Raw genomic sequence first — 57671 nt, forward strand, 5'->3', positions numbered from 1 at the left:
CTACAGCCAGAGCGGCAATCGCAAGCTGAAGCCGGAAGAAGCTCGCTCCTTTACCTATGGCGTGGTGTGGGCACCGTCGTCGAACATCGACTTCTCGGTCGATTATTACCATATCGCCATCACCGACGAGGTCACGAACCTCAGCACGGATCAGCTGCTGCGTACGGACGCGGACTGCCTTGAAGGCCAGACGCTGGCCGGCGCAGCGATCGATCCGCAATCGTCGCTGTGCCGTGACGCGCTCGCGCGAGTGCACAGGAATGCGCCGAATGCCCTGGTGAACCCCAACCAGGTGACGATCGTGGACGTCAATCCGATCAATGCCGCCAACGAGCATACGAGTGGCGTGGATGTGTCGGCGAATATTCGCTGGGGCGAACGCTTCGGTCGCTTCGCACTCAAGCTGGACTCCACGACGGTCCTCACCCACAAGTACAAGCAGTTCGCGACCGATCCCGGTCAGGACGACCTGAGCCTGAGCTACCAGAACGAATGGCGCAGCAAGGTCAGCGGTGCGCTGAACTGGCACCTGGACGACTGGTCGGCCACGATCAGTGGTATCCGCTACGGTCGGATTCCGCAGCAGGACCGAGGGGCGTACTGGCACTCCTATACGCTATTCAATACCAGCGTCGCCTACCAGGTGAACAAGCAGACCTCGGTATCCCTGATCGTCAATAACCTCACCAATCGCTTCCCGGTGGATCGTTCGCAAGGATGGCCGAACTATCCGTCCAGCACGTACGACATCTACGGGCGTCAGTGGTGGGTGGAGCTGGATTACCACTTCGGGCAGAAGTCGTAAGTCCGAACGAACGGGAGAGTCGGTCACCGACTCTCTCGTTCGTTCCGTGTTGGGTCACAGCCGGAAGGTGGAGACGACGTCGTCCAGCGTGTGAGCCTGATCCTCCATGGCCTTGGCCGCCGCGGCGGCTTCCTCGACCAGGGCGGCGTTCTGCTGGGTCATGTCGTCGAGCTGGGTCACGGTGCGGCTGACCTGGTCGATGCCCTGGCTCTGTTCCTGGCTGGCTGCCATGATCTCTTCCATATAGGACGCCACGCTGCCTACCTGGGTGGTGAGCTGGGTGATGGTGGTACCTGCACGGCCAACCAGTTCGGCGCCACGCGCCACGTCGTCCGTCGCACCAGCGATCAGCTGCTTGATGTCACGCGCGGCCCGCGCGGAACTCTGCGCCAGGTTGCGGACCTCGCCGGCGACGACGGCGAAGCCGCGACCTTGTTCGCCGGCACGCGCGGCTTCCACCGAGGCGTTCAGGGCAAGCAGGTTGGTCTGGAACGCGATGCCGTCGATGACGCTGACGATGTCGGTGATGCGGGCGGACGAATGGCTGATGGCGTCCATGGTCTGGATCACCTCGCTCACTTGTTCGCCACCGCGCTGGGCGGCGTGCGCGGCGGTGCGTGCCAGCTCGTTGGCCTGGCGGGCGTTGTCGGCGTTCTGGCGCACGGTGGCGGTCAGCTCTTCCATGGACGCGGCGGTCTCTTCCAGCGAGCTGGCCTGTTCCTCGGTGCGCTGCGACAGGTCGAGGTTGCCGCTGGCGATCTGCGTGGCGGCGGAGGAGATGGCGGTGGAGCTGGCCTGCACCTTGCGCAGCAGGTTCTGCAGGTGGGTCACGAAGGCATTGAAACTGTCGACCACGGCGTTGTATTCGCTGCCGCTACCCGGAGGCAGGCGGCGGGTCAGGTCGGCCTCGCCCGAGTTCAGCACGTCGATGTTCGTCTTCAGCGTGGCGAGCTGCTTCATGAGCATGCGCAGGCCCACAAGCAACGCGACGATAAGCAGCAAGGCCAGCGGAAGCTGCACAAGGGCCAGCTTGCCCAGGATGCGCGTGCTCTGCTGGGTGATCAGCGCCGTGGGCAGGCTGGTGGCGAGCACCCAGGGCGTGCCCTCGATACGCTTGAGGAACAGCGTGCGCCCTTCGCCGTCCGCATAGTCTTGCTCGACCGGGCCATCCTTCAAGTGGGGCATCGCGGCCACGATCTGGGCGACCATCGGCGAGGTGCCGGACAGCTCGGCGAGCTTCTTCAGCACGATGTCGTCCTTGATGTAGCTGCTGTTGCTGACGATGGTGCCGTTCGGCTCGACGATGAGGATCTGGCCGCCCACCTTCTTTTCCATATCGGCGACCAGGCGATTGAAGAAGCCCAGCGTCACGTCGATGGTCGAAACACCGAAGGCCTCGTTGCCCTTGTAGATGGTCATCGCGCAATTTGTGCGCGGCTGGGCGCTGGCGGCGTCCTTGTACGCATCCGCCCAGAAGCATTGGCCGCGTGGAGCCTTCAGGCCGTTCTGGAACCAGGGTTGCTCCCAGTATTTCAGGGCGGTGGGTTCGTTCCAGTGCGTGTTCACCACGAGCGCGTTGGAGGCATCGCGGGCGAAGAAGGTGCTGTCGCGCTCCTTGGCGGCATCGCGCTTGAAGGGCAGGGGCCAGATGCCGCCGCCGAACACGTCCGGGTCACCGTACTGGTCGACCAGGCCGGGTTGCAGGCGGTCGATGGACGGGCTGTCCATGAGTGCCACGGTTTGCGTGATGCTGCGCTGCTGCGCCTCCACGCGGTGCAGCTTCTCCAGGATCACCTGGGCGATCCCGTCGACATCGTGGGTCACCAGTTGCGCCTCGGAACGACGCAGGTCGGGCGTGATGAACAGCCGGATCACCACGACGGTGACGGCCACGAGCAAGGCGACGTAGGCGACCAGCAGGGCGGTCGAGCGGGATTGGGTAGACTTGAACACGCCGGAAGGCCTGGAAGGATGACGATACGTTATCGGCTGTTTCGGAGGCTTCTGTAGGCGCTATGCGTCGCCTAAAAACGAAGTGATATCAATGGTATAGGTGGTCAAGAACGACTTTTCAGTCTCAGCCAACGGAGATACTCCATGGAATTGCCGATCGCACCCGTCATCGCGGCCGCCTGGATCGTCTTCGGCCTGTACTGGTGGTGGGGTTGGTTGCGGGTCAAGCGAGCCGCGCGCAGCGAACCCTTGCTGCCTCGTCTTCTCAAGTACTGGCTGCCCCTGGCCATCGCCGTGGCATTCATCGGTCCCGAACGCTGGTTCCATGGAAGCTGGCTCGGGGAGCGCATGTATCCGGCCAGCACGATCATCGCCGTCGTGGGCGTGCTGCTGACCGTATCGGGCGTCGCCTTCGCCTGTTGGGCCAGATACGTCCTGGGGCGCAACTGGAGTTCGGTCGTGCAGGTCAAGCAGGACCACGAGTTGATCCAGTCGGGCCCCTACCGCTGGGTGCGCCATCCGATCTATACCGGCCTGCTGCTTGCCTTTCTCGGTACCGCCGTGGCCATTGGCGAATGGCGTGGCCCCCTTTGCGTTGTCATCGTCGCGGTGTCGTTCTGGTTCAAGCTCCGGTTGGAAGAGCGATGGATGCGCGACAACTTCGGCGCCACGTACGAGCAATACATGCGTCGAACGAAGGCATTGATTCCCGGCCTGCTGTAGTGCATGTTTTTGTATTCAGCGTTGGGGGCATCGATGAACAGGCGAGATTTTGCGAAGGCATTGGCGCTCGCGGGTGCCGTGGGTGGTGGGCTATGGCCGATGAAGCATGCCTTCGCCCAGGCGCCGACGCTGCACAAGGGCGTCGCGGTAGACCCGGCGAAGCTGCGTGACCTGCAGCAGGCCTTCCTCGACCTTCGCTTCGGCATGTTCATCCACCTCAACATGGCGACCTTCGAGGAGCGCGAGTGGGGCGATCCGACGTTGTCGCCAATGCTGTTCAATCCCCGGCACCTGGACCCCACGCAATGGGCGAAGGCGGCGAAGTCCGCAGGCATGGGGTATGCCTGCCTGACCACGAAGCATCACGACGGTTTCTGCCTCTGGCCGACGAAGACCGGCAGCGCGAACGTCATGCAGTCGTCGTACCCGCACGACGTGGTGCGCGCCTATGTCGACGCCTTCCGGAAGGCAGGGCTCAAGGTCTGTTTGTATTTTTCGATCCTCGACCTGCGCCAGGACATTCGCGCGCGCACGGTCACGCTGGAGAAGGTAGCGCTGATCAAGGCGCAGATTACCGAATTGCTGACGAGCTACGGCCCGTTGACCGCGCTCATCCTCGATGGCTGGAATGCCTCGTGGTCGCGGATCTCCTACGCTGAACTGCCTTATCGTGAAATCTACGACGTGGTGAAGTCGTTGCAGCCGGATTGCCTGTTGACCGACCACAATGCGGGAAGCTATCCCGGTCCGGCGCTGTACTACACGGACATCAAGCAGTACGAGCAGCACGCGGGCCAGAAGATCCCTCCCGGCAGCCCCGTGCCCTCGCAATCGGGCACCACGCTGCAAAGCGACTGGTTCTGGAAGACCTCCTACCCGACATCGGAGCTGGCTTCCGCGAGCACCATCGTCGAGGACTGGCTGAAGCCTTTCAACCAGAATCACTGCAACCTCATTCTCAACGTCGCGCCCAATCGCGATGGTCGTTTCGACGACAACGCCGTGGCCCGGCTGGCAGAGATCGGTCGCCTGTGGAAGCCGGAGGGCAGCGTGGCGACCATCGATCGCCAGGTGACCATCACCACGCCGAACCTCGCGGCAGGTCGCCCCGCATGGGCCAGCGCGAGCGACGAGGCCGTCGGCCCGGATCTGGCCTTTGACGACAATCCGCGCACGTTCTGGCTGGCCGACCGTGGCAAGGACGAGGCCTGGGTCGAAGTGCGTTTCGATGCGCCCGTGGTGTTCAACACGGTGTCCGTGGTGGAGCCGTTGCATGAGGATGGCTACGGCGACACGAGCCGCATCGCGGCATACAAGGTGCAGGCGTGGCGCGACGGTGCCTGGACGGATATCGCCAGCGGTGGCACGCCATCCGCTTACCAGTTCCACGAGTTGCCCCCGACCCGCGCCCAGCGCGTGCGTATCTGGATGCGGGGCCGCCAGCCGGGTCTGAGCGAGCTTGGTCTCTATGACGAGCCGCGATCGGGCTCCCCGATCGCGCATGCCTGACGAAAGGCCGGCGCCTCGTCTATTGGGGTGATATCGCGAAAACCTGAACTGTAGGAGCGCGCTTGCGCGCGATCCTACAACCCATAGCGGGACTATTGGACGAAAATAGCGGGCTCTTTCCGTTTGTGCGCGATTTGATACAATTTTCCGCGTACGATGGGTTTGTATGACAAATGCCACGCGCCGAGATGCAAGGATTCGACGGTCCCGTTGCCGGGTGGGTACCCAAAGGAAACCGAGCGGATGGTGAAATTCGCAGTCGTCCGTAATCTGCACCGCCAGGTCGTACAGGAGCTGGGGCGACGGATCATCAGCGGGGAATGGGGCGCGGGCCAGTATCTTCCCCGTGAAGACGCGCTTGCCGAAAGCATGAACGTCAGCCGCACGGCCCTCCGTGAAGCCATGAAGGTGCTCTCCGCCAAGGGCCTGATCGAATCACGACAGCGCTCCGGCACACGCGTGCGCGAGGAAATCCACTGGAACCAGCTGGATTCCGACGTGCTGGCGTGGCGATGCGAGTCCATGCCCACGGAAAGCTTCATCGAGAAGCTCGTGGAGATGCGCGAGGTGATCGAGCCGTCCGCGGCCGCCGCTGCCGCGCGTCGTCGCAGCGACGAGCAACTGCTCGCCATCGAGGCCGCCTACGAGGGCATGGCCGCCGCCGACGACCTGGATGCCTGGGCGGAAGCCGATCTCGCGTTCCACCATGCGGTGCTGGCCGCCACCAACAACGAGCTGATGGCGTCGCTGTTCTCGGTGATCGAGACCGCACTCGGCACATACTTCGTGCTGTCGGCGCGCAATGCCGGCAACTTCAAGAACGCGCTTCCGCAGCACTACAAGGTCTATGAGGCCATACGTCGACGCCACCCCGAGGTGGCGCGGGAGGCCATGAGCAAGATGGTGTCCGATTCGCGCAACAACATCCGCAAGCAGCGGGCAGTCGGCAAGCGCTGAGCTGCGCCGGGATTTCCATGCGTTAAAAAGGGGGAGGGCGACCTCCCCCTTTTTCGTGTCACCCAATCACTGGCTGATGCGATACATCACGGTGGCATGCGGTTCAAGCTTCGTCTTGATCGAGCCGTCGCCCTTGGTGTCCGTATGGGTCCACAGGTCGCGCAGGGTGTAGCTGCCGCCGGTCTTCAGGCCGATTTCCTTCGGTGTGACGGTGACGTCCTTCGCCGCGTTGCCTTCGTTGAAGACCGCCACGGCGTGACCACCGTCCTTGAGCGGCTTGACGATGACATGGATGCCGCCTGCATCGCGCACCTGCTTGCCCTGGACGCCCAGCGGATCCTGGTCGATCGCGATGACGTCCTTATTCAGCAGGATCTGCAGGGCTTCCGGCTTGATCGTGCGCAGGTCGGTGCCGATAAGCAGCGGCGAGGCCATGATCGCCCACAGGCTGAAGTGGCTGCGGTACTCGACATCGGTCATGCCGCCGTTACCCACCTCAAGCATGTCGGGGTCATTCCAGTGCCCGAGGCTGGCGTAGCGATCCAGCACCACGTTCTGCTTGAAGATCTTCAGCATGGACGCGTAGGTATCGGTGATGTCTCCCGTGGTGCGCCAGGACTGCGCGTCCACCGGCGCCTTGCCGGCCCACAGCCAGGGCTTGTTCTCGCCCCATTCGCAGACGCTGAAGAAGATCGGGCGTCCTGTGGCACGCAACGCGTCGGCCATGTCCTTGTAGCGCTTCTTCGCGTCGATCTTCTGGTTGTTGCAGTTGTCGTACTTCAGGTAGTCGACATGCCAGGAGGCGAACGTGGCGGCGTCGTCCTTCTCGTGCCCCAGGCCACCGGGAAATCCGCGGTTTTCCTGCAACGGCTCGCAGGTCGACGTACCGGCGCTGGAGTAGAGGCCGAACTTCAGTCCGCGCTGGTGAATGTAGTCGGCCAGCGCGGCGATGCCGCTGGGGAAGCGCTTGGGGTTGGGCGTCAGGTGGCCGTCCTTGTCGCGCTGCCAGTTGGCCCAGCAGTCATCCACGTTGACGTACTGGTAGCCCGCGTCCTTCAGGCCCAGGCTGATGAACTTATCGGCGATGCCGCGGATCATGCCTTCATCGAACTCGTCGCGGCAGTGCGTGGAGTTCCAGTTGTTGAAGCCCATCTGGGGCAACTGGGGCGTGGCCTCGTCGGCCTGGACCGGCGTGGTGGCAATGGCCAGGGCACACATGAGCGTGCCGAAACCCGTGGCGCGCAGGAGGCTTGCAATGGAACCGTTCATCGATGATCCCCGATTCGGTGGAAGAGGGTACATAGTGCCGTCGTCGTCATGGTGCTTCCCATCAGAAGGTGCCGCGGACGCCGACGGTATACACGGTGCCGTCCGCTTCGGCATACAGGAAGCGGTTGCGATACACCGAGTAGTCGTACAGGTGCTCGTGGGTCAGGTTGGTGCCCGATACGAACAGCGACAGGTGCTTGTTGAAGGCGTAGCTGGCGCTCAGGTCGACCTGGCCGTACGAGGTACGGGTGGCCGGCTGCGCACCCGCGCCATAGGAGATGTTTTCCAGGTAGGAGCCTCGCCAGTTGTAGGCCACGCGGACCTGCACGGGGCCCTTCTCGTAGTACGCGCTCAGGTTGGCCGAGTTGCCGATGCCGGGCACGGCGAACTTGCCGGACGTGGCGATCACGCCGGGGCTGAGCGACGTGCTGCTGGACACATGCGTGTAGTTGAACGCCATGCCGAGGCCATCGAACGGATCCGGCAGGACATTCTTGAACTGGTAGTTGAAGGTCAGTTCTTCGCCGTAGATGTTCGACGAGTTCAGGTTGACGGGCTGGGTGAGCGTCCAGATGAACGGCTTGCCGGTGTTCTGGTCGGTCAGGAACGGGAAGGGCGTGCTGACCAGGGTGCTGAAGTTGCTGACTTTCTTGTAGAAGCCTTCGAGGGCGAGGTAGCTGGCGTCGTCGATGTACCACTCCAGGCCCATATCGAAGTTGCGCGACGTGTACGGCTGAAGGTTCGGGTTGCCCTGCGAGATGGTCAGCGAGTTCGGGCGCGTGCCGAAGCCCTTGTTGTAGTAAAGGTTGCTCAGCTCGGGCGGGGTCAGCGACTTCGACACCGAGGCGCGGTACACCAGGTTGTCTAGCAGGTTCAGCTTGAAGTTCACCGACGGTAGCCACTTGTGGTATCCGCCGTTGGCCGACTGCGGCGCCAGCGGGCCATACGTTACCTGGCCGTTACTGGTGTCGCTCGGATCGACGTAGTAACTGACGGGCGGCTGGTTGATCGCCGTGGAGGTGGAGGTCACGTTGAGGTAGCGGACGCCGATGTCCAGCGCCCAGGGCTTGTCCCACATCGTGCCTTCGAGCATCGCCTTGGCGAAGAACGACTTCTCCTTCTCGCCCACCTTGTTGTAGCTGCCGGGATTGGGCGCGGCGTCGAGCGTGCCGCCGTTGCCGGCCAGGCCCGCGAGCAGGGCGTTGCGCTTGTCCGCGGGCAGCTGGTTATAGGCGGCCGGTGATGCGAGCCAGGCGAGATAGGCGCGCGGATCGTACTGGATCCACTGCGACGGCAGGCCGGGCGAGGAAACGCCCGAGATCTTCTTCGGCGCGTTGTAGATGTATGCGCCGACGGCATCCGGCGGCACGGTGATGTTGTAGCCGCAATAGGCGTTGCAGAGGATGCCGTTCGGCGTGCCCCAGCTGACCGACTTGACCGACTGGTCGTTGTACTGGCCGCCGAATTCCAGTCGGGTGAGGGTGCCGTCGTGGAAGCTCTTGTCGAACTTGATCTGATACTGGTTGACCTTGTTGGTCACGTTGTTGCCCGAACCGGCGTTGCAGCAATGCGCCTTCAGGTTGTTCGGGTCGGTCGACGACAGGATGTTGCTGTAGCTTGGCGGCTGGTTGTCGCCACCGTTGGTCCAGGTGGGGTTGGTGCCGAAGTTCTTGGCGCCGATCACGAGGAAGTAGCCGTTGGGGCTTTGCTTGTTCCAGGCCTTGGAGCTGGAGATATCCAGGCTGATCTTGGTGTCCGGGTCGACGTCGAAGCCGAGGTTCAGGCCGTTCTGGTAGCTCTTCTCGTAGCTGGGAATGAACGACATGACATAGTCATTCGCCATGACGTTCGGGCCGGACCCATTGCGCGTGAAGCTGAGCGCGGTGTTGTTGGCGTCCGTGGTGATCGAGTTGATGTCGGCGGTGTTGCCGTACTGGCCGAACTCATGCTCCAGCGAATCGACCTTGTAGCTGGAGAACAAGGTATCGAACTGCACCGTCAGCTGGTCGATGGGCTTCCAGTCGACCGCGCCGCTGAAGCCCTTGCGGGTGCGGGTTTCGTCGAGGACGTTGCTGGCCAGGGTCTCCGGCACCGCCACGTTCGTGTAGTTAGGGTTGCTCAGGTTGGACAGCTTGGAGATGTCCTGGTTGGCGTACCAGGAGTTCGCCTGCGTGTTGAGCTGGGTGTCCTTGCGCTTGTAGTAGGTGGCCGAGGCCATCCAGCCGAAGGTATGGTCGGCATTGGTCCAGCCGAGCAGGCCGGAGGCTTTCGGCGTGGTCTTGCCTTGCCAGTCGCCGGTGAGGTTGCTGTTGACGCCCGCGGCGCTCCACGCGCCATGGTAGCCACTGAAATCCAGCGGGCGAGCCGTCTGGATGTCGACGACGCCACCAATGTCGACCTCGGTGATGTCCGCCGACGAGGTCTTGTGGACCTGGGCGACACTGATGATTTCCGACGGGAGCACGTCGAAGTTGAAGGCGCGCGAGCCGGAGGCCGTCGCCATCTTGCGACCGTTGACGGTCACGGCGACGAACTCCGGACCAAAGCCGCGCACGGCGATCTGGCTGGATTCACCGCCGCTACGGTTCACCGATACGCCCGGTACGCGCTGTAGCGCGTCGGCCACGTTGGGATCGGGGAACTTGCCAGCTTCCTCGGCGGAAATCGAGTCGACGACGTTGACCGAGTCCTGCTTGATCGCCTGGGCACGCTGAAGCGCGGCGAGCTGGCCGGTGACGGCGACGCCCCCCAGCTCGGTGACCTTCTTTTCGTCCGTCTGGTCCGTCGCACCCTTCTTTTTCGGATCGGGAGAGGTGGTCTTGCCCGCGGGCGTGGCGGACTGCGCGTCGTTTGTCGGCGCAGGCGTGGCGGCTTGCGCATAGGCGTGCGCGCCATAGCCGGCCGTGCAGGCCATACCCATCGTCATCAAAGCCTTGCGCAGCGCCAAGGCCATTTTCGTTTGTTGCATGACTACCTTCCCATCTCGGTGGAATACGCGTCAGACATGCATACGGCCCTACCGTCCAGTACTCACCGTCGATCGTTACGTCTGTAACGATCGACGGTGTCGACATCGATGTCGCCCCTTGTCCCCGACGGAAACTGCCGTCTGCCCCATTTGTAGTATTTTAAGATAATACCCAGGAGGCGCACTCTCACAAGCTGCGATGCAGCATGGGCGCGGCGGCGGGTGCGCGTCGGTCAGGCGACGCCTTTACCGGCATATGGATGGCCCATTAAACTGTCGGCACGGAGATGGCATGCCTCCGCGAACCGCCCTCGGGCTGATGATGCCTACGTATCCTGGAGCTTCCGGGGCGTAGGCTTTTGCGCCATGCGTACCGGTTTCCAGGTGTTTCCACGACACAACCTGGATAGTCGCATGCAACGTTTTCGTTCCCTTGAGCAATGGGAGCTGCTTCCCTACATGGGCAAGTGGCTGCTCATCGCGTCGGTCGCCGCCACGCTTGCCGGCACCGCTTCCGCACTCTTCCTCATGGCACTGGAGTGGGCCACGGCCACCCGCGAGGCAAGCTCATGGCTGATAGTCCTCCTTCCCCTGGCGGGCTTCGCGGTGGGCTGGGTCTACCACCGCACGGGCAAGCCGGTGGAGGGTGGCAACAACCTCATCATCGACGAGATACACGACCCGCGTAAGGTCATTCCACGGCGCATGCTGCCGTTGGTGTTCGTCGGCACGGTCGTTTCCCATCTTTTTGGCGCGTCGGTCGGACGCGAGGGCACGGCGGTGCAGATGGGCGCGGCGCTGGCGGATCGCCTGACGCCCTTGTTCCGGCTTCGTCCGGAGGATCGCCGGATGCTCCTGATGGTGGGCATGAGCGGCGGTTTTGCGGCGGTGTTCGGCACGCCGCTGGCGGGGGCCTTGTTCGGACTCGAGGTGCTGGCCATCGGACGGATGCGTTACGACGCGTTGTTTCCCTGTGTCATCGCCGCGATCGTGGCGGACCGGGTCTGCGCCGCGTGGGGTGTGCATCACACAGCCTATGTCGTCGACCGGGTGTCTGTGCTGACGATGACGTCCGCGCTCTGCGTCATGCTGGCAGGCATCGTGTTCGGCCTGGCCGGCCTGATCTTCGCGACCGCCACACACTGGCTCGGCGCGAGGATGAAACGGTGGATTCCCTATGCGCCCTTGCGTCCGTTAGTGGGCGGCGCGGTCATCGCACTGTCGGTCTTCGTGCTGCATACCTATCGTTATATAGGCCTCGGCATCCCGACCATCGTCGAGGCGTTCGCCCATCCCCTGGCACCCTGGGATTTCGCCGGCAAGTTCGCCTACACGGTCGCGTCGCTGGCGTCTGGCTTCAAGGGAGGCGAGGTCACGCCGCTGTTCTATATCGGGGCGACGCTGGGTAATGCATTGGCGCCATGGCTACACCTGCCGGTGGCGATGCTCGCCGGGCTGGGATTCGTGGCGGTGTTCGCGGGGGCGGCCAACGTGCCCCTGGCCTGTACGGTCATGGCCATCGAGCTGTTCGGGCCCGCCATCGCGCCATTCGCTGCCATCGCCTGCGTGGTCAGCTACATGTGTTCCGGCCATGCCGGCATCTACCACGCCCAGCGGCTGGGGCGCGCGAAGCATGTCAGGCACCTTCCCGAAGATCTCCGACTGGGCGAGATGCGGGCGTATCGTAAGGAGGGCGACAAAAGAAATGTGAACGGCCAGGCAGCGGACTAGGCATCCGCAAGGACTTTCATGGAGCCAATATGGAGGTTCGGTGGAGGTTGTGTCGAGCGCTCGACATCGCAAAAACATGTGATAAAACGGCCACTTCGTATTGTCGGGTACGTAGTGGATGAGCAGGGTCCGTAGCGAGCGTGTCGTACTGATCGCGGAGGATCAGCCTGAGATAGCGGACATCCTCAAATCGTACCTGGAGCGGGAAGGGTACCGGGTGATCGTGGCGAGCGACGGTTTCCAGGCTATCGACCTGCATGGTCGCTTCAAGCCCGATCTGATCCTCCTCGATGTGCTCATGCCCAACATGAGTGGCTGGGAGGTGCTGACCGAGATCCGGCGCCGTGGCGATACGCCGGTGATCATGGTGACCGCCCGTGACGACAATTCCGACAAGATATCGGCCTTGCGCATCGGTGCGGACGACTACGTCACCAAGCCGTTCGATCCCGGCGAGGCCGTGGCCCGCGTGGGCGCGGTGCTTCGCCGCGCGCATCCGGAGGCGGGTCAGGCCACCGTTTTACGCATCGGTGGCGTGGAGATCGACGAGGACCAGCACGCGATCTACGTGCTCGATGGCGAGTCGCGGCAGTTCATCGTGACCACCGCGACCGAGTTCCGCCTGCTTGCACGCATGGCACGATCGCCCATGCGCGTCTTCACCCGTTCCGAATTGCTGGCGTCCTGCCTGCCGGAAGGCGACGCGATGGAGCGCACGGTGGACAGCCACCTGAGCAAGCTGCGCAAGAAGCTGGAGGACGCGGGCGTGCAGGGCGTGCCACATAGCGTACGAGGCGTGGGCTACCGCATCGCGGCGATGCCCTGATGCGGAGGAAGACGCTCGCGCGGCAGATGATGCTTTACGCGATCGTTCTCGTGGTGATCACCGTCATCATGACCTTCGTGGTCACCTATGTCGTCTATGTTTACCTGATCGACCCCAACCAGATTCCCGACGACGACGATGCCTTCATTACCAGTGCCGACCTGATCTGGATGGGGCTGGCGATCCTCGTGGGTATCGTCGTGGCCACGCCGACGGCGCTCGGGCTGGCCCGGCGCATCGTCCGTCCGCTGGATACCCTCGCCACCGCCATCCGCGCGGCGGCAAGGGGCGACCTGGGTGCGCGCGCGGCGGTGGAATCGGATGCCTTCGGCGAGACCTATGGCCTGCTTGAGGACTACAACCACCTGATCGCGCGCCTGCAAAAGACCTCCGCCGAGAAGGTCGAATGGAACGCCGCCATCGCGCATGAGCTGCGTACGCCCGTGGCGATCCTGCGTGGCCGACTCAAGGGCCTGGCGGAAGGCGTGTTCGTTCCGTCGGAAGACCTGTTCCACAACCTGCTGCACCACGTGGAAGGCCTATCGCGCCTGATCGAGGATCTTCGCGCGCTGAGCCTCTCCGAGAGCGGACACCTGCACTTGCAGAAGACGGATGTCCGGCTCGATATCGAGTTGCGTAAGGTACTGCGCTTCATCGAGCCCAGCCAGAAGAACCACCGGCTCGTACTCAACATGGCGCCTGTGGTGGCGCATTGCGATCCGATGCGTATTCGCCAGGCCGTGCTCGCCATCCTCGACAATGCGAGTCGATATGCCGTGCACGGCGTGATCCGCGTGGTGCTTGCCGATACGGCATCGGGTGTGACGGTATGTATTGAGGATACCGGCCCGGGTATTCCGCCGGAATTTCGAAACCAGGTCTTCGATGCGTTCAGCCGTCGCGAGGCCTCGCGTTCACGCAGCAGCGGTGGCAGCGGCCTGGGGCTCGCGGTCGTCAAAACGATCGCCGTCGCCCACCAGGGTACGGTCGCCTGCGAACCCAGCGAACTGGGTGGCACGCGTTTCCGCATCGTGCTTCCCGCCAGGCAAGCCTGAACGTCGCGCTCCATCTTCGCTCCATGCGCGTTCCACCGTCCCTTGAAGTTGCCCTTCTAGCATCGACTCGTTCGGCGCCTGTCACGTTGGCGTCATAACGAACGGTCCGTCCGAACGCTTTTACCGATCGGCAGCGCATGCGTCGTCGCCGGGGGCATTGTCATTATTTAAAGGGGAGTAGCATGGCAGTAGGTATGAGGTCGCGGGGAGCGACTCGCATTTCCCGTTCCCTGCTTCACATGGCCGTGGCGACGGCGTTGGGCCTTCCTTCCACCGCGGTGTTCGCGCAGGCGACCACCGGCACCATCTTCGGCCAGGCGCCGGGCATGGCCGGCGCGACCATCCGCTTGCAGAACGCCAACGGCCTGTCGCGCGACATTGCAGTCGATGCGCAGGGGCGTTATGCCGCGGTCCAGTTGCCGGTGGGTCAATACAGCGTGTCGCTGATTCGCGACGGCAAGGTGGTGGATACGCGCGACAACATCGGCGTGGTCGTGGGACGAGGCGTGGACGTATCGTTTGCCACTGCGGGTGCGTCGGCCACCGCCGCGCAGAATCTCGATAGCGTGACGGTCTCCGCGAGCGCGTTGCCGGCGATCGACGTCAGCAGTGTCGACGCACGCACGGTCGTCACCGCGCAGGAACTGGCCAAGTATCCGCTGGGCCGCACGGCGGAAGCGGTGGCGATGCTCGCCCCCGGCGTCGTGCTCGGCTCGGGATTCTTCCAGGGGCCGACCCGCGCCTCGCTGGTGTCGTTCAGTGGTTCGGCGGTGACCGAGAACGCCTATTACATCAACGGCTTCAATACCACCGACCCGGTGTCCGGCTTCGGCGGCATCACGCTGCCCTACAACACGATCGACCAGCAGGAAGTGCTGACCGGTGGCTACAGTGCGGCCTTCGGCCGTTCCGACGGCGGCGTGCTGAACCAGGTCGGCAAGCGTGGCGGCAACGAATGGCATTTTGGCGCGCAGCAATTGTGGACGCCGCGGTCGCTGAAGGGCGACCAGCAGAACACCTACTTCCGCTATGGTCCCGACGCAGGAAAGATCTACCGCAACCTCGAAGACAGCAAGTCGTGGACCACCACGACCAGCGCCTACGTGTCCGGTCCGCTGGTCAAGGACAGGTTGTTCTTCTTCGCGGCCGGTGAGTACGAGCGCACCGAGGGCAACAGCCTCGGTCCGGTGAATCTCGCCTACAACACCAAGACGCGCTACAAGGACCCCCGCTTCTACGGCAAGATCGACTGGAACATCGCCGACAACCATTCCCTGGAAGCCACGTACGCATCCAGTTCGGACAGCTACGCCGGCAACCAGTACGTGTACGACTACCGCACGGGTTATACGGGCGGCTACAACAGCGGCGATACATCGAAGAAGAACACCGGCCGCCTGGGCGTGCTGAAGTACACGGGCTACATCACCGACAACCTTACGGTGACGGCGCTCTACGGCAAGCTGTGGTCGACGTACTACACCGCCATTCCAGGCTACGACCCGAGCTTGCCGTACATCTATCAGCCCGAGCAGCAGAATCCCGCGTTCGGTGGCAACATCTCCAATCGCCAGACGACCGACCGCATTCCCGATGCCGGTCACAAGTCGCATAACAACAACCTTCGCCTGGACGTGTCGTACCGTCTTGGCGATCACACCATCACGGCCGGTATCGACAACCAGAACGTCCGCGACCTCAACGACGGCGAGACCACGGCGGGCCCAGGTTACGCATGGCGCTATGAGCAGGTGAATCCAGGCAAGCCCATCCTCGACAACGGCACCGCCTTCGTCGACGCGCCGGGCGGGTATGCCAATGGCGCGGGTGGCTACATCGTGTCGCGGCGCATCTATCGCACGGCGGCGTCGGTACGCGTCAAGCAGCGTGCGCAGTACATCGAGGATGCGTGGCAGGTCAACGATCGCCTGCTGTTGAAGATCGGCCTTCGCAACGATCAGTTCACCAACTACAACCCCGAAGGCGTGGCCTATCTGCGACTCACCAAGCCGCAATGGGCACCGCGACTCGGCGCAAGCTGGGACGTCTTTGGCGATTCGTCGACCAAGATCTTCGCGAATGTCGGCCGCTACTACCTCGCGATGCCCGCCAGCGTGGCCCTGCGTTCTGCGGGTGCCTCGTTGTTCACCGACGAATACTTCACCTATTCGGGCATTGATGCCCAAGGCATTCCGCAGGGCTTGAAGCCCATACGCTCGTCCACGGGCGGCGCGGTATCCGGCAACCTCGAATACGGCCAGGCCCGCGATCCGAACACCGCCGCGCCGAAGAACCTGAAGTCGCAGTTCCAGGACGAAGCGATCCTCGGCTTCCAGCAGCAGTTGGGCCCGGAATGGGTGCTGGGTGCGAAGCTGACGTGGCGCAAGCTGCGCAACGCCATCGACGACGTGTCCGATTCCGATGCGATCTACCGGAAGGCGATCGCGTTGGGCTATCCGGTGGTCAAGTCCAACGTGAAGGGCAGCTACCTGTTCAATCCGGGACGCAGCAATACGTTCCGGATCTCCGACGGGGCAGGCGGTTACTACGACGTGCCGGTGACCAATGCGGACTTCGGCTTCCCCAGGCTCAAGCGCAAGTACTACGGGCTGGACCTGAGCCTGGAGCATCCGTTCGACGGCAAGTGGCAGGCCAAGGTGCTGTATACCTTCAGCCGCAGCTACGGTAATACCGAAGGCCAGGTGAAGTCCGATATCGGTCAGTCGGATGTTTCGGCGACCCAGGACTGGGATTACGCCTCGCTGATGAGCTACTCGAACGGCGCGCAGTCAAACGATCGCAAGCACGTGCTCAAGGCCTTCGGCTCATACCAGATCACGCCGGAGTTCATGGTCGGCGCCAACATCGTGCTGGCCTCGGGCGCGCCGCGTAGCTGCCTGGGCTACTACGGTCCGGGCGAGACCTCACCAGCCTATTCGAGCCCCGCGTATCACTGGTGCGGTGGCGAGCCCTCGCCGCCGGGAACGTATCGTTATCCGTGGCAGAAGACGGTCAGCATCAACGCCGAGTATCGCCCGGCGTTCGCGGATCACAAGCTGGCGTTCAATGCCACGGTCTACAACGTGTTCAACGATACGCCGGTGACGTCGGCCTATCCGTATTACGGGGCAAAGGCGAATCCGCGTCCGCGCTACAATACGCCGCTTTACCGGGCCACGCCGCGATATGTGCGCCTGGGCGTGTCGTACGACTTCTGAGGTTTCCCTTCGAAAAAAGCGATGCAACGACATCGCCCATCACGGCGTTTCGCTTCATGTGCCGATCGCCAGTCTCTCCGCCCGAGTCCTCCCACTCGGGCGTTTTTTTGCTTCTTGTAGGAGCGCGCTTGCGCGCGATGGGTGCTTGCGTCATCCCCCATCGCGCGCAAGCGCGCTCCTACAACCTCAGTGTGCTGCGGGTTTGAAGGCGGCGAGTGGCTTGACGTACGGGCCGTCCCAATCCGCATCGAAGATGCGTCCCAGCGTGCGGGACTGCGGACCGTGGATGAAAATCGACGCGTCCACCGTGCTCTCGAAGTAGCTCCAGCTCCAGTTACCCGTGCCCACGAAGCCCGACTCGTCGTCGACGAGCGCGTACTTGGCGTGTTCCACACGTGCGTACGGGATGGGGCCGGACGACGCCTGCGGCACGACGGAGTAGCGCACTTCGATGCCCGGCAGGGCGGCGAGGCTTTGCAGGTAGGCGAGGTCGTGCCCGCGCAACGCCCAATCCGCCACGATGATCTGTACCTTGACGTCGCGTGCGGAGGCGTTGCGGATGGCGAGGTCGAGGGTGCCCCAGTAGCCCTTGGGACCGAAATCCTTGAAGGCGGACATCGTCATCACCTGGATGCGGATCCGCGTCTTCGCCTGGTCGAGCAAATGGGCGAGGGTGGGCGCTTCCGGTGTCAGCCAGGCGGGCTGCATGGCGGCGGGGCTGAACGCCGGGAAGAAGGTGGAGGCCTCGCCATCCTTGCCGGCGATGGTCACGGGCGACAGCGCGGTCACCGGGTCGAAGGACGGCGGTGGCACGAGCGGCGAGGTCATGCGCGCATCGGCCGGCGTCTCGGCCAGGTGCCACAGGTGGTCGAACTCGGCACGGAAGGTCTTGCCGATGCGCGTATCGACGATGCGCACACCCACCTCGTGGATATGCTGGATCGCACGCCAGTCCCAGTTCTGGCTGCCTACGAAGACATCGCCGTCGTCGACTTCCATGAACTTCACGTGCAGCACGCCGCCCGTGATGTCCTTGACCGGCATCTGGCGGATCGTGATGCCGGGCAGCCCGGTGAGCGCGTCGATCCAGGGCTGGCTTTCGTGCATGAAGCTGCTGTCCACCAGCAGGTTCACCTTGACGCCTTTCTTCGCCTGCGCCACCAGCGCATCCACGATGGGCGACAGCGCATGACCCGGCGGATTGGTTATGTAGAAGGCCGCGATGTCGATGTGATCCTTCGCGCCGCGAATCATCGACAGCCAGGTCGGCGCGGTGCGCGCCGTGTCGGGCAGGCCGTAGCTGGTTTCTTCGGGAACGCTCTCGACCCACTCGAACCGGCTTTGCGAAGCGGCCTGGGCCAGCGTTGGAAGCAGCCCGAGGACCGCGGTGGCGAGGAGAGCGAGCGGGTAGGACGCGATGGAGCGCATTCGCAGAAGACCAGTGGGGAGGTGTTATAGGGTAACACCCGTAGGAGCGCGCTTGCGCGCGATCGCGCGCAAGCGCGCTCCTACGACAGCCATCCCGCAAGATCTTTCACGGGGATGCCTTGTCGTGCATTGAACGTAGCCTCCTTGTCCCACGCCACCCCGGTGTCGCGCGCAAAGGCGAGGTGATACCGGCGCATCTTGTCCTCCGGATGCGTCGTCACGGCCTTGCGCAGCTCATCGATGGGCCACAGGACGCGCTCCACCTTGCGGTCGAGGCGGGCCTCTACGTAGTCCGCCAGCCGGGCGTACGAGAAGGTATCGCCGGCGACGAAGACCACCTGGTCGTCGATGCGTGGCACATGGGCCAGGATCACGGCCGTCAGCCGGCCAATGTCCTCCGGCGTGGTGACGGTCAGGCGATGGCCCCAGTCACCCAGCGCATGCACCCGGGCGTGTTCCAGATCCACCACCCCGAAGGCCGGTTCGAAGAGAAAGCTGGTGAACATCCCCGTGGAGACGATCACCCAGTGGGTACGCGACTGGGCCCGCAGCATCTCGCGAACGTCGATCTGTTCGTCGAAGATGCCCTGGTCGCTACCGCGCCCGATCACGTCGTAGTCGACGCCGAACTGCCAGGGAACATACCGATCCACGCCGGCTTCCAGCACCGCGGCGGTGATTCTGCGTTGCGTGCCGGGGCCGCCAACAAAGCCCGTGCAGCAGATGACGGTCGCGTAGCCGGAGAACAGCCGGGCGAGATCCGCGACGGAATGGTGGGCGAGATCGGCACGCACGACACCGACACCCATCGGCTGAAACACGCCGGGTCGCGGATCGGGCGCCTGCGTGTCGAGGGGGCGGAGCAGGACATCGATTTTGCCCGACGTCGTGGTCCGCCGGTCGACCAATGCGTGGAGCATGGCGATGCCCAGCTCCCCTGCACCGATGACGAGGGTGGCGTCGTTTCTGGATTCGTTATGCTGCATATGCGTCGGCTCGTGAGTGGAAACCTGGCATAAGCTGAGGCGTCGCATCCATGCGGACAAGAAGGCACACCAGTGATACCGGACGAGATTCCTTTCGAAGAGGTCATGGCGCGATCGCAGGCTGCCTGCGATGCGTTGAGCGACGAGGACGACGGCTTGAAGCGCGAAGTGCTCGCGCATGCCGGCAACCGCTGGTCGCTGGGCATCGTGCACGAGCTGGGCGTGGCGGGCACATTGCGCCACGCGGAACTCGCGCGACGTCTCGACGGCGTGACCCAGCGGATGCTCACGCGATCGCTGCGCCAACTGGAGCGCGATGGGCTGATCATGCGACACGACCATAAGGAGGTGCCGCCGCGCGTCGATTACACGCTGACCGCGCTGGGCCGTGGATTGCTGGTCGGGATGCTGCCGTTGTGGACGTGGGTGATCGACAACGCGGAAGAGTTCCGGGTGGCACGCCGTCGCTTCGACGAAGGTGGCGCGCCCTGATCAGTCCGTCTTCGACAGGCTCCTGAACGCCGTCGCGAGTGTCTTCAGCGCTTGCCGCGAGCGGCCATCGTGCAAGGCGGAGTAAAGCACGGCCTGTTGCGCGGGAAGTGCGGGCAACGACAGCGATTCGCCGATATCGACGGTACCCGACGGGGCGGCGCGCTTCGCCAGCACGGCCACCGCCAGTCCGACGGCGGCCGCAGCGCCAACGATGGCGGCTCCCTTGCCGATGAAGACCTCCGTCCAGGAGATCCCCGCGTCGTTCAGCGCACGCACGGCGGCGGCGCGGATGCTGCACGTCTCGCCTTGCGTGGACAACGGAATGGGGTGACCCGGGCGAGGCTCCCAGTGGGCGGCGGCGATCCAGGCGAATGATTCCTGGAACAGCACCTCGCCGTTGTGCTTGCGGTCCGCCGGTTGCAGGACGAGGGCGGCGTCGAGCACGCCATCCTCGTAGGCTTTCAGCACCTCGACCGACCCCGCCGAGCGAAGCTCGATGACGAGGTTGGGATCGTGCTCGTTCATCCAGCGCAGCAACCCGGGCAGTTCCGCGCCGACCAGCTGATGGCTGATGCCGATCACCAGTCGCCGTCGTTTCGTGTCGAACGCGCTGACCGCCCGTTTGTGCGCACCGACCAGTTCGCGCGCCGCTTCGATGAACGCGGCGCCTTCGGCTGAAAGGCGGACCTGGCGCGGGGTACGTTCGAGGAGTCGTTTGCCCAGTTGATCTTCGAGGCGACGCAGCTTGAGGCTGATCGCCGACTGGGTGCTGTCCAGGGCTTCCGCAGCGCGCGTGAAGCTCTGGAACTGCACGATGAGCACGAAGGCCTTCACGGCGTCGAGGTCGAGGGATTTCATGGCCCTATCATTTCAAATGTAAATGGCTGAAATAAGCATCTACGCGTATTCGAAATCTATGTTAGCGCGCTAGCCTTCGTCACGAATCGACCGCGTTGCCCACCCCCCTTGCTGGCGAGGATGTCCCATGAATCGTTTTCCCTGGATCCGCGTGATGTGCGGTCTGGCGCTGCCTTTTGGCTCCATCTGTGTCGCGATGGCCGGTTCGACGTTCGATCGTGCCGTGGAACGTGCGGATCGCGTGGCCGGAATGACACCGGATATGAAACCGCCGACCTATGTCACTGCCGCCGTCAGCGATGGCGCGCGACCAGCGACGGACAGCCAGCGCGATACCGACCGTAAGCCGGCGGCGTTGCTTGCCTTTGCCGGGGTGAAGCCGGGCGACAAGGTCGCCGATGTCATGCCGGGAGGCGGTTACTTCACCTGGCTTTTCAGCAAGGTCGTGGGTGCGCAAGGTCACGTCTACGCCATCGTGCCCGAGAGTATCGCGAAGGCACGGCCGCAGGCCCTGGACGCGCTCAAGGCGATCGCCGCCGATCCTTCCTTCGCCAACGTGGGCGTCGAAACCGCTCCCTACGACATGATCGCCGCGCCGTCGTCGCTCGACGTGGTGTGGACCTCGCAGAACTACCATGACGTGTATGGCGCGGTGAGCGTGTTCGCGGTGAGCGGCCATACCGGTGTCGAGGAGGCGGCCGCGCTCGATTCGGCTGCGTTCAAGGCGCTCAAGCCGGGTGGTGCCTACGTGGTGGTGGATCACGTGGCCAAGGCCGGCGCGACGGCACAGGACGCCAGTACGCTGCATCGGATCGATCCGGCGACGGTAATAGCCCAGGCGCAGGCTGCCGGGTTCGTGCTGGAGGCGCGCAGCGATGTGCTGGCAAACCCCCAGGATCCGCACGACAAGTCCGTTTTCGCCCCGGAGATCAAGGGGCATACGGACAAGTTCGCCCTGCGCTTCCGCAAGCCGCGCTGATCGCCATGGGTACCGCGCGAACCCGGTTCGTCGTCGTCACCATCGTCCTCGGCCTGGTAGCGCTCGCGGCGTATGCGGTGGGCGGTTCGCCTGCATCGCCTCCGTCGAGCGGGCATGTCGTCGATGACGCCGTGCCCGTACATGTCGCACTGACCACGCGGGGAGATATCGACCTATCGTTGAGCGTGGTCGCACGTACGGAACCGTGGTCCACGGTATCCGTACGTGCACGCAGTTCGGGGCAGCTGGAATCGCTGGACTTCGAGCCCGGGGCGCGAGTGAAGAAGGGGGACCTGCTTGCCCGACTCGATCCGTTGCCCTTGCAGGCGCAACTCGATCAGGCCCGCGGTAACGTCGCCAGTGCCCGAGCCCAGTTGGACAAGGCCCAGGCGGACCTGACCCGGTTTCGCCAGGTGCTCGACAAGGGCTTCATCTCCCGGGCCAGTTACGACACGTACCGGACCACCGTGGAAGTGGCGCGCGCGACCTTGCAGACGAGCCTGGCAGCCGAAGCGGGCGCCAGGCTGCAATGGAGCTACACGCGGATCGTCGCGCCCTTCGATGGCGTGACGGGTACGCCATTGGCGTGGCCGGGCGCCCAGGTCACGGCCAACGATACGGCAATCGTCGTGCTGAACCAGGTGCAGCCGATCCGGGTGAGTTTCAGCATTCCCGAAACCAGCCTGGATGCCGTGAAGGCGGCGCAGGTGCGGGGTCCGGTCGTCGTCCAGGCTCTGGTGCCTGGCGACAAGGGCGCGCCACTGAGCGGGCGGCTCGAGTTCATCGACAACACCGTGGATGTCACCACGAGCACCATCGTGCTGAAGGGGCGCTTCGAGAACAGGGATGGCCGCCTCACGCCGGGACAATTCCTCCAGGTCAGCTTGCCCACCGCGCACCTCGCCAACGTGGTGAGCATGCCGGCCGAAGCCTTGCAGAGTTCGGACAAGGGTGACTTCGTCTTCGTGGTCGGAAGCGATGGCAAGGCGCATCAACGCTTTGTCGGCATCGGGGTCACCTCGGCCGGGCGTATCGTCGTCGACCATGGCCTGGAGGGTGGCGAGCGCATCGTCGTCGATGGTCAGCTGCTGCTGGGCGAAGGCCGTGCCGTGCGTTTCGCGGACAAGGCCTGAGTCGTCACCATGAACCTCCCTGCGCTGTGCATTCGTCGCCCCGTGATGACCACGTTGCTGAGCCTCGCGGTCCTTGTCGCGGGGATCGCGGCCTATCCGAAGCTGGCGGTCAACGAACTGCCGAGTGTCGACTATCCGACCATCCGTGTTTTCGCGGCCCTGCCGGGCGCGTCGCCCGACGTCATGGCGACGGCGGTGGCAGCGCCACTGGAGGCGCAGCTGACCACCATCCCGGGCATCGATTCGATCAACTCGTCGAGTTCGCCGGGCGGCACCAGCATCGTGCTGAGCTTCGCCCTCGACCGGAACATCGATGCCGCGGCGCAGGACGTGCAGACGGCGATCGCCGCCGCCCAGCGCCAGTTGCCTGTCGACATGCCGTCACCGCCGATCCTGCGTAAGATCAATCCGGCCGATGCGCCCGTGCTGCTGCTGGCCATGACCTCGCCGACCTTGCCGGTGTCGCAGCTGGACGAGTATGCGGAAACGCAGCTGGCGCAACGCCTCTCCACGGTGGAAGGCGTGGCCCAGGTCTATGCGTACGGGGCGACGAAGTACGCCGTGCGGATCAGCCTGGACCCGGATCGGATGGCGGTCGCTGGCATCGGCATCGACCAGGTGCAGAAGGCGGTGACCGAGGCCAACGTCAACCAGGCCACGGGCACCCTGTATGGGGCGTCGCAGCAGTTCCAGGTGCGTAATCAGGGGCAGTTGCTGCGTGCGGCGCCCTACAACGACATCGTGGTGGCCTGGCGCAATGGCGCGCCCGTGCGGCTGGGCGATGTGGGCATGGCTTCCGATAGCGTGCAGAACGACCAGCTCGCCAGTTGGTACGGACACGATCGCTCGGTGATCCTCGCGATTCAGCGGCAACCGGGCACCAATACCATGGCGTTGATCGATCGCATCAAGACGATCCTTCCCGGTTTCGTCGCTGGGTTGCCTCCCTCCGTGAAGCTCGACGTGCTGTACGACCGTTCGCCATCGATCCGAGCGTCGGTGGCGGATGTGCAGTTCTCGCTGCTGCTCGCAGGCGTACTGGTGGTGGCGGTGGTCTACCTGTTCCTCGGCAACCTCTCGGCCACCCTGATTCCGGCCGTGGCGTTGCCCTTGTCCATCACGGGTACGTTCGGCGCGATGTATCTGCTGGATTACGGCCTGGATAACCTCTCGTTGCTGGCACTCACGCTAGCGGTCGGCTTCGTGGTGGACGATGCCATCGTGATGCTGGAGAACATCCTTCGACATGTCGAGCGCGGACTCGATCCGCGGGAAGCATCCCTTCGCGGCGCAGGCGAGGTGGGGTTCACCATCCTGTCGATGACGATATCGCTGGTCGCGGTGTTCATCCCCGTGTTGTTCATGGGCGGCATCGTCGGCAGGTTGTTCCACGAGTTCGCGGTGACGCTGTGCATCGCCATCCTGGTGTCGGGCATCGTGTCGATCATCCTTACGCCGATGCTGTGCAGCCGTTTTATCCGTGCGCAGGGCGAGACGCGACGTCATCGTGTCGTGCGGGTGTTCGACCAGGGCTTTACGTATGTGCATGGGGCCTATACGCGGAGCCTTCGCTGGTGCATGGACCGGCCGCGCTGGGTGTTCACCGCGTTCCTGCTCAGCCTGGTCGCCACCGGAGGCTTGTTCTACACGACGCCGAGGGATTTCATTCCCGCCGGCGATAGCGGGCGGTTGCAGGTGATCACGGAGGGTCCGCAGGATGTCTCGTATGGCGGCATGGTGGCGAAGCAGCAGCAGCTTGCGGAGATCGTCGCGAACGATCCCAACATCGAGGCATGGATGTCATCGATCGAAGCCGGAGGCTCGACGATCAACGACGGCGAGATGCTGCTCAGGCTCAAGCCCGCCGACCAGCGTCGCCTTGACGTGGGGGAGGTCGCGCAGGAGTTGCGGCGAAAGTTCGCCAGCGTGGTCGGCATGAAGGCCTATGTACGCAACCCGCCACTGATCCAGATCGGGGGACTACGCTCGAAGGCGCAGTATCAGTTCACCCTTCAGTCGCTCGACACGAATGCGCTGTACGACTGGGCGGGCAGGGTGACGCAGGCGTTCGCCGCGCTGCCGGGCTTCCAGGACGTGACCAACGACCTGAGCCTGGACAGCCCATCCATCGTGGTGGAGGTGGACAGACGCAAGCTGGCTCCGCTGGGGTTGAGCATGGCCCAGGTGCAATCGGCGCTGGGCGCGTCGTTCGGACAGAACCAGCTATCCACCATTTACGGCACGGCGACGCAGTACTGGGTGGTGATGGAGGTGAGGCGCAAGCTGCAGCAGGATCCGGCGGTATTGTCCAAGCTGTATGTGACCTCGGATTCGGGAAAACTCGTGCCGCTGGATACGGTAGCCAGCTTCGTGCGCCGTCCGCAGGTGTTGACGGTGAATCACCAGGGGCAGTTGCCGGCGGTCACCGTGTCCTTCGGGTTGGCACCGGGCGTGGGGTTGGGTGACGCGTTGTCGGCCATCCACGGAGCGCTGGCGAAGATCGGCCTGCCGGCGACCATCAGCGGCGGGTTGCAGGGTACGGCGCAGGCGTTCCAGGCATCCATGCAGGGCATCGGCATGCTGCTGTTGCTGGCGGTACTGGTGATCTATGTCGTGCTGGGCGTGCTTTACGAGAGCTTCATCCACCCCCTGACGATCCTGTCCGGCTTGCCGGCCGCCGCCGTCGGCGCGCTGGTGACCTTGCGGTTGTGCCAGGTGCCACTGGACCTGTTTGGTTTCGTGGGCATCGTGATGCTGATCGGCATCGTGAAGAAGAACGCGATCATGATGATCGACTTCGCCCTCGTTCGGCAGCGCGAGTACGGGATGCCGCCCGCGGAGGCGATCCTCGAGGCCTGCGAGGTCAGGTTCCGCCCGATCATGATGACCACCATGGCCGCGCTCGCAGGCGCCTTGCCGGTGGCGTTCGGCGCGGGTGCCGGGGCGGAGGTGCGTCGCCCCCTCGGACTTACCGTCGTGGGCGGGCTGCTCGTCTCGCAGCTGCTTACGCTGTATCTGACGCCGGTGATCTACGTGTGGCTGGATCGATGGGGCGCGAGGTTCGCCGGTCGTCGGTTTGCAACAGGATACGGGCGAGGGGAAAGGCTAGAATCCGGGGTTTGATCGATGTCCGGAGCTACCGTGAGCCATGTGCCTTCCCATGACACCCCCGAGGACGCCGCCTTCCTGGCCCAGGTCATGCGGACCTGCGACGCGGGCAAGGGCGACGCGTTGCGCGACGCCGAGGGGCTCACCGTGGCCGGCCAGTGGTTGGTCCAGGCGCTGAAGGGGCAGGCGGCGATGAATCGCGCCGCCCACGATACGGAGTTGGCGGCGGACGAGCTGCGCAAGTTCCAGAAATTCGTCCGGCCCGGCCAGCCGAGCGCGCATATCGTCCAGTTGCGGCAGAAGCAGGCTCTGGCACGCCAGGCATCCGCGCGTTCGCGACAGGCCTTCGTGAAGGCCGCCATGGAATTCGCCCGGACGCTGCCCCTGGACGTGCCCCCGCGCGCGTCGCCGGAAACCGTCGTCACGACATGGATCGCGGCACACCTGGTGGATTGAGCCTCAGCCGTGTCGCCCTCGTTGCTCGTACCAGGCCTGGAACGTCAGCACCGGCCACAGGTTCGCATGCCATTGCTGCTTGCCTTCCAGGAAGGCCTCCCAGATCGGCAGGATCTCGTCGGCATCGAAGATGCCTTGCTGCTGGAGTCGGCGGCGATTGAGCAGGTCACCGGCCCATTCGCGCAAGGGGCCGCGTAGCCAGGCCGCGATGGGCGCGCCGGTGGGAGGCAGATGGGATTGGAGCAGCTTCTCCGGCAGGTAGCGCTCCGCCAGCTTTCCGAGGATCAGCTTCCGCGTCTTGTGCGCCTGGGGCACCTGCCAGGAAAAGCGTACGACAGACTCATCCAGCAGAGGGAAACAGGGCGTAAGGCCGTGGGCGAGGCAGGCCCGGTCGACCATGGGGAGCTGCCCTTCGCCCAATCGCATGTGTTGATCGAGGTATTGAAGCCGCTCGCCAGGTGTTCCTCCCTCCAGCCATCGGTCGGGGTTGGAAAAGATTGTCGAGTATTCGCGTCCACCTGGTACGGCTTGCGCAGGGTGTTGCCACAGGGAAATCGTGTCCAGGTAGTGCTCTTCGACACAGTTCGCGTTGAGTCGCACGAGATGGTCGTGCGTGCTGCCGATCCAGGCATGGGCCCGACGTACGACGGGCAGGGTGCCTAGTTTCTGCCTTGCCCAGCGAGGGATCGGCAGCATCCAGCGGGCATGTCGCATGGCTTTTCGATACGCGGCGTGGCCGAAGAACAGTTCGTCAGCGCCGTCGCCCAGCAGCAACCGCTTGTGCGATGCGCTGGCGGCATCCGCCACCGCGAGCAACGGAATGAAGGACGGTGTGGCGACCGGTTCGCCGCACGTGGCCGCCGCCCGCTCCGCCCAGGTGAGGACATCGCGGTTGGCCACTCTCACCTGGTCGAAGTGACAGCCCAGGTAACTTGCGATGCGGTCCGGGCGATCGATATCCGCTGCGTCACCGTCATAGCGGATGCCGAACGCCTGTACAGGTGCACTTTGCTTCGCCTGCAGCAGCGCGGTGATGACGCTGGACTCCGCATCGCCAGTCAACAACGTGGCGGCACGGCCGCCGTGGCGTAGATCGATCGATGTCATCAACAGGTCGTGCAGGACATCCGCCGTGCCACGCCATCCCTCGGGCCGGCGCTCGTCGATGCCAGCTTTTGCCACGTCGCGCAGGTCCCAATAGCGCTCGATCGGCGGCATCGCCGAGGACGTGCCGGCATCGCCATGCAGGTGGATACGCAGGAGACAACCGGGTGGAAGCTTATAGACCCCCTTGTAGATCGCATGCGGCGCGGGAATGTAACCATGCCGGAGCAGGGTGCCGACGGCGTCGAGATCGATGGACAGCGGGCCTGTCATGCTGACGATCGCATCGAGTTCGGAGGCGAACAGCAGGCCATCGGGTGCGGGCGCGACGTAGAGCGACTTCTCGCCCATCTTGTCGCGGGAGAGGGTCAGCGTACCTTCCACGGTATCGAGCGCCGCGACGCACACGGCGCCTCGCGTATGCGCCAGGGCACGCTCGATGCCCAGCGACTGGATGCGGCGCAGCAGGCGCTCGACCGGCGTGTCCACATCGAGCATGGACGCTCGCGGTGCCGGTTCGTAGAACTCGCCCGCGACGGCGATGATGTGCCGGCCATCGCTCGAACGCGCCATGTGTGCGGAGATCGGGCCGTTGGCGGGACGACATGCCGCGATGGCCGCCTGGGTGGGCGGATGCGCGGCGACATGACGCACGCTGCCTCGATGGGACAACGACGCCAGCATGTGTTCGGAAAGGGATTCCAGGGATTCCCTGGACATCGGGCGATGGGGTCGCCACAGGCCAGCCAGGCCGGACATATCGAGTACCTGTACGTAAGGGGATGGAGCGGTCCGGGCTACTTGCGTCGCGCGTCCGTGGCTTGGCGGAACCTGGCGTGGAGGGGTGGTGCCGCGACGGACGCGAGGATGCCGGCGACGGCGAGCGATATGCAGAGAATGGCGAGCGAGCTGGAGATGCTGTTCGCGACGGACACGGCGATGGTGGATGGATACGGTTCGTGTGGACTGACCTTGTCCAACAGCGTCATCGCGTCGGCCAGGCGCAGCGGCCGACCCGGCTGGAGAGTGTCGGACGGGTCGGACACCAGCGTGCCGATGTAGATCTGGTTCATCAGGGAGAACGCGCCGACCAGGCCGAAGGTGCCGCCAAGAAACGATGCGGCGAGACCGAGCCGCAGCGGATTGCGGAACATGGCATGGGGGCCGAGATTCGCCAGCCTCATCATGGCGTAGGTGATGGCGCCGCCCAGCCCGGCACCGGCGCTGATCGAAAACGCCACCCAGGCGGGTTGCGAGGCCGTGAGGTACAGGCCGAAGCACGATCCCGATGCCAGGGTCAGCATCATGGGCATGAAGGTGGAGCGCAGGAAGCGTGGCGCATAGGCCCAGAGCAGCGGGCCGGCCACGAGGGCGCTCACGACGAAGAGGCCGAGACGAACCTCCGGTTTTGCCGAGCCGGGCTCATCGATGGCCGGGTTGCCCAACGAGACGATAGTGATCACGGCAAGCGCAGCGGCGCAGGACACCAGCAGCGACAGGAGGCAGCGGCGCAATGGCGTGGACGACAGCGCGAGCGGGGAAAGGCGGATGCCCCGGGTGGCGTTGAGGCGGGCGAGATAGAGGCCGGCGAAGACCAGGCCGTCGATGACGAGCATCACGGAGGACATCACGTTCTTCCGATGATCCACGTTGCGTACGAAGGCCAGGCACAGCGAGATCAGCGACACGGTGGCGAGCAGGGCCAGCCACGGATCGATCCGCAGCGCGGACGGCTGCGAGCGGTGCGTACGGGTCGCCAGGCATATCAGCAGCGCTAGAGCGGAGGTGACCATGCCGACAAGGAAACCGCCATCGGGTGCGCTGATGGATTCGAACCAGGGAAGGATGTCGGCGGCGAGCAGGTACATGGCGACCGCGGGAATCATGTGGACGGCGGCGCGTACCGGCGCGCGTGGCGCGGCGAACAGGCGGGACGCATTACGGGCCAGCCAGGTCATGTGCAAGCCGATGCCCGCGCCGTAGAGAAAGCTCGCGGCAAGCAGGAACCAGACGTTGATGGCGGCATAGAGCATCGCCGACGCCATGGCGGTCAGCGTCAGGCCGGCAACCAGGCCTTCCCGGCTTCCCGGTGCCGGCGACTCCGAGCGCAGCGACAGGAAGATCACGGAGGCGCCCATGGGCAGCATCGCGAGCACCCATTCGCCTTGCTCCCAGCTGACGCCCCGGTCCCACAGGTAGTCGGACGTCCAGGCGCCGAAGGCCGCCATGGGCATGATCAGCAGGATGATGACCAGGCAGGCGATGCCTCGGTCTGCCAACCAGCCGGATCGTTTGGTGTTGCTCATCAAGGGCGCTCTGGGATTCGTTCATGGGCCATCCGCCGCAATACATGACGGACGACCTGTGGGGTGGACGAATCCTAGGAGCGCTCTGTCAGGCGTCGGTGGATGTTTTATGGATGAGGTATGGAGAGAGGGACTTCATTCATGGAACGGTGCCGCGAGCGTATCGCGGATGCGGGCACAGGCCTCGACGGTGGCCTCGCGTTCCGCCGGGGTCGGTGGTCTCGAGGCCGATTGGATGAGGGCTGCGCGCATGGCCTCCGCGCCCTGGCCGTAGGCGTTCATCCAGGGGTGCTTCGGGAGCATCCACGCGTGGAAGTGATGGCGGGTGTCTTCGTTCACGAGCAGGTGCGTGTGTTCGGTGCCCAGCACGCCGCGTTGCGCGCGCCTGACCCGTCGGAGGATAAGGGCGAGCTCCACGGCTTCCGCTTCATCCAGTTCGTCGAAGGCGACGAGGTGTCGCTTCGTGGTGACGATCATGAACCCGGGAATGGCGTGACGTGCGTCCTGGTGCACATGGAATCGATCGGTTTCAAGTACGGTTCCGCCAGGTGTCGTCGCGACACCGGACACGATGGAACAGCTCAGGCAGGACAATACGGCGGCGGGATTCATGACGGTCCTTGTCGATGGCATTCCGGCATCTTAGGCGATGCGACTTGCTCCGGCGAGGAGGTCGCGGGTCACTTCGTCCCTGAAACGCGTGTTTCGTCGGGTGCCGTCGACGTTCATCAGGACCACGGCCGCCTGCTTCCGGTCGCCGGTGAGCGCCACCATGTTCGACGCGCCGGGATCGCTGCCGGAGTGACCGACGACCGTGCGGCCGTTCACTTCCTCGGCGATCCAGCCCAGGCCCTGATACGAGGCGATGGACGGATCCACCTGGGGTTCCAGCATGGCGCGAAGTGCTTGCGGGGATGCGATCGGTGGCTGGGCCGTCGGGGCGCCCAGCAGGGTGGCGAGCAGTTTCGCCAGGTCGTTCACCGGGCAACGCAGCATGCCGGCGGGGATGTCGGGATAGCCTTGCTGGGGTAGCGCGACCAGCTTTCCGTCGTCGAATTCGTAAGGGATGGCCAATACGTTCGGCGCGAACCGGCGAATCGACCAGTGCGCGTTGCGGATTGCCAGCGGCGCGAACACCTCGGCTTCGATGAACGAACCGAAATCCCGTTTCGCGATGCGCTCGACGACATGCCCGGCCAGCGCCATGGCGACGTTGGAGTACGTCCACCGCGTGCCGGGGGCGGCGCGCAGGAAGGACTCGTCGGGCGAGTACGTGGCGCCGCCCCGGGTCAGGTACGACGTCAGGAAATCGCCAAGCGACTGCGTCGCGTCGCCGGGTATCGTGATATCGCCATAACCTTCGTCCGAGATGCTGGACGTATGGGTCAGCAACTGGTGCACCGTGATCGGTCGGTCGGGGTGGTGCGGATTGCGCACGACGATATCGAGGAAGTGGTTGACGTCCTGATGCAGGTCATAGCCGTGGCGCTCGAACAGGCGCACCATGCCGAGGGTCGTGACCAGCTTGCTGACCGAGGCCAGGTGCATCGGCGTATCCACGGACAGTCGCCGCCCGGCACCGATATCGGCGAAGCCGAAGGCCGAGGTGTAATGGTGCGATGTGGTGGAGGCGATCGCGACCGCCACGCCGGGAATACCTGCGGCCTTCATGCGGGCCGGCAGGCCCGATTCGAAGTGGCGCCGCCAGTCGTCGAACGAGGAATCCGGCGAGGGGGCCATCGTGGGAAATCCGTCGCGAGCGACGAACAGTCCCGCCAACCCCATGCCGAGCAATGCGCGTCGCGTGATCGCCATGTCAGATGACCGATCGCCCGAGTCCGTGCTCGTCGCCCCAGCGCTTCTTGTAAGACCAGCGGGCGTTCGCACTGCCCAGGCTGAAGATCATTTCCTTGTCGCGCGTGGCGCAATGCGCCTTCGCGGCGTGGATGTTCAGCCAGAGCAGGATGCTGCCCAGGCCGAAGTGGTTCAGATCCGGGTCCATACCGCCGTTGTGGTCGTCAAAATAGATCCAGCGTGGGCATTCCGCGGCGTAGATCAGGTCGTAGGCGCAGGGCCGGCCCTTGTACAGGAGGATGTGGCCGAACATCATCGGCCGGATCGCGCCAATGAAGCTGGCGAGGTCTTCGGGACGCTGGCAGGGCAATTCGCCATGCCAGCGGCGGGTGAACAGCTCGGCATAGATCTCGCCGAGGTCGCGATCGCTGAAGCCCTCGATGTCGCGGACCTCGCCGCCCTCGTTAAGGAACTTGTTCAGTTCGGCGCGGCGCTTCTTGTCGGTCTTCGAGGAAAAATCGCCCTTCACCAGGCAGACGGCGCGCGGGTTCACCGCGCCGTAGGCGAAGTTCATGAACTGCCCCTGGTGCCGACCGGACAGGCGCTTGGACTTGGCGGGAAGCCAGGTGCGATGCTCGGGGTCGATGGGCAGGATGATGTTCTCGAAGATCACCGGGACGTTGCTCGCCGGGTGCGCGATCACGTCCTTTCCATCCGCGAAGTAGGCGCCCACGATCTCGCCGTCCACTTCCTTGTGCCAGAACCGGACGGCTTCCGGTCCACGTTCGTCCAGGTGCGCCAGGATCGAGGGGTGCGCGCAGACGCTCCCACCGAACCGCTCATAGGTTCGGCGATAGGTGGCAGCGTCCGAGGGTTTCCACCCGGACAGGAACTTCTTCAGCATAGGGGCTCGGTCGTGCTGGCTTGTGGGGACAAGCGGGTTCATCGGCTCAGGTGTGGCCACAGGGTAGGAAGGCCCTGTGGGAGGCCGATGGAAGCAATGTGGAGCCCCGATGGAGATCGTTGTTCGTTCAGGCACCCGAAAGGGAGCGGCATGCGCCACTCCCTTTCGGAGCCTGGTCGTCCAGGAGCTTGCCGGCCCCTACGCACACGGCGATGGCGACCAGCCAGGCGATCACCAGCCAACCATGTTTCCTCATGCGGTCAGTACTTCGCCGACACCGTGAACAGCACCTGCCGCGGCGCGCTGCGCTGCAGGGTCTGGTAATCACCGGAGAACGGCGATCCGGCGATGGTGGAGGTGCCGATGTTCTTGCGGTCCAGCAGGTTGCTGACATCGAAGCGGAAGGTCAGCTCGGGACGGTCGCCCTTGCGCTCCAGCGTGTACGCCGCATAGGCATTGACCTGCCAGAAGTTAGGCGTGTAGATGTCGTTTTCGTACGAGAAGGGCTGGCGCAGGTACTCCGTGCTGGTGGCGCCGAAACGCCAGGATTGCAGCTTGATGGAAAGGTCGCTCACGAGCGATACGATCGGGTAGCCCGGCTGGGCCTTGCCCTTGATCGGAAAGACGTTGCCATCCACGACGAAATCCCTGTCGTAGAACGAACGAGCGACGGCGATGCCCTGGTAGAACTGCACATGCTTGCTCACGTCCGCCGTGATGCCCAGGTCGGTGCCGATGATATGCATGCGCGGCATCACGCCCACGGTGTTCACCTGGGCGAACTGGGTGCCCACCGATGCGGAGAGCAGGCGGTTGCGGATGTCGCTGTAGAAGGCATCCCAGGTCACCGTCGCATGGTCGAAGCGATGGACGACGCCAGCCGTGAGGTTCCAGTCGGTCTCGGGATGGATGGACTGCACCGCCTTGTCGAATTCCTCCTGGTTCGACGCCGTCCATGCCGAGGCGGTGTAACCGATGTTGCCGCGCTGGGCGACCCGGTAGCCGTTCTCCGACTTGGCGATGTCGACGAAGGCGTCGGTCTGTGCGGTGGGGCTCCAGAACACCGACACGTGGGGAAGGAAGTTGCTCTTCACGCGCAGCGTGCCGTAGGGTGCCTGGTCTGCACCGACACCACCCCCCGTGGTGGAGAAGTTCACGCCCTTGAAGCCCATGCCCAGCGTGAGTTCGTCGTTGATCGCGTAGTCGTCGTGCAGGTAAAACTGGCGCGACCGGATGCGCCAGCGGGATTCGTTCGCCGTCTGGAAGGCGGGGCCGTAGGTCGTATACGGTCCCGTCGTGCGCAGCGGATTGCCTTCGCCCAAAAGAGGTTCGTTGTACCAGGAGGTCATCGCACGGGAGCGCGTGCGCTCCTGCCAGATGCCGGCGGTGAAGGTATGGTCGCCCAGGATGTAGCTGAGGTTGACCATGCCGCCGAAGCGATTCACCCGCGGGCGCTGCACCTGTTCGGAGAAGGGGGCGCCGGTCAGGGAGGGCGTGGTGGGGTCGGCGAGCGTGGCGGCGGTGCGGCTGTTCGCACCATAGACCTGCACGCTGCCGGTCAGGTCGGGCGTGATGCGGAAGTGGTGGGTGAGCGACTCGATCCGGTCGCGGGTGGTCTGGCCCGTGTCGTAGGGCAGCAGCGCCGAGAGCTTGCCGCAGGTCAGGGCGCCGCAGGAGGCGTTGGCGTTTTCGGGGAGGGCTGCGTAGTACGCGTCTTCGTAACGGGGGTAGAAGCTGTCCGCCTTCCAGCCGAGCGTGCGGATCATGTCGAACGACAGGTTGTTGTAGCCCCACACCGCCGCGTGGCTGCCGGACACGAACAGCGTGAAATCGCCCCAGGGCACGTCCTGCTTCAGCTTCAGGTCGCCACGAAGGAAATGCTGGGTACCACCGGCCTGGTACTTGTTGGCGGTGATCCGTTGCAGGTCCACGAGGATCGATGGGCCGTTCGCGCCGAGCTTGCCCGTCTGGCCCGATAGCGTGGTCACTAACGTGGCGTTACTGCCGTACGACTGGCTGATCTTGCCGCCCGCCTTCTGGTCGGGGTCGGCGAGCGAGTAGGCCAGGCCACCGCCGTTGGCGCTGCTGCTGAACAGGCTTTCGCGTGCGGAACCTGGCGTGATATCGATGGCCGAGATGGCGTCGGGCACCGCCACGTTGACCAGGCTCGTGCCCGTCATCGAAAGAAAGCTGCTGTCGTTCAGCGGCACACCTTCGAAGGTTACCCCCATCTCATTCATGCGGAAGCCGCGCACGAAGAGGCTGGTCGCGGAGATATCGAGGCCAAGGCCGTCCGACGCGGTATACGACGCACCGGGTACGTTCTTCAGCAACGCGAGACCATTATTGCCGGTGAGTGCGCCGCCGAGATCGGCACGATTGAGCTGGTAGGCGTTGGCGCCCGTCGGTTGGATGGAGGCCAGTCCCGCACCGGACGTCGGTGCGGCAACGCTGACGCCATCCAGCGCGACGGGCGTGTCGCTTGCGTGCTTTTTCGTGTCCTTGTCGTCGGTGGTGTCGTGCGCCAGGGCCATCGAGGCGTGGGCCGTGAGGCCGATGAGCAGTGCGGGTAGCTGCAGGCCAAGACGGATATGGCGGGCGAGGGCGTGGTTCGTGTGCTTGCGGAACATCATGGGTCAATCCGGATACGTTCTGGGAAGCCCCGGTGGCCGGGGCGTGTCGTCGTGACGAAGGGCAGCGGGTTCAGGCGGGGCGCCAGCTCGTGAATCCCGAGCTGCGCGTGGGCCTTACCGGTACGCGGCCGGCGGGTTGCGCTTCGGCACCGTGCTGCACGCGATGAAGCACGGTGCGCGTGGGACGGAAGTCGTCGCAGAGGTCGGAGAGCAGGTGGAACACCATGGCGATGTCCGAGCTCTGGCATGACGACGCGTAGAGATCGACATCGACCGCGTGGCGATCAGGAAAGGTGCGCAACACGATGTGCATGTCGTCGCCCATGATCGTGCTGACGACGCCGGCCTGGCTGGACGCCGTGAACAGATCGCCCGCGATGGGTACGTGGTGGCGCATGACGTGCTCGACGCACAGGGCGCGGATGGAGGAAGGATCGCGTAGCGCGTCCAGGGACGTGCGGCAGCCGAGCCATTCACCGATGAAGTGGATGCTGTGCATGGGGAGTACTCGCTATGGGCGTGACGGGGCGCGCGGGCACATCGCCTCGCCGTGCGAAAAGCGCGCACGGTCAAGCGACAGGAGTGCCTGCGTCAGGAAAAAAGGAAACGCGTCGTCAGGACGACACAGGACGTGCCGTCGCGCGACGTGGCGGTGGAGCCGCTACGTCGTTCAGCAAGATGGAGGGCGCATATCCGCGCGAATGCCGCGGTGACGCGTCCGGGCATGGCCCGGGCGCGTCAAGGCTCGGACGAATGTCCGGCTATCGAAGGATCGAATGGTATTCATGGCTCACCGCCTGTTCGCCATCAACGGCGCAGGGCGGCGGCCGGACTTCCCTAGACGATGAGGAAAGCGCCGGTCGACCGGATGCGGTCGCTGTTGGCATCCAAGTTGTCATGCCGCGCCGACAGCGGAAGAATCGTTCCGGTATCGGCGCCGCTACTAGGGTAACTGTCCATTTCTCGCAGGTTGGTAACCACACAAGTGCCTCGGGAGTCCCGTAGGCGCGGGCACGATACCCACGCGGATGCAGGCCTGTCAACGATAATCTTGCGCATTGCAACACTGTAATGTGGCCGCCGGATGGAAGGCCAAATCGTGTGGTCGATCACGAGGCCGTCGCGATCATCGCATCGCCTTGCGAATGGCTGATTTCCACCGTGACGTGGACCAGTTCCTCGTGTACGGACAGGTAGCCGCGAACCGCCTCGGCGGCCAGGGGGCGGTCGCACACGAGGGCGAGAATGCAGGCGAATCGATCGCCGCCGACGCGCCAGACGTGAAGGTCGCTGATGGCGGCATGGGGGCATGTTTCCGCGATCACGTCGCGAATCTCATCGACCACCGGGTGATCCATCTCGCCGTCGAGCAGGATGCGACCGGATGTGCGGATCAGGCTGATCGCCCACTGGGCGACCAGCAGGGCGCCGAGGATGCCCATCACAGGGTCGAGCCACGCGATGCCGTACACCTTGCCGCCAAGCAACGCGAGGATGGCAAGTACCGACGTGGCCGCATCCGCCACGACGTGCAGGTAGGCGGACTTCAGGTTGATGTCCTCGTGTCGATGATGCGCATCGTGTCCATGAGAGTGATCGTCATGATCGTGCGTGTGCCCATGGTGATGCGCATCTTTCAGCAACCATGCGCAGAGCAGGTTCACGAGCAGGCCGACAACGGCGATGGGTAGTGCCTGGTTGTAGCTGATCGGTACGGGATGGATCAGGTGCTCAATGGACTGCGCGAGCATCATCACCGCGATGACGCCCAGGAGCAGGGCGCTGCTGTAGCCGCCCAGCACCTCGATCTTCCATGTGCCGAAGGTGAAGCGCCGGTCGTTGGCGAGGCGTCGGGCGACGGCATAGGCGCCTGCGGAGATACCCAGGGCGAGTGCATGCGAGCTCATGTGCCAGCCATCGGCCAGCAGTGCCATGGAATGGAAGACGTAGCCACCGATGATTTCTACGACCATCATCGCCGCGGTGATCGCCACGGCGATAATGGTATTGCGCTCCGCGAGCGGATTGCCTTGGTTGAACCGGTGCGAATGCTGGAAGGGCAAGGGATTGGGCACGTTCATGGGTCTGGCCTAATATAGGGTACCCCCCTATACTATGTGTGAACTCGTGAGGTTGTCATGTCCCATACCATCGCCAACAAGAAGAAGCTGATCGCCCGTGTCCGTCGTATTGGGGGGCAGGTGGCCGCGCTGGAAAAAGCGCTGGATACGGACGAGGGTTGCGATGCCGTCCTCCAGCAGGTGGCCTCCATCCGCGGGGCGGTGCAAGGCTTGATGAGCCAGATGCTCGAAGATCACCTTCGCGAACATGTGGCGGAAAGCGACCCGCATGCCGCGAAGGAACTGGAGCCGGTGTTCGCGGTACTGCGAAGCTATCTGCGGTGACGATCGGCACCGTGGCGATTGAGTGGCCATGCCGAAACCGCTAGTATTTGCGCCTGTTTCGTTCCTGACTCCCTCTTGTCGTGATCACGCCACCCTGATATCGCCGAACGCTGTTTCTTCTTCCGCGCCTTCGCGGGGAGCTGTTTGCGTCCCGATTTTCGATCACGACTGAACCGTCGACAGGCGGTTCGTGGAGCGTTTCATGTCTTCTTCCTATCCGCTGCGCGAGCAGTGGCTCGGCAACGTGCGTGCCGACATCCTTTCCGGTCTCGTCGTCGCCCTGGCCTTGATCCCCGAGGCCATCGCCTTTTCCATCATTGTGGGTGTCGATCCCAAGGTGGGCCTGTACGCGGCGTCCTGCATCGCCGTCATCACCTCCATCGCCGGTGGCCGGCCAGGCATGATCTCCGCGGCCACGGGTGCCATGGCGCTGCTGATGACCACCCTGGTGAAGGAGCATGGCCTGCAGTACCTCTTTGCCGCCACGCTGCTGACGGGCGCCATCCAGATCGTCGCTGGCGCGTTGAGACTGGGGGCGTTGATGCGTTTCGTCTCGCGCTCGGTGATCACCGGCTTCGTCAATGCGCTGGCGATCCTCATCTTTCTGGCCCAGTTGCCCGAACTGATCGGCATGCCATGGCAGGTCTACGCCATGTGCGGGGCGGGGCTCGCGATCATCTATCTGTTCCCTCGGGTGACTCGCGTGATTCCGTCACCGTTGGTGGCGATCGTCGTACTGACCATCGTTTCCGTGGGCTTCCATCTGCCGATCCACACCGTGGGCGACATGGGGCAGTTGCCCGATACGCTGCCATCCTTCCTCCTTCCCGACGTGCCGTTCACCTGGGACACGTTGAAACTGCTGTTGCCGATCTCCTGCACGCTCGCGGTGGTCGGCCTGCTCGAATCCATGATGACCGCACAGATCGTCGAGGATGTCACCGAGACCCCGACGCAGCGCAATCGTGAATGCGTGGGGCAGGGCATCGCCAATATCGTCGCGGGCTGCTTCGGCGGCATGGCGGGCTGCGCGATGATCGGGCAGTCGGTCATCAACGTGTCGTCCGGCGGTCGGGGGCGGCTGTCCTGCTTCGTGGCGGGCGTGATGTTGATGGTGCTGGTCGTCTACGGCTCGGCCTGGGTCGGACGCATTCCGATGGCCGCACTGGTGGCGGTCATGATCATGGTCAGCATCGGCACCTTCGACTGGCAGTCGTTCCGCAATCTCGGCCGCTATCCGAAGAGCTCGTCGTTCGTGATGCTGAGCACGGTCGTCGTCACCGTGGCGACACACGATCTGGCCAAGGGCGTGTTGACCGGCGTGTTGCTTTCGGCGTTGTTCTTTGCGCGAAAGGTGGGCCGCCTTCTCGACGTGACCGAGGTGGACGCGGACGACGGTTCGCGAGTCTACGTTGTCGTCGGACAGGTCTTCTTTGCCTCATCAGGCCAGTTCGCGGCCAGTTTCGACCTGCTGCATTCCCCGAAGCGCGTACGCATCGACCTGTCCCGGGCCCATTTCTGGGACATCAGCGCGGTGGCGGCGCTGGATCGCGTGGTGTTGAAGCTCAGGGTGCGAGGTGTCGAGGTGGATGTGATCGGTCTCAACGATGCCAGCGACACGTTGATCGAACGCCTGAGCGCGCATCGCACGGAAGGTGGCTCGCTCAGCGGCGGACACTAGTCGGGTGCGTCGCGTATGACGCATCTGCAATTCCTTGCGATGACTTTCGAAGGAACGTCTCGCTGTCGATTCGGCAAGTGCGCGCTGTCGCGGAAACATCGCGCGCGATCGCACGCGATGCGTGATCTGTAGGCGTGCTTGTCAGGCGGCATCGTGTTTTGAAGTGGCCGAATTGTCGATAGATGTTGTCATGTCAGTGTGCGAATTTCGACCGTCATTCTGTCGCTAATAGCCGTATTTCCACGGGCATAGAGGGTAAATCGGCAGTTTTCACGCGCGCGCCACGCGCTGCCGAAATAGCGCGGATTCCGTAGCCGCGCCGGCGTAGCGTCCGCCCCGCTGTCATGCACGCTCAAGTCGACAAACGACGACGTCGCATGATTCGCAAGGGGGCAAGTTCCACAGGGGGCAACACTGTTCAACACATTCCGGAGCCCGATCGGGGCGTCCACCGGTGCGCGTGCATCGGGGACGCCCCCTGGGCCGCCCTGCGCGGGCTACCCGCATTCCCATAGCGATTACCACGGAGTACCGATGTATGAACGCCGAATACGCTGCGCTGCGCAAACAGGTTCGTGATCTCCAGGCCATCGTCGACTCGCATATCGGTGCGTATGCCGTCATCCTCGCCGATACTGGCAAATGGCTGCACGCACCCGGCTCGGACTACCTCTTCGCCTACCTCGACAACAGCTGGTCACCGGACCTCGTGGCGAAGGTCACCAGTGCCTTCGAAACGGCACTGAAGATGTCTTCCACGATCAAGGAAGCCGTAAAGAACACCTCGGGACAGTCCGTGGTCGACGGGCTGTATCTCCTGGAACAGCCCGCCATGACCAAGGCGATGAACTCCATCCCCGGCATGGGTCTCACCCAGGTGGCCCAGCAACACCAGTCGGGTGAAGGCACCGCCGTCGACATCAATGGTCAGTTCTTCGCCGCCATTCTGGGCGGCCTGGGTGGCGATGTGGCGCCGATGTTGAACTACCTCACCACGACCATGGGCGACATCCAGGCGCAGACCCAGAAGAGCACGGTCACCAAGGATTTTGGCACCATCATGGGCCTCATCTCGGTGATGCCCGTGCTCAACGTGCCGGTGACGAGCTTCCAGTACGTCTACTCCACCTCGTCGGTAAGCACCTGGTTCGTCAAGGTCAACTGCGCGAGCGTGCAGAAGCAGTCGTATGACTACGGGTACACGGTCTGTAATTACAACTACAGCCCCTGACCGATAGGGAAGCCTGCCTACGCCTGGCGACCTTGCGTCGCCGGGCGTCCTGCGCGGAGGTCTCGCGCCCCATCACGATAGGGGGATGCACCATGGATGTCACCGTCAACATCGGTGTGCCATTCGGTTACGACAATGGCTTTGTCTCGCTTGCCAGCAACGAGCACGCGATATCGTTCCACCTGGAGGAGGGGACCCACGTGGCGACCTCGGCCATCATCGACCTCGGCTCAGTCCACAAAGCAGGCGGCGCGCGCCTGTTGGGGCAATTCAGCTTTACCTATACCTGGTCGTCGGCAGATCGGATCGTCACCGTCTGTGGAAGCGATTTCGATTCGCCCGACACCATGACGCTCGCCACCTGGCCCGAGGGCACGCAGGAGATCTGCCGGCAGCGGGCGTCCGGCGGCGGCTTCCGGTACCAAGACCTGAAAGCCAATCCGATGTGGAACTACACGACGCCGTTGACGCCCGGCGTGGAAGACATCTTCGACGGGCTGGTAAAGGGGACCAACGAGAAGCTCATCCAGGCCCTGCAAGCCACGCCCGATATCGCCGTGCAGGTGCGGCGCCCAGTGCCGAAGCTCTCCCCGGATGTGCATGAGCAGTTGATGTTGGTGTACCGCAACGGCGTCTTCGACCGGGTGCACGAGGCGAATACCCTGCTGGGCAGCAACGAACAGCTTTACACCATCGAATCGACGTTTGGCGGCGAGGTCACCTTGAACTACAAGGAAGCCTTCGCCAACGTGATCGGCAGCACGTCGGATCCGAAGATCGCCGGCTTGAGCTGGATCCAGCTATGGGCCAACCAGTACGGGCAGTATCCCGTCATCTGCACCTCCTATCACTCGAACGGCTTCAACTGCGGCAGCTCGCTGGTGGGAGGTCATGTGATCGGTGGAAAGACCGCCAAGTCCATGCCCAAGGGATCCAATTCCGTATGGATCTTCCCGATCTGCATCCAGCACAACAACGACGACAAGGTGTACATGGAGGCGTTGAAGTACCTCAAAGGCATCTGGCTCAACAACTACCTGGGGCCGTGATGTGGTGGGCGTGGCGTGCGTCGCCACGCCCTTTGCCTGCCATGGAATTGCCCTTTCGGTCCGATAGGCTGCAGCACGCGGCACATCGTGTGCCGGGGCATGTTTCATTCGGGCAGGGAAGATGTCATTCGGATACGTTATCTACAGGGCGGCAGCCCTGGTGGTGGGCCTGACCGCCGCCGCCGGATCATGGGCTTGCTCGTTCGAGCAGGCGCATTACCGATACTCCGCCAACCCGGATATCGAGGTGTCGTTTCGCAAGGTCGGCAAGCAGTCGGACTGGATCTCGGATCTCGCCCTCCAGCTGAAGATCCGTGGCAGCGGCCGCTCCTACTGGTTCCTGTTCGACGGGGGGGCGGCACGCTACGTCAACATGATTTCGGTGGAGGATGTCACGGCGCCGGGGTGGACGGCTCCCGATGGCGATGGGTCGAGAGGCCGCGGCAGTTTGGGCAGCATGCATTTCTTCGCGTGGTCGAAGAAGAACGTTTTCTTCGAAACGATACCCAAGTCAGGGCAACCTGCACCGGACACGATTTTCCTTCCCGACCTGGCCGAGACCCTCTGGTATCGCGCTGATCCAAGGGTCGGCGTAGGTCACGGCCTCTTCGTTCGCGACCGCTGCGCCAAGCCCCTGTAGGAGCGCGCGGCAAGTCCCATCGCGCGCAAGCGCGCTCCTACAACGGTGCGGATGTATCGGACTCGGCGAACACGTTTGCTCACGAGTCGTTACGTTTCAGCATGCGGATGCGAATCCGGCTTCGTCACACTTCTGTAGGAGCGCGCTTGCGCGCGATGGGGCTGGCGGCAAGTTCCATCGCGCGCAAGCGCGCTCCTACAACGGCGCGGATGTATCGGACTCGGCGAACACGTTTGCTCACGAGTCGTTACGTTTCAGCATGCGGATGCGAATCCGGCTTCGTCACACTTCTATAGGAGCGCGCTTGCGCGCGATGGGGCTGGCGGCAAGTTCCATCGCGCGCAAGCGCGCTCCTACAACGGTGTGAACGGACCGGATTCGGCGAATACCTTTGCCGCGAAACGTTCGGCCATGAGTCGATGCGTTTCGGCATCGGGATGCAGGCGGTCGGGTAGCGGAAGCGTTTCGTGATCCGCGGGGCCGTATAGTTCCCGCCCGTCGAGATAATGGAGGTGGGGATCGTGCTTCGCGCGCTGCTCGACAATGCGCGCCAGTTCACGGCGGATCGTTTCCAGTGTGAGCTTGCCCGCCGCGCTGTCGGCAGGGTTGCCCGTGGCCAGGAACATGACCTTGCCTTCGGCCAGCGCCTCCACGTCGAACGCGCCGGGGCCTGGCGTGGTTTCGTGGATGGGGCAGTAGATCGGCGAGACGATCAGCAGTGGCGTCTCGGGGTGACCGTCCCGCAGGGTGTCGAGAAAACCATGCACGGCCGGCACGAAGGCGCGCATCCGCATCAGGTCGGCGTTGACCAAGTTGATGCCGATCTTCACGCTAAGGACATCCGCCGGCGTGTCGCGCATCGTGCGCGCGACGAAGGGATCGAGTAGCGCGCTGCCGCTGAAACCGAGGTTGAGCAGATCAACACCGCCCGCCGCGGCTGCGAGCGCCGTCCAGATCGTGGTCGGGCTGGCCCCGTTCGAGCCATGGCTGATCGAACTGCCATGGTGCAGCCAAACCCTGCGCCCATCGTCCGCCACCGGGTGCGCGGGTGCGTTACCGCGCAGCGCTACCACTTCGGTGATCTCATGGTACGGAAGCCAGATCTCGACACGCTTGTCGCGTGGCGGCAACCCCTCGAAACGTAGCGTGGCGACGGGGCCTTCCTGCTTGGTGACCGTGCCGGCACGCATGTCGATGGTGACGACATCGCCGCCAATCGCGGTGGTCTGTGCCACCCGTTCGCCATCGACGAGCAGGTCATACATGCCCAGCGGACGGGGTGGCACGCCAGCGTAGACATGTCGGGTGGGCAGCGTATCGAGTTCGAGCAGGGTCGCCGTGGTGCGCAGCACGAGACGAACGCCAGACGGCTGGGATTCGGCCATGGCCAGCTGCGGGTCGGGATACTGCGCGCGCGCCCAGGCGGGCAGGCGGTGAGGGAGCAGGCCGCGTGTGGTGGTTTCGATGTCGATCGCACCGCGAAGGATGTCCGGGCCGATGGGCAGGGCGATCAGGTCATGCAAGGGGGCGTTCATAGGACGGATCGGCAAGGCGAGACGGCGATTGTATCGATTCGCCATACATTCCGTTCCCGGAATCTGGCTTTATCGTCCCGGGGAAGTGCCTACCATGGCTTTCTTCCCTTCATTCGCATCAGGACGATCTCGTGCTCGCAAAACGACAGACGATGTTCCGCCGGCTCGCGCTCGCAAGCGCCATCGCGATCACCTCCGTTGCGGCCTCCGCAACCCCGAACGATGGGGCGTTGACGCTCGATACGTACAACCCCGGCGAGAAGGCGATCTTCGCGGTGTCTTCGGTACTCGTGGAAGGCAAGACGCAGGCCGTGCTCATCGATGCGCAGTTCTCGGCCGCCAACGCCCGCACCCTGGCGAAACGGATCGAGGCGTCGGGCAAGACCCTGACGACCATCTATATCAGCCATGGCGACCCCGATTACTACTTCGGCCTGGATACGCTGCACCGCGCCTTCCCGCAGGCGCATATCGTCGCCACGCCGCAGACCATCGCGCATATCCGCGCCACCAGCGACGAAAAGCTGAAGGTGTGGGGGCCGAAACTCGGTGCCGACGCGCCGAAGGCGATCGTGCTGCCGGAGCCGTTAAGCGGCGACACCCTCTCGGTGGATGGCCAGGCGTTGCGTATCGTCGGGCTCGATGGCCCCACGCCTGATCGCACCTTCGTCTGGATCCCGTCGCTTCGTGCGGTCGTGGGCGGCATTCCGGTGGTGGGCGGCGAACACGTCTGGATGGCCGATACCCAGACGCCGGCATCGCACCGCGACTGGCTCGCCACGCTGGACCGCATCCGGGCCCTGAAGCCCGTCAAGGTCGTGCCGGGCCACTACGCCCCCGGCACCTGACTCGATCTCGGCACGGTGACCTTCACGGGCGACTACATCCGCGCCTTCGATGAAGAGACGGCAAAGGTGAAGGATGCGTCGGCCCTGGTCGAGGCCATGAAAAAGCGCTACCCCAATCTCGGTGGCGTGGGCTCGCTGGAACTGAGCGCAAAGGTCGCCAAGGGGGAAATGAGCTGGCCGTGAGCCACTCGCCGGGCCGGCGGCAGCCGGCCCGGGTACCTTTCAGGCCAGCTTGCGAGCCACGTCGTCCAGGGATGCGACGACCCAGAACACCTTGCCCTTGTTTGCCTCGCGCACGAAGTCGCGCAGGGGCTCGCTGCGGGCCAGCGCCTCGGCGAGGTCGCCCACGACAGCCAGGTGTACGCGGTAGTTCACGAACTTTTGGACCACCGCCCCGGCGACACCCGTGCGAAGGCTGAGAAAATCCTTGCCGAGGCGGGCGGCAGGTAGCACCAGCAAATCGGCTTGTTCGCCCAAGGCCAGGGCCAGCAGTTCGCTGCCGTCCGCTTCGCTGGAAAGCGTCGGACCGGTGTCGCCGCAGACGAAGACGCGCTTGTCGTGGATGAACTGAATCGATCCATGCATGGGGACGGGCTTCCTTACATCGGGGGACGGGCGATTGCCCGTAAACGGCCACCACCCTAAACGCCAGTCGCGGCGCCGTCGAGACCAGGGGTGAAAAATCCCGCCAAACCTTTGGACGATTGACGCGGATTGTTACCGGTTGGTAATACCGTGCTGCCGGAAAGGCGCCCGTAAGCCGACCGGCGTAGATGCCTGGGTAGAGGCCGAATCGAGTTATCCGACGAGGAGAGGCTGATGAACGACGACGATATCCTGGATGTGATCGCCCACAAGGTTACAGAAAAGACTAAGGGAGATCCCAAGCTGATCAACGCTTCGACCACGTTCGACGAGCTTGGCATATCGTCATTAGACGTAATGGACGTCATTTTTGATGTCGAAGAAGAATTGTCGCGCAGATCGGAAAGCCAGGTAGAGCTGGCTGACAGCGACATCGCGGGCCAGACAGTTGGAGATCTCGTCAACGCGGCGAAGAAGGCAATCGAGCGCAGTCGGGAGCAACAGCCGCCACACCACGACGCCTCGCACGGCAAGCATTCCTGAGGTATGTCGATGCGCCGCGTGGTCATCACGGGAATGGGGGCGATCAGTGCCCTGGGTGTGGGTGCACAGGCTTTGTGGACGGCGGCTCGCGATGGCCGGGATGGCATGAGGCCGTTGCATCATGCGGAGGCGGAGAAAATCCGCGCGCCGCTGGCGGCGCAGGTGCCGCCGGACTGGGATCCCGCCGCCCATTTCGACGCACGGCGCCTGTCGATGCTGGACCGGGTGTCGCAGTTTGCCTGCGTGGCGGCGGACGAAGCGTTGAAGCAGTCGGGTATCGACTTGCATAAGGGCGATCTTGCGGATCGCACCGCGGTGATCGTGGGTACTGGCGCGGGTGGCGACACCACGCACGACGAGCAGGCATGGCAGCTGTATGCCGGGAACTCCGGTCGCATCCATCCGCTGACCATTGTCCGCCTGATGATCAACGCCCCGGCGAGCCAGATCAGCATGGCGCACGGCACGCGAGGGCCGGCGTTCGCCGTGGCGAGTGCCTGTGCGTCCAGCAACCATGCGATCGCTCAGGCGATGTCGCTGATTCGTTGTGGCATGGCCGATGTGGCGATCTGCGGTGGTACGGAGGCCTGCTTCAGCTTCAGCGCACTCAAGGCCTGGGAGGCGATGCGCGTGCTGGCAGTGGGTGCCTGCCGTCCGTTCAGCGCCGATCGCACGGGGTTGGTGCTTGGGGAAGGGGCAGGCATGTTCGTGCTGGAATCGCTGGACCATGCCCGCGCTCGCGGTGCGCATGTGCTCGCGGAGCTGGTGGGTGCGGGGATGAGCGCCGATGCGGCGGATATCGTCCATCCCGATCCGGGCGGCAGTCGTCTCGCCATGCATCGGGCCCTGGCGGATGCGAAGGTGCCGTACGACCGCGTGGATTACATCAATGCCCATGGCACCGGGACCAAGGCCAACGACCCGGTGGAGACACGCTCGATCCACGACGTGCTGGGCGATCACGCCAGGCACGTGCTGGTCTCGTCGACCAAGCCGGTGCATGGTCATGCCTTGGGTGCGGCGGGTGCGCTGGAACTGGTGGTGACCCTGGGCGCCCTGCGCGAAGGCATCGTGCCGCCTACGCTCAATCTCGATGCCCCTGATCCCGAATGCGATCTCGACTACGTGCCGAACGTCGCGCGGGAAAAACGATTGCGCGTCGCGATGAGCAATTCATTCGCCTTCGGCGGCCTCTGCGCCGTGCTGGTGGTCAGTCGCTGGCAGTGACCCGTCAGCATGGCGGGGATACCTCGCGACAACCGATTGCCTCACCCTCGTCGTTCCTGTGAAAACAGGAACCCAGCGCCCCGGTTTGCCAGCACTGCGAGGGCGCTGCATCGGCTTTACGTAGGAGGCCGCGAGGCGATAACCGATTGCCCCGCGCTGGGTTCCTGCGTGCGCAGGAACGACGTATCACCTCACGTCGTTCCTGTGAAAACAGGAACCCAGCGCCCCGGTTTGCCAGCATGGCGAGGGCGTTACATCGGCCTTTGCGTAGGAGGCCGCGACGCGATAACCGACCGCCACGCGCTGGGTTCCAGCGTTCGCTGGAACGACGCATCACCTCACGTCGTTCCTGTGAAAACAGGAACCTAGCGCCCCGGTTTGCCAGCACTGCGAGGGCGCTGCATCGGCTTTACGTAGGAGGCCGCGAGGCGATAACCGAATGCCCCGCACTGGGTTCCTGCGTGCGCAGGAACGACGCATTACCTCACGTCGTTCCTGTGAAAACAGGAACCCAGCGCCTCGGGTTGCCAGTACGGCGATAGCGCCGCATCGCATTTACGGCATGGACGCCTGCTTCGCCATTGACGGCAGCGCATTGTCGATACGGTTGGCATCCAGTCGCTTGCGGGCTTCCGTGACAAGGGTATCCAGCGGACATTCGCCCATGGTCGGACATCCGGCCACGTGGACAGGACCGCGCTTCATGCCCTCGTACCGATTGGCACGCAAATCATCCATCGACGGCATCAACTGACGCACGAGAACGAACGGATGACCGTCGCGCTCGACAAGCGTGAACGACAGCGCACCACCCGGCGAATAGTCGTCAGGACGAGCGGCATCATGCCAGTCGAGACCGAACACGCCGGCGATGTTCGCCAGATTGGTGTCATGCCCCACGAGGACGACGACGCCACGTCCCGTCGCCAGCAGCGGGGCGACGCTGGGCTTGTCGCCTGCGGCCGCCTGCAACGTTCCGAGGATATGCGCAGCGAGGTTGGAGCCCGCCCTGGCGGCCGCCGGCATGGCCTTCTTGCCGGCCGCGAACTGCGCGTTGTGCAGCAGGATCAGCCGCTCCAGGGTGGACCGATCACCGCGCCCGAACGCTACGGCCGACATCGGCAGGCCTTCCGCATAGGCCAGCATCAGGTTCTCGCTAAGCGTGCCAGCGAGCTTCATCGCCTCGGCGGGCGCCTCCGGAAGGAGCTTCTTGCCGTCCTTTTTCGCCACGGATGCGCAATCCAACGCACCGCAGTCCAGCAGCAGCGATTGCAGCGCCGTCAGCGCGGCATGGGCTTGCGCGGAGGTCGACGGCGCATCGTCGTCATCATCCTTGCGGTAGTGGAACAGCGCATTGTTCTCATCGCCGGCAGTGGCGAGATAGCCAAGGTGGCACCCGGGCGCGAGCCCTTCCGAGAACGCCTCGCTGCTTTCCCGGTTACGCGGCGTGCTGTCGCCGATCACCACGACGCGATCCGCATCGGGGCATGCGGATGCCAGCGCGCCATCGGCAACAAGCTCCGTCCGCCAGCGCGCACCGATGGCTCGCATGCCATCCTTTCCGTGCGCGGTGAGCATGCCGGGTGCCACCGACCACGCCGGCCACGTGCCACGCGCATAAGCCGCATAGGTCTCGGCAGGCTTCGTCGGCGAACGCACACCATGGCGAATGAGCACAACCTCGGCACGCACGACATCGCCAGCATGGGCAGCCGTGGCGACACCCAGGGCGAGAAGCAGCAGCGCGGCCCTCACAGCTTCACCGACAGGTCGAGAAACACGCCTCGGCCAGGCAGGCCGAAATACAGCGGTGCGCCACCCACCGACTGTGTGCCGGCATAACCGGTGATCTTGTGCACGTTGAAGAGATTGTTCACGTCGACGCTGATCGAGTAGCCCTTGGTGCCCGCCGGACCGTGATCGGTGCGATAGCCCGCGGCCGCATCGACGCTGAAATAGCCACCGATGCGATTGCCGTTTTGGAAAACAGGCTGTCCAGTCTTGCCGGCGACGTTGTCCACGCCGTACTGCTCACCAAGGAACTTGCCCATCAGCGACCCGAAATAGCCGCTGCTGGCGCTGTACAGCAGGCCGAGCGCCGCCGTGACCTTCGGCGTGCCGGCTACCTGTACGTTGCTGCCCTTGTACGTGGCCTTGTTGTAGCTGGCGTTGCCGTAAAGGCTGAGGTCGTGGGTAAGGGCGAAAGTGGCTTCCGCTTCCGCACCCTTGTAGATCGCGCCACCACCGTTGACGTAAGCCGTTTCGTTGCCGTTGCCCGTGGCGACCTGGGTCTGTGCGATCAGGTTGGAGAAGTCGATGTAATAGACATCGGCGCCGAAGGTGAGCTGGCGCGAGGCGTAGGCCGTGCCGAGCTGGTAGTTCTTCGTCAACTCTGGATCGATGCCTCGCGAACCATTGACCTGGATCACGTCGATCGGCGGGGCGAGGAAACCCTTGGCCGCCTGCGCATAGGCCGTCCATGAATCGCTGATACGGTCATGCACGCTGATGGAGGGCAGGGTGGTGCTATAGGTCGCCTCGGCGGTAAGCGGCACCGGCGGCGATACCTTGTTCAGCGGCGCCTCGATGCGACGCGTCACTTCGGAGTAACGCAGGCCGGGGCTCACGGTGATGCTGTCGGTGACCTTCCAGTCGTACTGCACGTAGGGCTGGAACGTATCGGTACGGTCGTCCAGCTCGTAGTTCTGGATGGGGCCGTACTTGGTGCCGGTCTTCGCGCCGGTGGTGAGGTCCAGCGGGAACTGGTAGCGCGCGTCGATATTGCGTTCCAGCCATGCGCCTGCAAGCAGGCGACCCGGTCCGAGATCGCGGCCGAGGCGAAGCACGTCGCCGAACGCATGGAAACCCGAATCGGACTGTTTGCCGGGGAGATCGTTGGGGGCCGTCGCGACCTTCTTGCCCTTGGCATTGTAGAACGTCACGCCGTTGTCCGCCGGGTTGATGTCGGTGGCGTCCGCCGCCTTGCGCGCCCAGTGGTCGAAGGTGTTGAGGTACACCTTAGTCCTCGATGTCCCATTCGCCGATACGCGAATCCAGTCCCAGGTAGGTGAAGCTCGAATAGTAGGCGGCGTTGTTCGCGCCCTTGTAGTTCTGCACCGTGGGATCGTCGCCGAGACCGAAGCGCCAGCCGTAACGGGCGATCTCGTCCAGCGTGGCGCCCTGCACCGTGTTCTGGTGTTCGCGGTTGTAGCTGGTGACGAAGGTCAGTGTGGTCGCGTCGCCGAGTTGGCTGATGGTCTTGATGAAGACGTGCTGGCGCTTGTCGTCGGTGCCCTTGAGGTAGGTGTCGCTGGATTCCTTGGAGATATCCGCGAATACCTTGGTGTTGCCGATGGTCTCGTCGGCGGCGACGCCGCCGGCCCGCGTGTTCCAGCTGCCGATGGTGAGGTAGGGCGTGATGCCCGGTTCGTCGGACGGATCGCGCGAGCGCAGGCCGATGGTGCCGCCGAAGGTCGCGTTGCCGATGGTGCTGCCGCCGCCCGGGCCGCGATCGATCTGCGCCTGGCCGAGCACGTGGTTGTTGAAGTACGCCGAGGTGGTGTGGTGCAGGTCGCTGGCGTCGCCGAAGGGGATGCCGTCGAAGGTGATGTTGAACTGGCCGTCCTGGAAGCCGCGCAGGCTGATGCCTTCGTTCTTGCCCAGGCCCGGGCCTTCGGGCGAGGTGACGGTGATGCTCGGCGCGTACTTGATGATGTCGTCGAAGTTGGCGTTGAAGCGCAGGCCGTCACGGATGAAGCGCTCGTCGATCACCGAAGTAGGCTGGGCGGCGTCGAGCGGCGGTGCGCTGGGGGCGAGCGTATCCACGGCGTTGGCGCTCACGCTCACCGGCGCGAGGTTCTTCGCCGAATCACGGGTGTCGATCGCCGGCAGGCTGGCGTCGGCCGGCGTGGTGCCGGCCCGTACGTTTCCCGGGACGATCTTTGCGGTGGTGGGTGTGACGAGGCGATAGTCCAGGTGCGTATCGCGCAACAGCGCCGCAAGTCGTTGCGCCGGCGCCAGGCCGGCGGGCACGGCGTGGCTGAGCACGCCCTCCGGAATCGCCGCGTCGTAGACGACCTGCCAGCCGGTGTCGTGGCTGAACTGGTCCAGCGCCTGCGCGAGCGGCATGGCGGCGATGGCCGTCGGCGGTGTCGCCGCGTTGGCGATGGCGGGTGCCGCGCTGGCGAGGGCCAGGGCGATGCACAGGGCGAGCGAGTGACGCATGCAGGAACTTCCTTCGATGGGAGGGGGAGGACGCGCGTTGTCGTCCGACCCCATCCATGAGTCCCGGCGCGGAAGGATGGGTACCGCCGATTCGATGAATTTTTTCTTACAGCCTGCGGCGAGGCGGAGCGGCGACGACGCGGATGCGCTCCGCATCGCGCTCGACGGCCACGCCAGGAAGACTGGTGAGGTAACTTACGAAGGCTTCGGGATCGTGCGCATGGAACACGCCGCTGATCCGGCGTTTCGCCAGTGCGGGTTCGTCGATGCGCAGCGGGCGCGTGGTGTATGCATTGAATCGGCGAGCCACCTCGGCCACGGGCATGTCATGGAAGCGGATATCCGCCGGCAGCCATGCGGTAGCGACGGCGGTATCGAGCGTGCTCCGTTCCAGCACCTTGCCGCCCCCGTCGACGCGCACAGTTTCACCGCCGTCGATGTCCGCCACGCGCTCGCCACGGGCCACGTGGCCGGTCAGGCGTTGCGCCGTGGTATCGAGCCAAGACGCCGAGGCATGCCACACGGAGACCTTGCCGCTGACGACGGCGACACGCGCGCCGTCGCCGTCGCGATCCACGTCGAACACGGTGCCGATGTCCTCGATGCGCTGCCTGCCGACCTCCACGGATAGCGGACGCGCGGGATCGTGGCCGATATCGAACGAGGCCCGCCCGGCGACCAGCGCGATGCGCCGCGACGTGGCGTCGAACGCCACGTCCACGATGCCGCCGGGCGACAGCTGGACGCGTGTATCGTCGGGCAGTTGCAGCATGCGTACGCCGCTGGCGTCGGCCGTGTAGCGGATAGGTGCCGCGGAAGGCGTGGCGGGTCGGAAGGCAACGGCGCCCGCCACGAGCAGCAGCACGGCGGCGGCCGCGACGTAGCGCAAGGCCCGGTGACGTGGGCGTCGGGTGGCCTGGGCTTCCACTCGCTCGCCGAACAGGGGCACCACGCGCGGTTCGCTACCGGCACGGGCGACGAGGTCCGCCATCGGCATGTCGTCGAGCGCGGCGGCGGCGCGCAAGTCGCCATGCAACTGGGCGATGGCGAGGTATTCCGACACGTGCCGTGGCGAATGGCGCAGCCACGACATGAAACGCTCTTGCGCACCGGCGTCCGGCGCGTCGCGCATGTCGAGGTACCACAGGGCGGCCTCTTCGGCGATCCGGCGCGAATCATTCATAGCTCTGCATCCCTTGCCGGCACGCGGCCAGTCCCTTGACGATGTATTTCTTGACCATGTGGGTGGAGATGCCGAGCGCGTCCGCGATCTCGCGATAGGGCATGTCGTCGCGATAGTGCATCACCAGCACGGCGCGGCATTTGGGCGTCAGGCGCGCGATCACGGTGGCGAGGCGACGGCGGCGCAGGTCGCGATCCACGTCCGCACCGGCTTCGCAGGGCGTGGCGAGCCGGTCGATCACGTCGTCGATGCCTTCGCCGCCCAGCGGGGCGCGCTGGCGCATCTGCGCATGCTCCTTCACCAGGTTCGCGGCCACGGTGAACAGGTAGGCCTCGGGGTTGCGCACGGTCTCGTCGCGTGAGCCGGAGTTGCGCAGCAGTCGCAGGTAGACCTCCTGGACGAGGTCTTGCGCGTCCCAACGATGGGCGACGCGGCGCAGGAAATAACTGGCGAGCTTGGGACCCTTGTCGACGAGAAGGTGCGCCCAGCCCTGGGGCGTATCGGTCACGCGGGGACTCCAGGTTCGTCGCGGCAGGATGGGCGCGGAGTGTGTCCGTCGTGTGACGGGGTGTCCTCAACGCCGTCGCGCGACACCTCGGGTTGCCCACCAGAAAACCAGCGCGACGAGGCTGGTGGTCGCACCCAGCCAGCAGACGCCCGCCCAGCCCCAACGGGCATAAGTGGCCGTACCGGCGGCGGCCCCCGTGCCGCTGCCCACCGCGTAGAACAGCATGTAGAGCCCCACCATGCGGCTGTGCGCTTCCGACCGTGCGCTGAAGACCATGCTTTGGTTGGTCACGTGCAGTGCCTGGCCGCCCATGTCCAGCAGCACGATGCCGAGCATCAGCGCGGCCAGGGATTGATCCATGAAGGCGAGCGGCAACCAGGACAGCGCCAGCAGGAGCAAACCACCTGCGCTGGTGCGCGCGCCGTGGCCACTGTCTGCCCACCGCCCTGCGCGTGCCGCTGCCAGGGCGCCAAGCGCTCCGACCAGGCCGAAGGCACCGATGGCCGCGTGCGACAGCGAACGCGGCGGTGCGCTGAGCGGCAGCACCATGGCATTCCAGAAAATGTTGAAGGTGGCGAACATCAGCAAGGCCAGCACGCCGCGCACCTGGAGCACGCGCTCCTCGCGCAGCAGGGTGGGCATGGAGCGGAGCAGGGCGAGGTAGCTCAGTCGTACCGGTGCCACCGTCGTGCGCGGCAGGGCGAGCCGAAGCAGAAGCACCAGCAGGATGGAAGCCACGGCGGAGCAGGCGAACATGCCGCGCCACCCGGCGATGTCGCCGACCGCGCCGGAGACGACGCGCGCGAGCAGCAGGCCCATCAGGACGCCGCTTTGCGCTACGCCCACGAACTGCCCGCGCCGCTCGGCCGGGGCGATGCTCGCCGCATAGGCGATCAGGCCCTGCGTCATCGCGGTGCCCAGCGTGCCGATGCCCACCATGCCGGCCAAGAGCAGCGGCCAGCTCGGTGCGAAGGCCACGGCCGCGAGCGAGGCGGTGAGGCCCAGCGACTGGATCAGCATGAGCCGGCGCCGCTCGACGCGGTCGCCGAGGGGGACGAGGAATAGCAGGGCGATGCCGCAGCCGACCTGCGCGGCGGTCATGACCTGGCCGAGCCGGGCGTCGGGGATGCCGAATTCCTTGCCGATGGCGTCGAGCAGGGGCTGCGCGTAGTAGATGTTGGCGACGCACAGGCCGCAGGCGAGGGCGAACAGCAGCGCGACGCCGTGGGAGGGCGGCACCGGGGATCCGGAGGTCATGGCGGGCCTTTGAGGTTGCAAATCGAAACTAGTGGAAGGCTAGGCGACCGGGTTTTAAAATGCAACCTTGCAAGCGAGGTCCATTGGCATGAGTGAACGAGTCCACAGCAGCAGCGTGACCTGTCCGGTCGCGCGCGCCATCGATGTCATCGGCGACCGCTGGTCGTTGCTGATCCTTCGCGATGCGCTGGATGGCGTGCGGCGTTTCGGTGATTTCCAGCGCAGCCTCGGTGTCGCCAAGAACATCCTGTCGGATCGCCTGCGGCGGCTGGTGGAGGCGGAGGTGCTGGTTCTTGCGCCCGCGTCCGATGGCAGCCCGTACCAGGAATACACGCTATCGTCGACGGGGGCGCAGCTGTTTCCGGTAGTGACGGCGATCCGCCAATGGGGCGAAAAGAACTTGTTCGATCGTGGCGAGCCTTATACCCGCCTGCTGGACACGCGCACGGGCAAGCCGGTGCCGGTCATGAAGCCGCTGGCCAGCGACGGCAGCGTGCTGTCCGCCGACAACACGGCGATCCGCCGACCCGGCTGACGGACTGCCGTTGTCGTTCTGTTGTAGGAGCGAGCTTGCTCGCGATCCCTCAGGATGGCCATGGCGGTTGATGCCATGCGTTGCATCCGGGCCGGCTGTCGCCGGATCGCGAGCAAGCTCGCTCCTACAGAAGGTACAGGTGCCGTGGCGACGGGATCAGACTTCGCCGCGCAGGATCGCCGCGTACAGCTCGGCGTCCGCATTGGCGCCGGAGACGACGATCGCTACATGGCTGTCTCCAACTGGCAGCCTGTCGTTGAGCAACGCCGCAAGCGCCACCGCGCCGCCCGGTTCGATCACCAGCTTCATGGACTGGAAGGCGAAGCGCATGGCGTCCTTCACCTCGTCCTCGGAAACCGTCAGTCCGCCGCTCAGCAGGGCCTGGTTGATGGGAAAGGTCAGTTCACCGGGCGAGGGCGACATCAGCGCATCGCAGATGCTCCTGGCCTCCGGCGACACCTTCTGCCGCGTGCCGGCGACCAGCGAACGCGCGGTGTCGTCGAAGGTTTGCGGTTCGACACAGTAGACGTCGATATGCGGACGCAATCCCTTCACGGCCGTCGCCACGCCAGCGGTCAGGCCGCCGCCACCACAACACACCAGCACGGCCGCGAGATCCACGCCTAAGTCGGCGGACTGCTCGATGATCTCCAGGCCCACGGTGCCCTGGCCCGCCATGATGTACGGGTCGTCGAACGGCGGTACGCGCACGGCGCCGCGTTCCTCAGCGATGCCCGCGGCGATCGCCTCGCGCGATTCGTTGAAGCGGTCGTACGTGACCACCTCGGCACCGAGGCGACGCGTGTTCGCCAGCTTGTTGGCCGGGGCGTCGGCGGGCATGACGATGGTGGCTCGGATGCCGAGCCGCTTCGCCGCCGCAGCCACGCCCTGCGCATGGTTGCCGCTGGACCAGGCGACCACGCCCGCCTGGCGTTGCGTGTCGTCCAGGCGTGACAGACGATTGTACGCCCCACGAAACTTGAACGAGCCCGTATGCTGCGCGCCTTCGAATTTCACCATCACGCGCCGGCCGACGCGTTCGTTCAAGGTGTCGAATTCGAGCAAGGGGGTGCGCACGGCGGCCCCTTTCAGCTGTTCGGCGGCGGAGAGGACGTCGGCGATCTGGATGGCGAAGCTCACGGGGTCTTCCTGTAGGTGCGGTAACGGCGGCAGGGTAACCGGTCGGGTGATGGGTGTCAGGCCAGCTTGAGCATCGCGGCACCGGCCACGATGAGGCTCACGGCGACCATTCGGCGCCGACCGACGCGTTCGCGCAGCACGGCCCAGGCGAGGAAGGTGCCGAACACGATGGAGGTTTCGCGCAGCGCCGCGATCACGGGAATCGGCGCGCGCGTCATCGCCCAGAGCGCGAGTCCGTACGATGTGATGGATCCCAGGCCGCCGACCGTCGCGAGGGCGAGGTGGGTGCGCGCGTAGACGAGCAGCGCCTTGCCGCGCGTGGCGAGCGCCCACAGCGCCAACGCCACGCCGGAAATCAGGAACGGCCAAAGGGTGTAGCCCAGCGGGGAATCCGCGCGCCGTACGCCCATGCCATCCACGATGGTGTAGCCCGCGATGACGAAGGCATTGAGGAAGGCGAAGCGCAGGCCGCGCGCATCCTGTGTCTGGCCGAAGGCGACGCCCAGCACGCCCGAGCAAATTAGTGCGATGCCGGCGAAGGCGCCGAGGGTGAGCGGGTCGCCATGGGGCAGGGCGAGGTTCGCCATGGTCACCAGCAAAGGCGCCGTACCGCGCATCACCGGATAGACCTGGCTCATGTCGGCGAGCTGGTAGCTGCGGGCCAGCAGGAAGAAGTACGCGGTCTGCAACACCGACGACAGGGCGATGAAGGGCCAGCTCGGTGACGCGGGCGGGGGAAGGAAGGGCAACGCCACCGCCGCGATGACCGCGCCCGATGCACCGACCAGCACTGCGCTGAGCATCGCGTCGCCACCGCGCTTGACGATGAGATTCCAGGTAGCGTGCAGCAGGGCGCCGAGCAGCACCACCGCGAAGACGAACATCGTGCGGCCTTGTCGTGGGGAGCGACAAGGATACCGTGCGGTTATGGCGAAGGCATGGCCGCCACCGCTTTACTGTAGGAGCGAGCTTGCTCGCGATCCGGCGACAGCCGGCACGGATGCGACACACGGATCGCGAGCAAGCTCGCTCCTACAGGAAAATGGCGACTTGGAGACCCGGGAGCCGTCGAGGGTCGGCTCCCGGGGTGTGGCTTACTTGCCGAGGTTGCTCAGGAAGCGCTTGGTGTACTGGAGCACCGACGTGGACGGCAGCGAGTTGCAGGTCGGCGACGCGGTGCCCTGCGAGCACGGTGCGTCACGGTCGAGCGACCAGAAGTGCAGGCCGGCGAGCTTGTTGGCCGCGGCGTACGTGGTCACCTTGTCGATATCCGCCACCTGGAACACATTGGCGGAGACATCGTTCACGCCGATCATCGGAGTGATCTCGATCTTGTTCAGCGGGATGCCGTAGGTATGCTGCAGGTTCAGCACCGCCTGGATCGCGGACTGGCCCATGTCGCATGCGCCGTTCTTCATCACGCAGATGCTCGGGCTGCCGCCGCCGTAGTCCATGGTCATCAGGTTGATGGTGTAGTTCTGCAGGCCCAAGGCCTTCACCAGCTTCACCACCGTGTCGCCCGTGCTGTTCACGCCGCCGTAGCTGCCATCGGACGCGGCCAGCGTGGCGAGGGTGAACGAGAAGCGCAGGTTCGGGTAGATGCCGGCGGCGTACACCGCATTGTTCACCAGCGCCTGCAACTGCGCCTGTGACTGTCCGGCCTCGATGTCGAAGTCGACGCCGACCAGGTGCGCGCCGTTGTAGCGCGAGATGAAGGCCGCCATGTTGGTCGCGCTGCCGCAGGTGAAGCTGCCGTTCGCGCCACCGGTGGAGATGACGTAGTTGATCCCCGCATCGTTGATCCGCTTGATGTTGGCGGTGGCGAAGGCCGCGCCGGGCACGCCGCCCCAGTTCTCGCTGCCGCATTCGCCGGTGGCGAAGGCCA

The 57671-nt window shown here is 64.5% G+C and carries 46 protein-coding genes, 1 pseudogene and 1 riboswitch (2 of these 48 cut by a window edge); of the genes and pseudogenes, 22 read left to right on the forward strand and 25 right to left on the reverse strand.

Features of this window, described 5'->3' with window-relative positions; all coding sequences use genetic code 11:
* A protein-coding gene (locus GAK28_RS09500; protein ID WP_291777700.1) for a TonB-dependent receptor crosses the window boundary here: on the forward strand, positions 1-805 show its 3' portion. Its footprint begins 2018 nt before the window's first position; only the last 805 of its 2823 coding nucleotides appear in the window; its start codon lies off the left edge, out of view; the stop codon is at positions 803-805.
* A 54-nt stretch (positions 806-859) separates the two neighbouring features.
* Here GAK28_RS09500 and GAK28_RS09505 read toward each other — a convergent pair whose 3' ends face one another.
* Positions 860-2758: a methyl-accepting chemotaxis protein gene (locus GAK28_RS09505; RefSeq protein WP_291777703.1), complete on the reverse strand. Its 1899-nt coding sequence runs from the start codon at positions 2756-2758 to the stop codon at positions 860-862.
* A 144-nt stretch (positions 2759-2902) separates the two neighbouring features.
* On the opposite strand from GAK28_RS09505, the gene GAK28_RS09510 reads away from it, so the two are divergent.
* The 3 genes from GAK28_RS09510 (at position 2903) to GAK28_RS09520 (ending at position 5947) form a co-directional block, all read left to right on the forward strand.
* Positions 2903-3481, forward strand: coding sequence for an isoprenylcysteine carboxylmethyltransferase family protein (locus GAK28_RS09510; protein ID WP_291777706.1), 579 nt, complete (start codon positions 2903-2905; stop codon positions 3479-3481).
* Between the two features lie 33 nt (positions 3482-3514).
* Positions 3515-4990, forward strand: coding sequence for an alpha-L-fucosidase (locus GAK28_RS09515; RefSeq protein WP_291777709.1), 1476 nt, complete (start codon positions 3515-3517; stop codon positions 4988-4990).
* Positions 4991-5233: 243 nt separating this feature from the next.
* A complete protein-coding gene (locus tag GAK28_RS09520) occupies positions 5234-5947 on the forward strand; it encodes a FadR/GntR family transcriptional regulator (RefSeq protein WP_291777713.1) in 714 nt (237 codons plus the stop codon).
* 66 nt (positions 5948-6013) lie between these two features.
* Here the strand turns inward: GAK28_RS09520 and GAK28_RS09525 are convergent, their stop codons facing one another.
* Both GAK28_RS09525 and GAK28_RS09530 read right to left on the reverse strand, forming a co-directional pair.
* Complete coding sequence (locus GAK28_RS09525; protein WP_291777715.1) at positions 6014-7216, reverse strand: glycoside hydrolase family 27 protein; 1203 nt, start codon at positions 7214-7216, stop codon at positions 6014-6016.
* A gap of 61 nt (positions 7217-7277) precedes the next feature.
* Complete coding sequence (locus tag GAK28_RS09530; protein WP_291777717.1) at positions 7278-10184, reverse strand: TonB-dependent receptor; 2907 nt, start codon at positions 10182-10184, stop codon at positions 7278-7280.
* A 274-nt stretch (positions 10185-10458) separates the two neighbouring features.
* A riboswitch (Fluoride riboswitch) is annotated at positions 10459-10520 on the forward strand.
* A gap of 78 nt (positions 10521-10598) precedes the next feature.
* Between GAK28_RS09530 and GAK28_RS09535 the strand changes: the two genes are divergently transcribed.
* The 4 genes from GAK28_RS09535 to GAK28_RS09550 all read left to right on the forward strand — a co-directional run bounded on the left by GAK28_RS09535 (position 10599) and on the right by GAK28_RS09550 (position 17014).
* The gene (locus tag GAK28_RS09535; RefSeq protein ID WP_291777721.1) at positions 10599-11915 is read left to right on the forward strand and encodes a voltage-gated chloride channel family protein; all 1317 of its coding nucleotides are present in this window, start codon (positions 10599-10601) and stop codon (positions 11913-11915) included.
* Positions 11916-12033: 118 nt separating this feature from the next.
* A complete protein-coding gene (locus GAK28_RS09540; RefSeq protein WP_291777724.1) occupies positions 12034-12741 on the forward strand; it encodes a response regulator in 708 nt (235 codons plus the stop codon).
* On the forward strand, positions 12741-13796 hold the full coding sequence (locus GAK28_RS09545) for an ATP-binding protein (RefSeq protein WP_291777727.1): 1056 nt from the start codon (positions 12741-12743) through the stop codon (positions 13794-13796). The genes GAK28_RS09540 and GAK28_RS09545 overlap by 1 nt, the downstream gene beginning before the upstream one ends.
* Positions 13797-13978: 182 nt before the next feature.
* Positions 13979-17014, forward strand: a complete 3036-nt coding sequence (locus GAK28_RS09550; RefSeq protein ID WP_291777730.1) for a TonB-dependent receptor — start codon at positions 13979-13981, stop codon at positions 17012-17014.
* 186 nt (positions 17015-17200) lie between these two features.
* On the opposite strand, the gene GAK28_RS09555 is transcribed toward GAK28_RS09550, so the two are convergent.
* A complete protein-coding gene (locus GAK28_RS09555; protein ID WP_291777733.1) occupies positions 17201-18442 on the reverse strand; it encodes a phospholipase D-like domain-containing protein in 1242 nt (413 codons plus the stop codon).
* Between the two features lie 80 nt (positions 18443-18522).
* Positions 18523-19428: an aromatic alcohol reductase gene (locus tag GAK28_RS09560; RefSeq protein WP_291777735.1), complete on the reverse strand. Its 906-nt coding sequence runs from the start codon at positions 19426-19428 to the stop codon at positions 18523-18525.
* A 105-nt stretch (positions 19429-19533) separates the two neighbouring features.
* On the opposite strand from GAK28_RS09560, the gene GAK28_RS09565 reads away from it, so the two are divergent.
* Complete coding sequence (locus tag GAK28_RS09565; RefSeq protein ID WP_291777739.1) at positions 19534-19920, forward strand: helix-turn-helix domain-containing protein; 387 nt, start codon at positions 19534-19536, stop codon at positions 19918-19920.
* Here the strand turns inward: GAK28_RS09565 and GAK28_RS09570 are convergent, their stop codons facing one another.
* A complete protein-coding gene (locus GAK28_RS09570; protein ID WP_291777741.1) occupies positions 19921-20778 on the reverse strand; it encodes a LysR family transcriptional regulator in 858 nt (285 codons plus the stop codon).
* 127 nt (positions 20779-20905) lie between these two features.
* Here GAK28_RS09570 and GAK28_RS09575 point away from each other — a divergent pair, with 127 nt between their 5' ends.
* Genes GAK28_RS09575 through GAK28_RS09590 form a run of 4 tightly spaced genes read left to right on the forward strand, consistent with a single transcriptional unit; the run spans position 20906 to position 26454 of the window.
* Entirely contained in the window at positions 20906-21757 is an 852-nt protein-coding gene (locus GAK28_RS09575) for a methyltransferase (protein ID WP_291777744.1), read from the forward strand.
* Positions 21758-21762: 5 nt separating this feature from the next.
* Positions 21763-22890 carry an efflux RND transporter periplasmic adaptor subunit gene (locus GAK28_RS09580; RefSeq protein WP_291777747.1) on the forward strand — a complete coding sequence of 376 codons (1128 nt, stop codon included), beginning with the start codon at positions 21763-21765 and terminating at the stop codon, positions 22888-22890.
* A gap of 9 nt (positions 22891-22899) precedes the next feature.
* A complete protein-coding gene (locus tag GAK28_RS09585) occupies positions 22900-26013 on the forward strand; it encodes an efflux RND transporter permease subunit (protein WP_291777750.1) in 3114 nt (1037 codons plus the stop codon).
* Positions 26014-26031: 18 nt separating this feature from the next.
* Positions 26032-26454 (forward strand): hypothetical protein, encoded by a 423-nt coding sequence (locus tag GAK28_RS09590; RefSeq protein ID WP_291777754.1) that lies wholly within the window; start codon positions 26032-26034, stop codon positions 26452-26454.
* Positions 26455-26457: 3 nt separating this feature from the next.
* Here the strand turns inward: GAK28_RS09590 and GAK28_RS09595 are convergent, their stop codons facing one another.
* From GAK28_RS09595 to dmeF, 8 genes are all read right to left on the reverse strand, one after another.
* Positions 26458-28317, reverse strand: a complete 1860-nt coding sequence (locus GAK28_RS09595; RefSeq protein ID WP_291777756.1) for an asparagine synthase-related protein — start codon at positions 28315-28317, stop codon at positions 26458-26460.
* 38 nt (positions 28318-28355) lie between these two features.
* Positions 28356-29864, reverse strand: coding sequence for a hypothetical protein (locus GAK28_RS09600; protein WP_291777759.1), 1509 nt, complete (start codon positions 29862-29864; stop codon positions 28356-28358).
* Positions 29865-29999: 135 nt separating this feature from the next.
* Positions 30000-30476, reverse strand: coding sequence for a hypothetical protein (locus GAK28_RS09605; protein ID WP_291777762.1), 477 nt, complete (start codon positions 30474-30476; stop codon positions 30000-30002).
* Between the two features lie 30 nt (positions 30477-30506).
* Positions 30507-31679, reverse strand: coding sequence for a serine hydrolase domain-containing protein (locus tag GAK28_RS09610; RefSeq protein WP_291777765.1), 1173 nt, complete (start codon positions 31677-31679; stop codon positions 30507-30509).
* 1 nt (position 31680) lies between these two features.
* Positions 31681-32562, reverse strand: a complete 882-nt coding sequence (locus GAK28_RS09615; protein ID WP_291777768.1) for a hypothetical protein — start codon at positions 32560-32562, stop codon at positions 31681-31683.
* Between the two features lie 260 nt (positions 32563-32822).
* Positions 32823-35096 (reverse strand): TonB-dependent receptor, encoded by a 2274-nt coding sequence (locus GAK28_RS09620; protein WP_343161866.1) that lies wholly within the window; start codon positions 35094-35096, stop codon positions 32823-32825.
* A gap of 169 nt (positions 35097-35265) precedes the next feature.
* Entirely contained in the window at positions 35266-35694 is a 429-nt protein-coding gene (locus GAK28_RS09625; protein ID WP_291777775.1) for an S-adenosylmethionine decarboxylase, read from the reverse strand.
* Between the two features lie 610 nt (positions 35695-36304).
* Complete coding sequence (gene dmeF, locus GAK28_RS09630; protein WP_291777778.1) at positions 36305-37276, reverse strand: CDF family Co(II)/Ni(II) efflux transporter DmeF; 972 nt, start codon at positions 37274-37276, stop codon at positions 36305-36307.
* A 57-nt stretch (positions 37277-37333) separates the two neighbouring features.
* On the opposite strand from dmeF, the gene GAK28_RS09635 reads away from it, so the two are divergent.
* The 5 genes from GAK28_RS09635 (at position 37334) to GAK28_RS09655 (ending at position 42201) form a co-directional block, all read left to right on the forward strand.
* A complete protein-coding gene (locus tag GAK28_RS09635; protein ID WP_291777781.1) occupies positions 37334-37600 on the forward strand; it encodes a metal/formaldehyde-sensitive transcriptional repressor in 267 nt (88 codons plus the stop codon).
* 202 nt (positions 37601-37802) lie between these two features.
* Entirely contained in the window at positions 37803-39281 is a 1479-nt protein-coding gene (locus tag GAK28_RS09640) for a SulP family inorganic anion transporter (protein WP_291777784.1), read from the forward strand.
* A gap of 538 nt (positions 39282-39819) precedes the next feature.
* Complete coding sequence (locus GAK28_RS09645; RefSeq protein ID WP_291777786.1) at positions 39820-40512, forward strand: hypothetical protein; 693 nt, start codon at positions 39820-39822, stop codon at positions 40510-40512.
* A 92-nt stretch (positions 40513-40604) separates the two neighbouring features.
* The gene (locus GAK28_RS09650) at positions 40605-41561 is read left to right on the forward strand and encodes a hypothetical protein (protein ID WP_291777789.1); all 957 of its coding nucleotides are present in this window, start codon (positions 40605-40607) and stop codon (positions 41559-41561) included.
* 121 nt (positions 41562-41682) lie between these two features.
* On the forward strand, positions 41683-42201 hold the full coding sequence (locus GAK28_RS09655) for a hypothetical protein (protein WP_291777792.1): 519 nt from the start codon (positions 41683-41685) through the stop codon (positions 42199-42201).
* Between the two features lie 353 nt (positions 42202-42554).
* On the opposite strand, the gene GAK28_RS09660 is transcribed toward GAK28_RS09655, so the two are convergent.
* Entirely contained in the window at positions 42555-43781 is a 1227-nt protein-coding gene (locus GAK28_RS09660; protein ID WP_291777793.1) for a GDSL-type esterase/lipase family protein, read from the reverse strand.
* 107 nt (positions 43782-43888) lie between these two features.
* Between GAK28_RS09660 and GAK28_RS09665 the strand changes: the two are divergent.
* Positions 43889-44767, forward strand: a pseudogene (locus GAK28_RS09665) (MBL fold metallo-hydrolase).
* A 39-nt stretch (positions 44768-44806) separates the two neighbouring features.
* Here GAK28_RS09665 and GAK28_RS09670 read toward each other — a convergent pair.
* The gene (locus tag GAK28_RS09670; RefSeq protein WP_291777796.1) at positions 44807-45169 is read right to left on the reverse strand and encodes a DUF4180 domain-containing protein; all 363 of its coding nucleotides are present in this window, start codon (positions 45167-45169) and stop codon (positions 44807-44809) included.
* 234 nt (positions 45170-45403) lie between these two features.
* On the opposite strand from GAK28_RS09670, the gene GAK28_RS09675 reads away from it, so the two are divergent.
* Positions 45404-45712, forward strand: coding sequence for an acyl carrier protein (locus GAK28_RS09675; RefSeq protein ID WP_291777798.1), 309 nt, complete (start codon positions 45404-45406; stop codon positions 45710-45712).
* Positions 45713-45715: 3 nt separating this feature from the next.
* On the forward strand, positions 45716-46939 hold the full coding sequence (locus tag GAK28_RS09680) for a beta-ketoacyl-[acyl-carrier-protein] synthase family protein (RefSeq protein WP_291777800.1): 1224 nt from the start codon (positions 45716-45718) through the stop codon (positions 46937-46939).
* A gap of 555 nt (positions 46940-47494) precedes the next feature.
* Here GAK28_RS09680 and GAK28_RS09685 read toward each other — a convergent pair.
* The 6 genes from GAK28_RS09685 to GAK28_RS09710 form a co-directional block, all read right to left on the reverse strand.
* On the reverse strand, positions 47495-48694 hold the full coding sequence (locus GAK28_RS09685) for a histidine-type phosphatase (RefSeq protein ID WP_291777802.1): 1200 nt from the start codon (positions 48692-48694) through the stop codon (positions 47495-47497).
* Positions 48691-49956, reverse strand: coding sequence for a TonB-dependent receptor (locus GAK28_RS09690; RefSeq protein WP_291777804.1), 1266 nt, complete (start codon positions 49954-49956; stop codon positions 48691-48693). Before GAK28_RS09690 ends, GAK28_RS09685 begins: the two co-directional genes overlap by 4 nt.
* 1 nt (position 49957) lies before the next feature.
* Positions 49958-51163: a TonB-dependent receptor plug domain-containing protein gene (locus GAK28_RS09695; RefSeq protein ID WP_291777807.1), complete on the reverse strand. Its 1206-nt coding sequence runs from the start codon at positions 51161-51163 to the stop codon at positions 49958-49960.
* A gap of 106 nt (positions 51164-51269) precedes the next feature.
* On the reverse strand, positions 51270-52346 hold the full coding sequence (locus tag GAK28_RS09700; RefSeq protein ID WP_291777810.1) for a FecR domain-containing protein: 1077 nt from the start codon (positions 52344-52346) through the stop codon (positions 51270-51272).
* Entirely contained in the window at positions 52339-52854 is a 516-nt protein-coding gene (locus GAK28_RS09705) for a sigma-70 family RNA polymerase sigma factor (RefSeq protein WP_291777812.1), read from the reverse strand. Before GAK28_RS09705 ends, GAK28_RS09700 begins: the two co-directional genes overlap by 8 nt.
* 66 nt (positions 52855-52920) lie before the next feature.
* On the reverse strand, positions 52921-54111 hold the full coding sequence (locus GAK28_RS09710) for an MFS transporter (RefSeq protein WP_291777815.1): 1191 nt from the start codon (positions 54109-54111) through the stop codon (positions 52921-52923).
* 88 nt (positions 54112-54199) lie between these two features.
* Here GAK28_RS09710 and GAK28_RS09715 point away from each other — a divergent pair, with 88 nt between their 5' ends.
* Positions 54200-54646 carry a helix-turn-helix domain-containing protein gene (locus GAK28_RS09715; RefSeq protein WP_291777818.1) on the forward strand — a complete coding sequence of 149 codons (447 nt, stop codon included), beginning with the start codon at positions 54200-54202 and terminating at the stop codon, positions 54644-54646.
* 156 nt (positions 54647-54802) lie between these two features.
* Here the strand turns inward: GAK28_RS09715 and GAK28_RS09720 are convergent, their stop codons facing one another.
* The 3 genes from GAK28_RS09720 to GAK28_RS09730 form a co-directional block, all read right to left on the reverse strand.
* Complete coding sequence (locus GAK28_RS09720) at positions 54803-55786, reverse strand: threonine/serine dehydratase (protein ID WP_291777821.1); 984 nt, start codon at positions 55784-55786, stop codon at positions 54803-54805.
* A gap of 56 nt (positions 55787-55842) precedes the next feature.
* Positions 55843-56670: an EamA family transporter gene (locus tag GAK28_RS09725; protein ID WP_291777824.1), complete on the reverse strand. Its 828-nt coding sequence runs from the start codon at positions 56668-56670 to the stop codon at positions 55843-55845.
* Positions 56671-56880: 210 nt separating this feature from the next.
* Positions 56881-57671, reverse strand: the 3' portion of a protein-coding gene (locus GAK28_RS09730) for a carbohydrate-binding protein (protein ID WP_291777826.1). The gene runs 490 nt beyond the window's last position; 791 of the gene's 1281 nt are visible here — the last part of the coding sequence; its start codon lies off the right edge, out of view; its stop codon occupies positions 56881-56883.

The organism is Luteibacter sp., from assembly GCF_009912395.1.
Classification (GTDB): domain Bacteria; phylum Pseudomonadota; class Gammaproteobacteria; order Xanthomonadales; family Rhodanobacteraceae; genus Luteibacter.

Bases quoted from the DNA above. Each gene is read 5' to 3' on its own strand.
- GAK28_RS09710 (WP_291777815.1), bottom strand. From the start codon at position 54,111: ATGACCTCCGGATCCCCGGTGCCGCCCTCCCACGGCGTCGCGCTGCTG.
- GAK28_RS09580 (WP_291777747.1), top strand. From the start codon at position 21,763: ATGGGTACCGCGCGAACCCGGTTCGTCGTCGTCACCATCGTCCTCGGC.
- GAK28_RS09530 (WP_291777717.1), bottom strand. From the start codon at position 10,184: ATGCAACAAACGAAAATGGCCTTGGCGCTGCGCAAGGCTTTGATGACG.
- GAK28_RS09635 (WP_291777781.1), top strand. From the start codon at position 37,334: ATGTCCCATACCATCGCCAACAAGAAGAAGCTGATCGCCCGTGTCCGT.
- GAK28_RS09620 (WP_343161866.1), bottom strand. From the start codon at position 35,096: ATGGCCCTGGCGCACGACACCACCGACGACAAGGACACGAAAAAGCAC.
- GAK28_RS09570 (WP_291777741.1), bottom strand. From the start codon at position 20,778: ATGAAATCCCTCGACCTCGACGCCGTGAAGGCCTTCGTGCTCATCGTG.
- GAK28_RS09715 (WP_291777818.1), top strand. From the start codon at position 54,200: ATGAGTGAACGAGTCCACAGCAGCAGCGTGACCTGTCCGGTCGCGCGC.
- GAK28_RS09520 (WP_291777713.1), top strand. From the start codon at position 5,234: ATGGTGAAATTCGCAGTCGTCCGTAATCTGCACCGCCAGGTCGTACAG.
- GAK28_RS09695 (WP_291777807.1), bottom strand. From the start codon at position 51,163: ATGCGTCACTCGCTCGCCCTGTGCATCGCCCTGGCCCTCGCCAGCGCG.
- GAK28_RS09625 (WP_291777775.1), bottom strand. From the start codon at position 35,694: ATGCACAGCATCCACTTCATCGGTGAATGGCTCGGCTGCCGCACGTCC.
- GAK28_RS09510 (WP_291777706.1), top strand. From the start codon at position 2,903: ATGGAATTGCCGATCGCACCCGTCATCGCGGCCGCCTGGATCGTCTTC.
- GAK28_RS09595 (WP_291777756.1), bottom strand. From the start codon at position 28,317: ATGTCCGGCCTGGCTGGCCTGTGGCGACCCCATCGCCCGATGTCCAGG.
- GAK28_RS09565 (WP_291777739.1), top strand. From the start codon at position 19,534: ATGGCGCGATCGCAGGCTGCCTGCGATGCGTTGAGCGACGAGGACGAC.
- GAK28_RS09525 (WP_291777715.1), bottom strand. From the start codon at position 7,216: ATGAACGGTTCCATTGCAAGCCTCCTGCGCGCCACGGGTTTCGGCACG.
- GAK28_RS09725 (WP_291777824.1), bottom strand. From the start codon at position 56,670: ATGTTCGTCTTCGCGGTGGTGCTGCTCGGCGCCCTGCTGCACGCTACC.
- GAK28_RS09535 (WP_291777721.1), top strand. From the start codon at position 10,599: ATGCAACGTTTTCGTTCCCTTGAGCAATGGGAGCTGCTTCCCTACATG.
- GAK28_RS09585 (WP_291777750.1), top strand. From the start codon at position 22,900: ATGAACCTCCCTGCGCTGTGCATTCGTCGCCCCGTGATGACCACGTTG.
- GAK28_RS09680 (WP_291777800.1), top strand. From the start codon at position 45,716: ATGTCGATGCGCCGCGTGGTCATCACGGGAATGGGGGCGATCAGTGCC.
- GAK28_RS09600 (WP_291777759.1), bottom strand. From the start codon at position 29,864: ATGAGCAACACCAAACGATCCGGCTGGTTGGCAGACCGAGGCATCGCC.
- GAK28_RS09640 (WP_291777784.1), top strand. From the start codon at position 37,803: ATGTCTTCTTCCTATCCGCTGCGCGAGCAGTGGCTCGGCAACGTGCGT.
- dmeF (WP_291777778.1), bottom strand. From the start codon at position 37,276: ATGAACGTGCCCAATCCCTTGCCCTTCCAGCATTCGCACCGGTTCAAC.
- GAK28_RS09650 (WP_291777789.1), top strand. From the start codon at position 40,605: ATGGATGTCACCGTCAACATCGGTGTGCCATTCGGTTACGACAATGGC.
- GAK28_RS09550 (WP_291777730.1), top strand. From the start codon at position 13,979: ATGGCAGTAGGTATGAGGTCGCGGGGAGCGACTCGCATTTCCCGTTCC.
- GAK28_RS09540 (WP_291777724.1), top strand. From the start codon at position 12,034: ATGAGCAGGGTCCGTAGCGAGCGTGTCGTACTGATCGCGGAGGATCAG.
- GAK28_RS09655 (WP_291777792.1), top strand. From the start codon at position 41,683: ATGTCATTCGGATACGTTATCTACAGGGCGGCAGCCCTGGTGGTGGGC.
- GAK28_RS09610 (WP_291777765.1), bottom strand. From the start codon at position 31,679: ATGGCGATCACGCGACGCGCATTGCTCGGCATGGGGTTGGCGGGACTG.
- GAK28_RS09545 (WP_291777727.1), top strand. From the start codon at position 12,741: ATGCGGAGGAAGACGCTCGCGCGGCAGATGATGCTTTACGCGATCGTT.
- GAK28_RS09660 (WP_291777793.1), bottom strand. From the start codon at position 43,781: ATGGCGAATCGATACAATCGCCGTCTCGCCTTGCCGATCCGTCCTATG.
- GAK28_RS09515 (WP_291777709.1), top strand. From the start codon at position 3,515: ATGAACAGGCGAGATTTTGCGAAGGCATTGGCGCTCGCGGGTGCCGTG.
- GAK28_RS09575 (WP_291777744.1), top strand. From the start codon at position 20,906: ATGAATCGTTTTCCCTGGATCCGCGTGATGTGCGGTCTGGCGCTGCCT.
- GAK28_RS09645 (WP_291777786.1), top strand. From the start codon at position 39,820: ATGAACGCCGAATACGCTGCGCTGCGCAAACAGGTTCGTGATCTCCAG.
- GAK28_RS09700 (WP_291777810.1), bottom strand. From the start codon at position 52,346: ATGAATGATTCGCGCCGGATCGCCGAAGAGGCCGCCCTGTGGTACCTC.
- GAK28_RS09560 (WP_291777735.1), bottom strand. From the start codon at position 19,428: ATGCAGCATAACGAATCCAGAAACGACGCCACCCTCGTCATCGGTGCA.
- GAK28_RS09675 (WP_291777798.1), top strand. From the start codon at position 45,404: ATGAACGACGACGATATCCTGGATGTGATCGCCCACAAGGTTACAGAA.
- GAK28_RS09555 (WP_291777733.1), bottom strand. From the start codon at position 18,442: ATGCGCTCCATCGCGTCCTACCCGCTCGCTCTCCTCGCCACCGCGGTC.
- GAK28_RS09615 (WP_291777768.1), bottom strand. From the start codon at position 32,562: ATGCTGAAGAAGTTCCTGTCCGGGTGGAAACCCTCGGACGCTGCCACC.
- GAK28_RS09605 (WP_291777762.1), bottom strand. From the start codon at position 30,476: ATGAATCCCGCCGCCGTATTGTCCTGCCTGAGCTGTTCCATCGTGTCC.
- GAK28_RS09670 (WP_291777796.1), bottom strand. From the start codon at position 45,169: ATGCATGGATCGATTCAGTTCATCCACGACAAGCGCGTCTTCGTCTGC.